The 56,597-nt window shown below is 72.4% G+C and carries 51 protein-coding genes and 1 pseudogene (2 of these 52 cut by a window edge); 26 read left to right on the top strand and 26 right to left on the bottom strand.

Annotated features, from left to right (window positions below; all coding sequences use genetic code 11):
* Positions 1 to 222 carry the end of a thioredoxin domain-containing protein gene (locus tag NFU81_RS16400; protein WP_251490222.1) on the top strand. It extends 1,812 nt beyond the left edge of the window, so 222 of the gene's 2,034 nt are visible here — the last part of the coding sequence; its start codon lies off the left edge, out of view; the stop codon is at positions 220 to 222.
* 273 nt (positions 223 to 495) lie between these two features.
* Here the strand turns inward: NFU81_RS16400 and NFU81_RS16395 are convergent, their stop codons facing one another.
* From NFU81_RS16395 to trhA, 3 genes are all read right to left on the bottom strand, one after another.
* A complete protein-coding gene (locus tag NFU81_RS16395) occupies positions 496 to 1,116 on the bottom strand; it encodes a TetR/AcrR family transcriptional regulator (protein ID WP_251490220.1) in 621 nt (206 codons plus the stop codon).
* 4 nt (positions 1,117 to 1,120) lie between these two features.
* Positions 1,121 to 2,698, bottom strand: coding sequence for an MFS transporter (locus NFU81_RS16390; protein WP_251490219.1), 1,578 nt, complete (start codon positions 2,696 to 2,698; stop codon positions 1,121 to 1,123).
* 159 nt (positions 2,699 to 2,857) lie between these two features.
* A complete protein-coding gene (gene trhA / locus NFU81_RS16385; protein WP_251490217.1) occupies positions 2,858 to 3,556 on the bottom strand; it encodes a PAQR family membrane homeostasis protein TrhA in 699 nt (232 codons plus the stop codon).
* A 250-nt stretch (positions 3,557 to 3,806) separates the two neighbouring features.
* On the opposite strand from trhA, the gene NFU81_RS16380 reads away from it, so the two are divergent.
* Positions 3,807 to 5,630, top strand: coding sequence for a phosphoenolpyruvate carboxykinase (GTP) (locus tag NFU81_RS16380; protein ID WP_251490216.1), 1,824 nt, complete (start codon positions 3,807 to 3,809; stop codon positions 5,628 to 5,630).
* A gap of 92 nt (positions 5,631 to 5,722) precedes the next feature.
* Here NFU81_RS16380 and NFU81_RS16375 read toward each other — a convergent pair whose 3' ends face one another.
* Positions 5,723 to 6,934 carry a pyridoxal phosphate-dependent aminotransferase gene (locus NFU81_RS16375; RefSeq protein ID WP_251490215.1) on the bottom strand — a complete coding sequence of 404 codons (1,212 nt, stop codon included), beginning with the start codon at positions 6,932 to 6,934 and terminating at the stop codon, positions 5,723 to 5,725.
* Positions 6,935 to 7,024: 90 nt separating this feature from the next.
* Between NFU81_RS16375 and NFU81_RS16370 the strand changes: the two genes are divergently transcribed.
* Positions 7,025 to 8,977 carry a P-loop NTPase fold protein gene (locus NFU81_RS16370; protein ID WP_251490214.1) on the top strand — a complete coding sequence of 651 codons (1,953 nt, stop codon included), beginning with the start codon at positions 7,025 to 7,027 and terminating at the stop codon, positions 8,975 to 8,977.
* Here NFU81_RS16370 and NFU81_RS16365 read toward each other — a convergent pair.
* Both NFU81_RS16365 and NFU81_RS16360 read right to left on the bottom strand, forming a co-directional pair.
* Positions 8,907 to 10,481 carry an N-acyl-D-amino-acid deacylase family protein gene (locus NFU81_RS16365; RefSeq protein WP_251490213.1) on the bottom strand — a complete coding sequence of 525 codons (1,575 nt, stop codon included), beginning with the start codon at positions 10,479 to 10,481 and terminating at the stop codon, positions 8,907 to 8,909. The two genes, NFU81_RS16370 and NFU81_RS16365, sit on opposite strands and share 71 nt — an antisense overlap.
* Positions 10,482 to 10,653: 172 nt before the next feature.
* Positions 10,654 to 11,928 (bottom strand): alanine racemase, encoded by a 1,275-nt coding sequence (locus NFU81_RS16360; RefSeq protein ID WP_251490212.1) that lies wholly within the window; start codon positions 11,926 to 11,928, stop codon positions 10,654 to 10,656.
* 139 nt (positions 11,929 to 12,067) lie between these two features.
* Here NFU81_RS16360 and NFU81_RS16355 point away from each other — a divergent pair, with 139 nt between their 5' ends.
* The 3 genes from NFU81_RS16355 to NFU81_RS16345 are packed head-to-tail and all read left to right on the top strand — an operon-like array spanning position 12,068 to position 14,288.
* The gene (locus NFU81_RS16355) at positions 12,068 to 13,093 is read left to right on the top strand and encodes a sugar kinase (RefSeq protein ID WP_274038135.1); all 1,026 of its coding nucleotides are present in this window, start codon (positions 12,068 to 12,070) and stop codon (positions 13,091 to 13,093) included.
* Positions 13,090 to 13,869, top strand: coding sequence for an IclR family transcriptional regulator (locus NFU81_RS16350; protein ID WP_251490211.1), 780 nt, complete (start codon positions 13,090 to 13,092; stop codon positions 13,867 to 13,869). Before NFU81_RS16355 ends, NFU81_RS16350 begins: the two co-directional genes overlap by 4 nt.
* On the top strand, positions 13,869 to 14,288 hold the full coding sequence (locus NFU81_RS16345) for a RidA family protein (protein WP_251490210.1): 420 nt from the start codon (positions 13,869 to 13,871) through the stop codon (positions 14,286 to 14,288). Before NFU81_RS16350 ends, NFU81_RS16345 begins: the two co-directional genes overlap by 1 nt.
* A 162-nt stretch (positions 14,289 to 14,450) precedes the next feature.
* Here the strand turns inward: NFU81_RS16345 and NFU81_RS16340 are convergent, their stop codons facing one another.
* A complete protein-coding gene (locus tag NFU81_RS16340) occupies positions 14,451 to 15,977 on the bottom strand; it encodes a chitinase (protein WP_251490209.1) in 1,527 nt (508 codons plus the stop codon).
* Between the two features lie 266 nt (positions 15,978 to 16,243).
* On the opposite strand from NFU81_RS16340, the gene NFU81_RS16335 reads away from it, so the two are divergent.
* The 11 genes and pseudogenes from NFU81_RS16335 (at position 16,244) to NFU81_RS16285 (ending at position 25,592) form a co-directional block, all read left to right on the top strand.
* Positions 16,244 to 17,092 carry a hypothetical protein gene (locus tag NFU81_RS16335; protein ID WP_251490208.1) on the top strand — a complete coding sequence of 283 codons (849 nt, stop codon included), beginning with the start codon at positions 16,244 to 16,246 and terminating at the stop codon, positions 17,090 to 17,092.
* A gap of 12 nt (positions 17,093 to 17,104) precedes the next feature.
* The gene (gene cpaB, locus NFU81_RS16330) at positions 17,105 to 17,836 is read left to right on the top strand and encodes a Flp pilus assembly protein CpaB (RefSeq protein WP_251490207.1); all 732 of its coding nucleotides are present in this window, start codon (positions 17,105 to 17,107) and stop codon (positions 17,834 to 17,836) included.
* Positions 17,833 to 19,413 carry a CpaE/TadZ family protein gene (locus NFU81_RS16325; RefSeq protein WP_251490206.1) on the top strand — a complete coding sequence of 527 codons (1,581 nt, stop codon included), beginning with the start codon at positions 17,833 to 17,835 and terminating at the stop codon, positions 19,411 to 19,413. The genes cpaB and NFU81_RS16325 overlap by 4 nt, the downstream gene beginning before the upstream one ends.
* Positions 19,414 to 19,619: 206 nt before the next feature.
* Positions 19,620 to 19,967, top strand: a complete 348-nt coding sequence (locus NFU81_RS16320; RefSeq protein ID WP_251490205.1) for a TadE/TadG family type IV pilus assembly protein — start codon at positions 19,620 to 19,622, stop codon at positions 19,965 to 19,967.
* Positions 19,964 to 21,298 (top strand): TadA family conjugal transfer-associated ATPase, encoded by a 1,335-nt coding sequence (locus NFU81_RS16315; RefSeq protein WP_251490204.1) that lies wholly within the window; start codon positions 19,964 to 19,966, stop codon positions 21,296 to 21,298. Before NFU81_RS16320 ends, NFU81_RS16315 begins: the two co-directional genes overlap by 4 nt.
* Positions 21,295 to 22,290 carry a type II secretion system F family protein gene (locus NFU81_RS16310; RefSeq protein ID WP_251490203.1) on the top strand — a complete coding sequence of 332 codons (996 nt, stop codon included), beginning with the start codon at positions 21,295 to 21,297 and terminating at the stop codon, positions 22,288 to 22,290. The genes NFU81_RS16315 and NFU81_RS16310 overlap by 4 nt, the downstream gene beginning before the upstream one ends.
* A 22-nt stretch (positions 22,291 to 22,312) precedes the next feature.
* A complete protein-coding gene (locus tag NFU81_RS16305) occupies positions 22,313 to 23,212 on the top strand; it encodes a DUF5936 domain-containing protein (protein WP_251490202.1) in 900 nt (299 codons plus the stop codon).
* A gap of 280 nt (positions 23,213 to 23,492) precedes the next feature.
* Entirely contained in the window at positions 23,493 to 23,738 is a 246-nt protein-coding gene (locus NFU81_RS16300) for a hypothetical protein (RefSeq protein WP_251490201.1), read from the top strand.
* Between the two features lie 29 nt (positions 23,739 to 23,767).
* A pseudogene (locus tag NFU81_RS16295) lies at positions 23,768 to 24,325 on the top strand (pilus assembly protein TadG-related protein); the annotation flags it as partial.
* Between the two features lie 29 nt (positions 24,326 to 24,354).
* Positions 24,355 to 24,936 (top strand): hypothetical protein, encoded by a 582-nt coding sequence (locus tag NFU81_RS16290; RefSeq protein ID WP_251490198.1) that lies wholly within the window; start codon positions 24,355 to 24,357, stop codon positions 24,934 to 24,936.
* A 5-nt stretch (positions 24,937 to 24,941) separates the two neighbouring features.
* Entirely contained in the window at positions 24,942 to 25,592 is a 651-nt protein-coding gene (locus NFU81_RS16285; protein WP_251490197.1) for an OmpA family protein, read from the top strand.
* 92 nt (positions 25,593 to 25,684) lie between these two features.
* On the opposite strand, the gene NFU81_RS16280 is transcribed toward NFU81_RS16285, so the two are convergent.
* Positions 25,685 to 26,440: a GNAT family N-acetyltransferase gene (locus NFU81_RS16280; RefSeq protein WP_251490196.1), complete on the bottom strand. Its 756-nt coding sequence runs from the start codon at positions 26,438 to 26,440 to the stop codon at positions 25,685 to 25,687.
* A gap of 82 nt (positions 26,441 to 26,522) precedes the next feature.
* On the bottom strand, positions 26,523 to 26,873 hold the full coding sequence (locus tag NFU81_RS16275; RefSeq protein ID WP_251490195.1) for a DUF192 domain-containing protein: 351 nt from the start codon (positions 26,871 to 26,873) through the stop codon (positions 26,523 to 26,525).
* A gap of 41 nt (positions 26,874 to 26,914) precedes the next feature.
* Here NFU81_RS16275 and NFU81_RS16270 point away from each other — a divergent pair, with 41 nt between their 5' ends.
* Entirely contained in the window at positions 26,915 to 27,640 is a 726-nt protein-coding gene (locus tag NFU81_RS16270; RefSeq protein WP_251490194.1) for a prepilin peptidase, read from the top strand.
* Positions 27,641 to 27,951: 311 nt separating this feature from the next.
* Here NFU81_RS16270 and mgrA read toward each other — a convergent pair whose 3' ends face one another.
* Positions 27,952 to 28,995: an L-glyceraldehyde 3-phosphate reductase gene (gene mgrA / locus NFU81_RS16265; protein ID WP_274038134.1), complete on the bottom strand. Its 1,044-nt coding sequence runs from the start codon at positions 28,993 to 28,995 to the stop codon at positions 27,952 to 27,954.
* A gap of 164 nt (positions 28,996 to 29,159) precedes the next feature.
* Between mgrA and NFU81_RS16260 the strand changes: the two genes are divergently transcribed.
* The 4 genes from NFU81_RS16260 to NFU81_RS16245 all read left to right on the top strand — a co-directional run bounded on the left by NFU81_RS16260 (position 29,160) and on the right by NFU81_RS16245 (position 34,268).
* Positions 29,160 to 29,921, top strand: coding sequence for an isoprenyl transferase (locus NFU81_RS16260; protein ID WP_205048027.1), 762 nt, complete (start codon positions 29,160 to 29,162; stop codon positions 29,919 to 29,921).
* A gap of 247 nt (positions 29,922 to 30,168) precedes the next feature.
* Entirely contained in the window at positions 30,169 to 31,488 is a 1,320-nt protein-coding gene (locus NFU81_RS16255) for an RNA 5'-3' helicase PhoH2 (RefSeq protein WP_251490193.1), read from the top strand.
* Positions 31,489 to 31,916: 428 nt separating this feature from the next.
* Positions 31,917 to 32,591: an aggregation-promoting factor C-terminal-like domain-containing protein gene (locus tag NFU81_RS16250; protein ID WP_479688506.1), complete on the top strand. Its 675-nt coding sequence runs from the start codon at positions 31,917 to 31,919 to the stop codon at positions 32,589 to 32,591.
* Between the two features lie 174 nt (positions 32,592 to 32,765).
* Entirely contained in the window at positions 32,766 to 34,268 is a 1,503-nt protein-coding gene (locus tag NFU81_RS16245) for an AI-2E family transporter (protein ID WP_251490191.1), read from the top strand.
* A gap of 73 nt (positions 34,269 to 34,341) precedes the next feature.
* On the opposite strand, the gene NFU81_RS16240 is transcribed toward NFU81_RS16245, so the two are convergent.
* From NFU81_RS16240 to NFU81_RS16185, 12 genes are all read right to left on the bottom strand, one after another.
* The gene (locus NFU81_RS16240) at positions 34,342 to 36,831 is read right to left on the bottom strand and encodes an FtsX-like permease family protein (protein ID WP_251490190.1); all 2,490 of its coding nucleotides are present in this window, start codon (positions 36,829 to 36,831) and stop codon (positions 34,342 to 34,344) included.
* The gene (locus tag NFU81_RS16235; RefSeq protein ID WP_251490188.1) at positions 36,828 to 37,517 is read right to left on the bottom strand and encodes an ABC transporter ATP-binding protein; all 690 of its coding nucleotides are present in this window, start codon (positions 37,515 to 37,517) and stop codon (positions 36,828 to 36,830) included. Before NFU81_RS16235 ends, NFU81_RS16240 begins: the two co-directional genes overlap by 4 nt.
* A complete protein-coding gene (locus NFU81_RS16230; RefSeq protein ID WP_251490187.1) occupies positions 37,514 to 38,038 on the bottom strand; it encodes a PadR family transcriptional regulator in 525 nt (174 codons plus the stop codon). Before NFU81_RS16230 ends, NFU81_RS16235 begins: the two co-directional genes overlap by 4 nt.
* 78 nt (positions 38,039 to 38,116) lie before the next feature.
* Positions 38,117 to 38,422 carry a type II toxin-antitoxin system antitoxin gene (locus NFU81_RS16225; protein WP_340188948.1) on the bottom strand — a complete coding sequence of 102 codons (306 nt, stop codon included), beginning with the start codon at positions 38,420 to 38,422 and terminating at the stop codon, positions 38,117 to 38,119.
* 13 nt (positions 38,423 to 38,435) lie between these two features.
* Positions 38,436 to 39,401 (bottom strand): SPFH domain-containing protein, encoded by a 966-nt coding sequence (locus NFU81_RS16220; protein ID WP_251490186.1) that lies wholly within the window; start codon positions 39,399 to 39,401, stop codon positions 38,436 to 38,438.
* A 235-nt stretch (positions 39,402 to 39,636) separates the two neighbouring features.
* A complete protein-coding gene (locus NFU81_RS16215; protein ID WP_422665213.1) occupies positions 39,637 to 41,763 on the bottom strand; it encodes an ATP-binding SpoIIE family protein phosphatase in 2,127 nt (708 codons plus the stop codon).
* Positions 41,764 to 41,911: 148 nt separating this feature from the next.
* Positions 41,912 to 42,511, bottom strand: coding sequence for a class I SAM-dependent DNA methyltransferase (locus tag NFU81_RS16210; protein ID WP_251490256.1), 600 nt, complete (start codon positions 42,509 to 42,511; stop codon positions 41,912 to 41,914).
* Between the two features lie 313 nt (positions 42,512 to 42,824).
* Positions 42,825 to 43,568 (bottom strand): cytidylyl-2-hydroxypropylphosphonate hydrolase, encoded by a 744-nt coding sequence (gene fomD / locus NFU81_RS16205; protein ID WP_251490184.1) that lies wholly within the window; start codon positions 43,566 to 43,568, stop codon positions 42,825 to 42,827.
* A gap of 23 nt (positions 43,569 to 43,591) precedes the next feature.
* On the bottom strand, positions 43,592 to 45,001 hold the full coding sequence (locus tag NFU81_RS16200; RefSeq protein WP_251490183.1) for a class II fumarate hydratase: 1,410 nt from the start codon (positions 44,999 to 45,001) through the stop codon (positions 43,592 to 43,594).
* Between the two features lie 90 nt (positions 45,002 to 45,091).
* The gene (locus NFU81_RS16195; protein ID WP_251490181.1) at positions 45,092 to 46,858 is read right to left on the bottom strand and encodes a discoidin domain-containing protein; all 1,767 of its coding nucleotides are present in this window, start codon (positions 46,856 to 46,858) and stop codon (positions 45,092 to 45,094) included.
* 370 nt (positions 46,859 to 47,228) lie between these two features.
* The gene (locus NFU81_RS16190) at positions 47,229 to 48,116 is read right to left on the bottom strand and encodes a YhjD/YihY/BrkB family envelope integrity protein (protein WP_251490179.1); all 888 of its coding nucleotides are present in this window, start codon (positions 48,114 to 48,116) and stop codon (positions 47,229 to 47,231) included.
* 125 nt (positions 48,117 to 48,241) lie between these two features.
* Complete coding sequence (locus tag NFU81_RS16185) at positions 48,242 to 49,897, bottom strand: fumarate hydratase (RefSeq protein WP_251490177.1); 1,656 nt, start codon at positions 49,895 to 49,897, stop codon at positions 48,242 to 48,244.
* Positions 49,898 to 50,109: 212 nt separating this feature from the next.
* Here NFU81_RS16185 and NFU81_RS16180 point away from each other — a divergent pair, with 212 nt between their 5' ends.
* Positions 50,110 to 50,841: a DUF1707 SHOCT-like domain-containing protein gene (locus tag NFU81_RS16180; RefSeq protein ID WP_308208295.1), complete on the top strand. Its 732-nt coding sequence runs from the start codon at positions 50,110 to 50,112 to the stop codon at positions 50,839 to 50,841.
* Positions 50,842 to 51,343: 502 nt separating this feature from the next.
* Positions 51,344 to 51,673, top strand: coding sequence for a WhiB family transcriptional regulator (locus NFU81_RS16175; RefSeq protein ID WP_235001883.1), 330 nt, complete (start codon positions 51,344 to 51,346; stop codon positions 51,671 to 51,673).
* 107 nt (positions 51,674 to 51,780) lie between these two features.
* On the opposite strand, the gene glpX is transcribed toward NFU81_RS16175, so the two are convergent.
* A complete protein-coding gene (gene glpX / locus NFU81_RS16170; RefSeq protein ID WP_251490176.1) occupies positions 51,781 to 52,812 on the bottom strand; it encodes a class II fructose-bisphosphatase in 1,032 nt (343 codons plus the stop codon).
* A 172-nt stretch (positions 52,813 to 52,984) separates the two neighbouring features.
* On the opposite strand from glpX, the gene NFU81_RS16165 reads away from it, so the two are divergent.
* On the top strand, positions 52,985 to 53,524 hold the full coding sequence (locus tag NFU81_RS16165) for a DUF4245 domain-containing protein (protein ID WP_308208294.1): 540 nt from the start codon (positions 52,985 to 52,987) through the stop codon (positions 53,522 to 53,524).
* Between the two features lie 33 nt (positions 53,525 to 53,557).
* On the opposite strand, the gene NFU81_RS16160 is transcribed toward NFU81_RS16165, so the two are convergent.
* The 3 genes from NFU81_RS16160 to xseA all read right to left on the bottom strand — a co-directional run bounded on the left by NFU81_RS16160 (position 53,558) and on the right by xseA (position 55,885).
* A complete protein-coding gene (locus tag NFU81_RS16160; RefSeq protein ID WP_251490172.1) occupies positions 53,558 to 54,151 on the bottom strand; it encodes a malonic semialdehyde reductase in 594 nt (197 codons plus the stop codon).
* Positions 54,152 to 54,327: 176 nt separating this feature from the next.
* Complete coding sequence (locus tag NFU81_RS16155) at positions 54,328 to 54,591, bottom strand: exodeoxyribonuclease VII small subunit (RefSeq protein ID WP_251490170.1); 264 nt, start codon at positions 54,589 to 54,591, stop codon at positions 54,328 to 54,330.
* A gap of 64 nt (positions 54,592 to 54,655) precedes the next feature.
* Complete coding sequence (xseA, locus tag NFU81_RS16150; protein WP_251490168.1) at positions 54,656 to 55,885, bottom strand: exodeoxyribonuclease VII large subunit; 1,230 nt, start codon at positions 55,883 to 55,885, stop codon at positions 54,656 to 54,658.
* Between the two features lie 112 nt (positions 55,886 to 55,997).
* Here xseA and NFU81_RS16145 point away from each other — a divergent pair, with 112 nt between their 5' ends.
* Positions 55,998 to 56,597: the 5' portion of a DUF8094 domain-containing protein gene (locus tag NFU81_RS16145; protein ID WP_251490167.1), read on the top strand. 462 nt of this gene lie beyond the right edge of the window; only the first 600 of its 1,062 coding nucleotides appear in the window; it begins with the start codon at positions 55,998 to 56,000; its stop codon lies beyond the right edge, outside the window.

Here is a 56,597-nt window from a genome sequence, read left to right as displayed (position 1 = left end):
GACCCGCTGACGGCCGAGCTGCACCGTACCGCCCTGTTGGGCGGGGCTCCCGGGGCCGTCGTCGCCGTCGGCGAGGAGGGTTCCACGGAGTTTCCGCTGCTCTACCAGCGCCCGACCCGGGGCGGCCGGGCCGCCGCGTACGTCTGCCGCCACTTCGTCTGCGACGCGCCCACCTCCGACCCGCGCGCATTGCGAAGCCAGCTCCGCGCTTCTTCGGGGTGACCCCACGCCCTGCCCGGCGCGCTTGGCCCCTGGACCTTCCCCCGGTGGGTGGCTGGTCTCGCAGTACCCCGAGCCCCTTTTGGCCTGCCTCCTCCTGCGCACTGCGTTCGCCCCTGGCAGGGGCTCGCCCTCTGCGGAGAGGGTGAGCGTTTTTCAGGGGCGCTGGGGGTACCCCCAGGCGAAGCTCTGGGGGCGGAACTGCGCGACCAGCCGAGATGGCGGGAAGGTCCCGGAGCCCGGGGGAAGGGGCAGGGCGCGGGGAACCTCCGGGAGTCAGATGTCGAGGCCGCGGTTGAGGATGCGCAGCGAGCGGTCGATGAGGACCAGGAGGTCATCCTCGGGGGCCTTCTCGACCCAGAACATCGTGGCCTCGTGGATCACCGCGAACACCGCCGCGGTGAAGACGCGGACTTCGAGCGCGTCCGCCGTACGACCGGTGCGGCTCGCGATGATCCCGCCGAGCAGCCGCCCGGTCAGGGAGAACGATTCGTGCGTGCGCGCACGGATCGCCGGCACGTCGCGTACGAGCTGCTCGCGCTGCACCATCTCCGCCCGCTGCGCGGGATCGTTCAGGATCGCGCTCAGCGACTCGTGCAGGACCATCCGCACGGACACCAGCGGCGGTTCGCCCTCCGGGCGGCCCCGCAGCATGTCCGCCATCAGGTCGTCGTACTCGTCCGTGAGGACGATGTCCTCCTTGGTCGGGAAGTAGCGGAAGACCGTACTCGGCGACACGTCGGCCTCCGCCGCGATCCGGTCCACCGGCGTGGCGTCGTAGCCGTGCTCGGCGAAGAGCCGGTACGCGGCGGCGCGGATGGCCTGCCGGGTCTGGACCTTCTTGCGTTCCCGCAGGCCGACCCGCGGAACGGCGTCGTCGGAGGTTTCAGGGGGCATGACGTCATTGTCGGGCATCCGCGGGCCGCGCGGCCATCGCGTCCGCCGCCCCGGCCGGCGCCGGCGCGGCCGGGGCGCGGTCCTGCCGCGGGTTGGGCAGGAAGGCGGCCAGCAGCAGCGCGGTGAGCAGCGCTGCCGCCCCGCACACCACCAGCGTCAGGTCCATCCCGTGCAGGTACGACGCGTCGGCGGACGCGGCCAGCGCCCGGTCGCCGAGCCGCGCGGCCACCGCGTGCGCGCCGGCGACCGACTCGCGGGCGGTGTGCGCGGCGTCCGGGGAGAGCCCCGCGGTGTCCAGCCGGCCGGTGTAGCCGGCGGCCAGGACGCTGCCGAGGATCGCGACGCCGATCGCCGCACCGGTCTGCCGCAGGGTCTGGAGCAGCCCGGAACCGCTGCCCGCCCGCTCCCTGGGCAGCGCGCCGAGCGCGCTGTTCATGGCCGGCACGATGGACAGGCCGAAGCCGACGCCCGCGATCGCCAGCCACAGCGCGGTGCCGCCGTATCCGTCCCCTTCCGCGGTGGTGGCGCCGAGGAAGGCGCCCGCGGCCAGCACCAGCAGGCCCGCGACGATCACCGGGCGTGGCCCGCCCCTGGCGGCCAGCGCCGGGCTGAGCCGGGCGGCGACCATCAGCCCGCCCATCATGGGCAGCAGCCGCAGCCCGGTGCCGAAGGCGTCGTAGCCCAGGGTGGTCTGCAGGTACGAGGGCAGCACGAAGATCATGCCGGTGAGGATGAAGCTGACCAGGGTGGCGGCGACGGAGTTCCCCAGGAAGCCGCGCTGCCGCAGCAGGGCCATGTCGAGCATCGGCCGTTCGACCGCGCGCTCGCGCAGCACGAGCGCCGCCAGCAGCACGGCGCCCGCGGCGAGCATCGCGACGACCAGCGGGTCGCCCCAGCCGCGGGACGGCGCCTCGATGATGCCGTAGACCAGCGCGCCCAGGCCCGCGGCGGTGCAGAAGGTGCTGGAGGCGCGTACCCGCGGCGCGGCCGGGTCGGTGGTCTCGGGCAGCAGCGTGAAGCACGCGGCGATGGCCAGCGCGACCAGCGGGATGTTGACCAGGAAGACCGAGCCCCACCAGAAGTGCTGCAGGAGCGCACCGCCGATGATCGGCCCGAGCGGCATGCCGAAGGCCACCGCGGTGCTGGCGAGGGCGACCGCCTTGGGCCGCTCGGCCGGGCCGAACAGCGACGGGATCACCGACAGCGCCAGCGGCATGACGAAGGCGCCGCCCAGGCCCATCACCGTACGGGCGGCGATGACCGGTCCTGGGCTGTCCACCAGCGAGCCCAGCAGGGAGCCGGCGAGGAAGACCACCAGGCCCGCGACGAGCATCCGGCGCCGTCCGAAGCGGTCGCCGAGCAGGCCCGCGGGCAGCATCGCGGCGGCGAAGACGACGGTGTAGGAGTCGACGATCCACTGCATGTCCCCGGTGCCGGCGCCGATCCGCTCGGCCATCGTCGGCAGGGCCACGTTGAGGATCGTCGTGTCGAAGCTGAGCACCAGCATGCTCAGGCAGAGCGCGACGAGCGCGAGCCAGCGCCGGGGGTCCGGCTGCGGGGGAGCGGCTGCGGAAGAGGACATCGAGGTCTCCTGCGAGAGGACGTCAATTGAAAGTGACTCTCAAAAGAGAGTAGCTCTCGTTTGTGTCGATGCCAACCGCCCGCCGCCGGGGCGTCCGGGCATGACGAAGGCCCGCACCCCCGAGGGGGTACGGGCCTGCGGGCGCGTCGGAGGCCGGGCTCAGCCGTGGTTGTAGGCCACCAGCGAGATGCCGACGTAATGGACGATGAAGGCGGCCAGCGTGAGCGAGTGGAAGACCTCGTGGAAGCCGAACCAGCGCGGCGACGGGTTGGGCCGCTTGAAGCCGTAGACGGCCGCGCCGGTGCTGTAGAGCACCCCGCCGACGACGACGCAGACCAGCACGGCCACGCCGCCGGTGCGCAGGAAGTCCGGCAGGAAGAAGACCGCGACCCAGCCCAGCGCGATGTAGCAGGGGGTGTACAGCCAGCGCGGGGCGCCGACCCAGAAGACCCGGAAGGCGATACCCGCGAGCGCCCCTGCCCACACCAGCCACAGCAGGAGATGGGACGTACCGCCCGGCAGCAGCAGTATCGCCAGCGGTGTGTAGGTGCCGGCGATGATCAAAAAGATGTTCGCATGGTCAAGCCGACGCAAAATTCCGGCGCTGCGCGGACCCCAGTTGCCCCGGTGGTAGAGCGCGCTCACGCCGAACAGCGCGCACGCCGACACCGTGAAGACCGCGCACGCGATGCGCCCCCTGGTGCTCTGCGCGAAGGCGGTGAGCGCCACGCCCGAGATCAGCACGGCAGGGAACATGCCCGCGTGCAACCACCCTCTGAGCTTGGGCTTTATGGGCGTGGGCGGCGCGAGACCGTCGATGTCGGTGGGCACTTCTGCAGTGTGATCGACGGTGCTCATGGCGTCAATCCTACCTACGGCACCGTAGGTTGCCCTGTCGCAGGCCGCCGGCGTGGGCGTCGTCGCGGCCGTGGCGGGGCTCACGTGCGCTCCTCTGGACAGACTCATTCGACCGGCCTCACACTCATATGAGTGCGGTCGGTACCGGATGAGCACTCCACGAACGCGTCCGGACCGCAGCCCCCAAGGGGCCGAACCAAACCCTCAACTCTCACGCCGGTCTGTGCGGACCCGGCGGGACGGAGCGATCGTGGCGCGCGGTATTGCGGCTCCCACCGAACACCAGGAACTCATCCGATGGGTCGGCGAGATCGCCGAACTCACCCAGCCCGACGAGATCGTCTGGTGCGACGGCTCCCAGGCGGAGTACGACCTGCTCGCGGCGGAACTCGTCGCCAAGGGCACCTTCACCAGGCTCGATCCGACACTGCGACCGAACTCGTACTACGCGGCCTCCGACCCCTCGGACGTGGCGCGGGTCGAGGACCGTACCTTCATCTGCTCCCGCCGCGAGGCGGACGCGGGACCCACCAACCACTGGAAGGACCCCGCCGAGATGCGCGAGGTCTTCACCGGTGACGCCGCCGGCTCCGGGGGACTCTTCCGGGGCGCGATGCGCGGCCGGACGATGTACGTCGTCCCGTTCTGCATGGGGCCGCTCGGGTCACCGCTGTCCGCGATGGGCGTGGAGATCACCGACTCCGCGTACGTCGCCGTCTCCATGCGCACGATGACCCGGATGGGCCGCGCCGTCCTGGACGAACTGGGCACCGACGGAGCGTTCGTCAAGGCCGTCCACTCGGTCGGCGCCCCGCTCGCCGAGGGCCAGGCCGACGTGCCGTGGCCGTGCAGCGACACCAAGTACATCTCGCACTTCCCCGAGGACCGGGAGATCTGGTCCTACGGCTCCGGCTACGGCGGCAACGCCCTGCTCGGCAAGAAGTGCTACGCCCTGCGGATCGCCTCCGTCATGGCCCGTGACGAGGGCTGGCTCGCCGAGCACATGCTGATCCTCAAGCTCACCCCGCCCCGCGGGGAGTCCCGCTACGTCGCCGCCGCCTTCCCCTCCGCGTGCGGCAAGACCAACCTGGCGATGCTGGAGCCCACCGTCTCCGGCTGGACCGTCGAGACCATAGGCGACGACATCGCCTGGATGCGCTTCGGCGAGGACGGCCGCCTCTACGCCATCAACCCCGAGGCCGGCTTCTTCGGCGTCGCCCCCGGCACCGGCGAGCACACCAACGCCAACGCCATGAAGACGATGTACGCCAACTCCGTCTTCACCAACGTCGCCCTCACCGACGAAGGCGACGTCTGGTGGGAGGGCATGACCGAGGAGCCCCCGGCGCACCTCGTCGACTGGAAGGGCAACGACTGGACGCCCGCGTCCGGCACCCCCGCCGCCCACCCCAACGCCCGCTTCACCGTCCCGGCCGGCCAGTGCCCGATCATCGCCCCCGAATGGGAGGACCCGCGCGGCGTCCCGATCTCCGCGATCCTCTTCGGCGGCCGCCGCGCCTCCGCCGTACCGCTGGTCACCGAGTCCTTCGACTGGCAGCACGGCGTCTTCCTCGGCGCGAACATCGCCAGCGAGAAGACGGCCGCCGCCGAGGGCAAGGTCGGCGAGCTGCGCCGCGACCCGTTCGCGATGCTGCCCTTCTGCGGCTACAACATGGGCGACTACTTCGCGCACTGGCTGGAGGTGGGCAAGGCCAACGACCCGGCGAAGCTGCCGACGATCTTCTACGTCAACTGGTTCAGGAAGGACGCGGCGGGCCGCTTCGTCTGGCCCGGCTTCGGCGAGAACAGCCGCGTGCTGAAGTGGATCGTCGAACGCCTCGACGGCAAGGCGGACGGGGTGCGCACCCCCATCGGCATCCTCCCGGCCCCGGGCGCCCTCGACACCCACGGGCTCGGCCTCAGCCAGTCCGACCTCGACCTCCTGCTCACGGTCGACCCCGGGATCTGGCGCGACGAGGCCGCACTCATCCCGTCGCACCTGGAGACCTTCGGCGACCACACCCCGCCCGAGCTCTGGGCGGAGTACGAGGCCCTGGTCGACCGCCTGGGCTAGCCCTTCGCCCCTGGAAGGGCACCCCGAGGGGCGCGTGGGGGTGCCCCCACGCGCCCCTCGGGACGTACCCGGGAGCGCGAGGGCACCCTCGCTCAGGGCTGGGAGTAGCCGTCGAGGAAGCGGCCGATACGGCCGATCGCCTCGGTGAGATCCTCCGCACGCGGCAGCGTGACGATGCGGAAGTGGTCGGGCTCGATCCAGTTGAAGCCCGTGCCGTGCACGATCATGATCTTCTCGGCCCGCAGCAGGTCGAGGACCATCTGCCGGTCGTCCTTGATCTTGTAGACCTGCGGGTCGAGCCGCGGGAAGGCGTACAGCGCACCCTTGGGCTTGACGCAGGTCACGCCGGGGATCGCGGTGAGCGCCGCATACGTGGCGTCGCGCTGCGCGGCGAGCCGGCCGCCGGGCAGCACCAGCGAGGTGATCGACTGGTGGCCGCCGAGCGCGGTGGCGATCGCGTGCTGGGCCGGCATGTTCGCGCACAGCCGCATGTTGGCCAGGATCGTCAGACCCTCTATGTAGCTGCCCGCCTGCGTCTTGGGGCCGCACACCGCCATCCACCCGCTGCGGTAGCCCGCCACCCGGTAGGCCTTGGACAGGCCGTTGAACGTGAGGGTGAGCAGGTCGGGCGCGATCGCCGTGGTCGGGGTGTGGGTGGCGTCGTCGTAGAGGATCTTGTCGTAGATCTCGTCGGAGCAGACCACCAGGCGGTGCCGGCGCGCGATGTCGGTGAGGCCGCGCAGCAGCTCGTCGTCGTAGACCGCACCGGTGGGGTTGTTCGGGTTGATGATGACGATCGCCTTGGTGCGGTCGGTCACCTTGCGCTCGATGTCGGCCAGGTCAGGCATCCAGTCGGCCTGCTCGTCACAGCGGTAGTGCACCGCGGTGCCGCCGGCCAGCGCGACCGAGGCGGTCCACAGCGGGTAGTCGGGCGCGGGTACGAGCACCTCGTCGCCGTCGTCGAGCAGCGCCTGCATCGACATCTGGATCAGCTCGGACACGCCGTTGCCGAGGTAGATGTCCTCGACGTCCAGCGGGATGCCCTTGGTCTGGTAGTGCTGCATCACCGCCCGCCGCGCCGACAGCAGACCCTTGGCGTCGCCGTAGCCATGCGCGTCCTTCAGGGTGCGCAGCATGTCCTCAAGGATCTCGGGCGGGCACTCGAACCCGAACCCCGCCGGGTTCCCGGTGTTCAGCTTGAGGATGCGGTGCCCGGCCGCCTCCAGCCGCATCGCCTCCTCAAGAACCGGACCCCGGATCTCGTAACAGACGTTTGCGAGCTTCGTGGACTGGATCACCTGCATGTCGGTCACCTTACGGGCAGGTCACGTGAGCCGCTCGGTGTTTTTCGCCACCTGGCGGACGCGGCGGGGGCGCGCTGGGACACTGGCGGCGTGCCCCCGCCGCCCGGACCGCCCCCGCCGCCCGGGCCGCCGGACGGGTCATGGCCCCCGCAGGGGATGGTGCTGGCCGGGCACGACGCGCCGGACTGGACGGCGTTCTCGCTGCTGGGCGACGAGCCCGTGCTCGGCGGGGAGCAGGATGCGCTCGGCGCGGCCGGAACCGCGGAGCGGCTGTGCCGGCTGCTGCTGTCCTCGCAGCGCTCCACACCCTTCACGCTCGCCGTCGACGGCGGCTGGGGCATGGGCAAGTCCAGCCTGATGCGGCTGACCGACCGCCGCCTGCGGCAGGAGCCCCAGGTCAGGACGGTCTGGTACAACGCCTGGACCGCCTCGGGCGGCGATGTGCTCGAAGGCCTGATCAAGTCGGTGCTCACCGGCCTCGACCCGAACGTGCTGCGCCGCGGCCTGCACCGGCTGCGGGACAGCCCGCCGCTGGCGGGGGCGCTGCGGGTACTGCTGACCGCGGCCGCGGGGCTCGTGCACGCCGCCGGGCCGATCGACGAGCTGTGGAACCGGATGAGCGCGGACGCCCGCACCCGCAACGAGATGCGCGACGTGCTGCGCGACCTGGTCACCGACTGGGCGCAGCAGGCTCCCGGCAGCACCGGCGGGCGGCTGCTCGTGGTCTTCATCGACGACCTCGACCGCTGCTCCGAGGAGACCGTGCTCACGGTCTGCGAGGCGCTCAAGCTCTACCTCGACGTGCCGGGCCTCGCCTTCGTCATCGGCTGCGACCGCTCCGCGCTGGCCCCCGGCGGGCTGCTGCGCGACCTGTCGCCGGCCGCGTCGGCCTTCATGGAGAAGATCTTCCAGACCGTCTACCGGGTGCCGGCCGCCGACGACGCCGAGATCACCGCCTACGTCCGCCGCTGCGCGGGGTCCGCGGGCATCGCGCCGTTCCTCGACGACGACCTCGTCCGGCTGCTGGTCGAACGCTCGGCCCGCAACCCGCGCCGTATCAAACGCCTGGTCAACGGCTTCGTCCTGGAAGCGACGCTCAACCCGGTCTGGCGCGGGTTCGGCCCCCAGGCGGTGCTGCGGGTGCTGCTGCTCCAGTACTTCTACGCGGACTTCTACCGGATGATGACCATCCCGCGGGCTCCCGCGGAGCGGGACACCCTCACCGACTTCCGCGACTACCGCCTGCTGCGGGCCAGCGCGGCCGGCCTGCCGGACACGCAGGCCCCGTCCGACACGGACCAGGACCGCGTGGCGGCCCAGCTCGCCTACCACGAGGTGGCGTTCACCTCGGCCACCCCGCTCGGCCCGGACCTGCTGGCGGCGCTGGAACGCCGCCTGCCGGTGGACTTCCCGCGGCTCGCCGCCGACCGCGGCTTCACCTCGCTGCTGGACGAGTTACTGGCCCTGGAGGACGCCGAGGAAGTGCTCGCCCGGCTGCGGCACGCGCCGGTGCCGAGGCTTGCGGCAGAAGAGAGGGAGCCGGTCGGGGTGCCGCAGTCGGTGCTGGAGCGTGCGTTCGGCCTCGACGACGCGGCCACCGGCGTGACGCCGTACCCGCCGGCCTTCGCGGGCCTCCGGGTGCTGTGGGTGGACGACGCTCCGGAGCGGAACCACGTGGAGACCACCTATCTGCTGCGCACGGGCGCCGACGTCCGGGCGGCCGAGGACGATCACCGGGCGGACCTCGCTCTCGCCGGCTGGACACCCGACGTGATCATCTCCGACATCAAGCGAGGCTCGGAGAGCGCCGCCGGCTTCGATTACGTGCGTCGGCTCCGGGAGGAGCGGAGGTACCGGGGACCTGTGATGTTCTTTACCGCGGAGATGACGCCGGACCGCATCGACGAGGCACAGAGCCTGGGCGCGGGCATCACGGTGGCCTTCACGGAGGTCATCGCCCACCTCAAGGAGGTCATGGCCGCCAAGCGGCGCTCCGCACGGACCGCCCCGCCAGGACGTCCGTCCGACGGCCGTCCTCGATGACGAAGCGGCCGTCGATCAGGACGTACGGGATGCCGGTCGGCAGGGTGCGCGGGCGGTCGTAGGTGGCGCCGGAGGCGACCGTCGCCGGGTCGAAGAGGACCAGGTCGGCGCGGTGGCCCTCGCGGATCAGGCCGCGGTCGGGCAGCCGCAGCCGGGCGGCGGGGCGGCCGGTCAGGTGCGCGACGCACTCCTCCAGGGACAGGACGCCCAGCTCGCGCACGTAGTGGCCCAGGTAGTGCGGGAAGGTGCCGTACGCGCGCGGGTGCGGCTTGGCGCCGTGCAGGATGCCGTCGGAGCCGCCGGTGTGGGTGCGGTGGCGCATCATCGTCCTGACGTTCCGCTCGTCGCCGACGTGCTGCAGGATCGTCGTGCCGAGCCGGTCGGCCAGCAGCAGCGCGCGGACCGCGGGCCAGCCGGCCGGCCGGGTGCCGACGTGCCCGGCCAGTGCCGGGTCCGCGGTGCCGGACACCTCGATCGTCGACCAGTCCATCGGTACGCCGTGGCTGCCGTCCGACCCCTCGACCTCCAGGGCGTGCCGGATGAGGTCCGCGGTCGCCTCGTCGCGCAGCCTTGCCAGCGTCGCCTCCGGGCCGCCGACCGCGGCCCAGCTCGGCAGCAGGGCGGCCAGCGTCGTGCAGCCCGCGGTGTACGGGTAGCTGTCCAGCGTGATGTCGGCGCCGTCGGCCAGCGCCTTGTCGAGCACGTCGACCAGGTCCTGGCCGCGGCCGGCGTTGACGTCGAAGTTCATCGTCGCGTGCGCCAGGTGCAGCGGGCAGCCGGCCGTCCGCGCGACCGCGATCATCTCCTCGTACGCGCGGAGCGCCCCGGCGCCGTACGAGCGGTGGTGCGGGCAGTAGTAGCCGCCGTGCTCGGCGACCACCCGGCACAGCTCGGTCAGCTCGGTGTCCGTGGCGTACATCCCCGGGGTGTACGTCAGCCCCGACGACATGCCCACCGCGCCCTGCGCCATGCCCTCCGCGACCAGTTGCCTCATCCTCCGCAGCTCGTCCGCGGTCGCCGGGCGGTCCTCCCAGCCGACCGCCATCATCCGGACGGTGCCCTGCGGTACGAGGTAGGCGGCGTTGACGGCGACGCCCGCGTCCAGCCGGTCCAGGTAGCCGCCGACGGTGCGCCAGTCGAAGTCCACGTCCGAGCCGTCGCCGTTCCACCCGGCGATCAGGGTGCGCAGCGTGTCGAGGGTGCGGTCGTCGGCGGGGGCGTACGACAGGCCGTCCTGGCCGAGGACCTCCAGGGTGACGCCCTGGGCCGCCTTCGCCTCGTGGGCCGGGTCGGTGAGCAGGGCGAGGTCGCTGTGCGCGTGCATGTCGATGAAGCCGGGGGCTGCCGCCAGGCCTTCCGCGTCCAGGGTCCGCCTGGCGGTGGGGCGGCGCCCCTCGCCTTGCCACACCTGGACGATGCGTCCGCCCTCGATCCCCAGGTCACCCGCGTACGCGGGTGCTCCACTCCCGTCCACGATGCGCACGCCCCGCACGACCAGGTCCATATGTCCGACCCTACGTCCTGCCCCTCCCCGGCACTGGGGACCGTCCCGCGGTCGTGCCCGGTCGCGCGGTTCCGCCCCCAGGCGGCTCTGGGGGCGGAACCGCGCGACAAGCCATGAACCGGGGGAAGGTCCCGGGACAAGGCGCGCCCGGGGGGCGAGGGGTGCCCGGGGGCTAGAAGAAGGTGCGGATGTAGTCGGTGACCGTGCCGTCGGGGGTGGCGAGGGGGATCAGGGGCCACTTGTCGAAGGTCGTGCAGGGGTGGGAGAGGCCCAGGCACACGAGGTCGCCGACGGCGAGTGCGTCGTCCGGGGGCACTTCGAGCCACAGGTGCTGGTCGGAGATCCCGCTGACGCGGAGCCCCGAGGGTGCGGGGCGGAGCCCCGCGGCGTCACGTACGGCCACGGGCGCGGGCAGCCCGAGGTCGTAGGGCGCGTCGCGCTTGCCCGCGTTCAGGAAGGCCTGCCCCGGCGCCGGCCGGGAGACGACGTGCGCCCAGAGCCGGAAGGCCGGCTCCAGATGCCCGGGCACCCGGGTGAAGGGCGTCACCCGGGCGTAGTGCGAGTCGTCGTGCGTGACGTACGCCCCCGAGCGCAGCAGCGGCAGCACGGGCACCGACATCGCGGGGATGCCGCCGAAGACGTCCGCGACCGCGTCGAACCACGCGGAGCCCCCCGCGCTGACCACGATCCGCTCCGCGTCGGCGAAGGCGCCGCCCCGGTCCAGTTCCGCGGCGAGCGCGACCAGCCGCCGCAGCCAGGCACGTACCCGCTCGGGGTTCGCGTCCGGCACCTCGCCCTCGTACCCGGCGACGCCGACGAGCCGCAGCGACCCGGCCGCGGCGACGGCCGACGCGACGGCGGCGCAGTCGGCCTCCGTCCGCGCCCCGGTCCGCGCCCCTGCGCCCGCGCCGAGTTCGACGACGACGTCGACCGCCCGCCGCACCCCAGCGGCCCGCAGCACCTCGTCCATGAGCTGCACGCCGCGCACGGAGTCGACGTAGCAGACGAACGAGAAGCCGGGGTCGGCGTCCAGCTCCGCGCCGAGCCAGCGCAGCGCGGCCGGGTCGACGAGTTCGTTGGCGAGGAAGACCCGCGGGATGCCGAAGGCGCGGCACACGCGCACCTGGTGGGGTACGGCGACGGTGATGCCCCAGGCGCCGCGCTCCAGCTGGCGGGCGAACAGCTGCGGGGCCATCGACGTCTTGCCGTGCGGGGCGAAGGCGAGGCCGTGCTCGGTGGTCCAGCGCTCCAGCACGTCGAGGTTGTGGTCGAGCGCGTCGGCGGACAGCACGAGCAGCGGGGTGGTGAAGCCGCCGTCGGTGAGGGTGCGCCGCTGGTCGGCGAGTTCGCCGACGGTCAGGCCCGCCGCGTCCGGCGGCAGGCCCTTGAAGCGGTGGTCGACGCGTTCCCCGCGCAGCGCGGCGACCCGTTCGGCGACGACGTCCATGCACCCTCCGTAGCCCGCAGTGCGTTGCATCATGCGCAACGGCCATTGCGTATCGTGTTTCGAGCTGTCTAACATCCGGGCCTGCGCCCGGTCAACGGCCGCAGTCCCGTACCCCAGCCGTACCCCAGTGAGAGCGAGCGTGAGCGTGACGCCGAGCGTGGACGTCGTATGCCTGGGGGAGTCCATGGTGACCTTCGTGCCGGCCGGGGAAGGGCGGCTGGCCGACGTCCCCGCCTTCCACCGGTCCATCGGCGGCGCCGAGTCGAACGTCGCGTGCACCCTGGCCCGCACCGGGCACAGCGCCCGCTGGGTGAGCCGGGTCGGCGCCGACGGCTTCGGCGACCACCTGGTCGACACCATCGCGGGCGCCGGTGTCGACGTCGGCGCCGTCCAGCGCGACCCGCACCGGCCCACCGGCATCTACTTCCGCACCGCGGGCGAGCGCGCGACCACCCTGGACGCGGCACCGGGACGCGCCGAGGTCGTCTACTACCGCAAGGGCTCCGCCGCCTCCGCGCTGTCGCCCGCGCTGGTGCAGCGCAGGGACGTGTGGGCCGGGCGGGTGCTGCACCTGACCGGGATCACCTGCGCCCTGTCGGCGACCTGCAAGGCGCTGATGCGGCGGCTCACCCACCGCGAGCCGGGCCGCCCGCTGGTGTCCTTCGACGTCAACCACCGGCCCGCGCTGTGGCACGGCGCCGACCCGTGGCTGCTGGCCGAGCTCGCCCGCGGCTGCGACCTGGTCTTCGTCGGCGAGGACGAGGCGCAGGCCGCCTGGGGCCTGCCGGACGCCGACGCGATCAGGGCCGCGCTGCCCGAGCCCGCGACGGTCGTGGTCAAGCAGGGCGCGGCCGGCGCCACCGTCTTCAGCGGCGGCGAGCGGGTGCACGTGCCGGCGCCCACGGTGGACGTGGTCGCGCACGTGGGTGCGGGCGACGCCTTCGCGGCCGGCTTCCTGTCGGCGACGCTGCGCGGGCTGCCGCTGCGCGGCCGGCTGCGGCACGGCCACCTGCTGGCCGCCGCCGCGCTGACCGTGCCGGGCGACCTCGCGGCCCCGCCCGATCGCGCGCACGCCGACGCCCTTGCCGCGCTGGACGACACCGCATGGGGCAGACTGCGACTCGGCCCGGGGTGGACCCGGCAGGACGAGGAGGTACGGCGGTGAGCCAGACGGTCGACCGCGCGCTGAGCATCCTGCCGCTGCTCGCCGAGGGTCCCGCGAGCCTGGAGCAGGTCGCCACCCGGCTCGACGTCCACAAGTCCACCGCCCTGCGGCTGCTGCGCACGCTGCACGACCACGGCCTGGTCTACCGCCAGCAGGACCAGCGCTACCGGCTCGGCGCCCGGCTCTTCGCGCTCGCCCAGCAGGCCGTCGAGGCGCTGGACATCCGCGGCATCGCCCACCCGCACCTGGCCGCGCTGAACGAACGCACCGGCCACACCGTGCACTTGGCGGTCTACGAGCAGGGCGAGGTCGTCTACATCGACAAGGTGGAGAGCCGCTACCCGGTCCGCATGTACTCGCGTATCGGCCGCCCGGTCGCCATCACGGTCGCCGCCGTCGCCAAGCTGCTGCTCGCCGACCTGCCGGAGCCGGAGCGCCGGGCGGTCGCCGAAGGCCTCGACTACCCGCGCTACACCCCGCGTTCGACCCCGGACGCGGGCGCCTTCCTCGCCGAGCTGGCGCGGGTGCGCGAGCAGGGCTGGGCCAGCGACCTGGGCGGCCACGAGGAGTCCATCAACTGCGTCGGCGCCCCGCTGCACGGCCCCGACGGGCGGGTCTGCGCGGCCATGTCGGTCTCCGCGCCCAACGTGGTCGTCACCGCCGAGGAGTTGCTGCGGCTGCGGCCGCAGATCCTGCGGACCGCCGAGGCGATCGGCGCCGAGCTGTCGGGCGCCGCGCCCGCTGCCCACCACCCTGCGACGAAAGGTGCGACCTGATGAGCCAGCCCGCCTCCACCCCCAAGACGGCGATCACCCCGCCGACGCACACCGCGCCGCCCGCGCGCTTCTCGCACGGCGTGCGCAAGGGGAACATCCTCCAGGTCGCGGGCCAGGTCGGCTTCCTCCCCGCCGTCGAGGGCCGCCCCCCGACGCCCGCGGGTTCCGGCCTGCGCGCCCAGGTCATCCAGACGCTGTCCAACGTCCAGTCCGTCCTGGAGGCGGGCGGCGCGTCCTGGGAGGACGCGGTCATGGTCCGCGTCTACCTGACGGACACGGCGCACTTCGCGGAGTTCAACGAGCTGTACGACGAGTACTTCGCCGCTCTCACCGAGCCTCCGGCCGCCCGCACCACCGTCTACGTCGGCCTGCCGGCCGGGCTCCTGGTCGAGATCGACGCACTGGCCGTGCTGGGCTGAACATCTCGCCTCGGGCGGCATGCACGAAGGGGTGCGGGGAACTGCGTGCCCAGCCCCCACCGGCCGGTGGTCCCGAGCGAAGCGGGATGGGGGCACCCCCAGCGCCCCTGGAAAACGCTCGCCCGGCAGGGCAGAACTCGCGCCTGCCGGGCGAACCGCCGGTCACGGCATTGCGTGGACGTGCGCGCCGACGCCGTTGGACCAGGTGTTGCCCGCGGACGCGTCCCAGTTCGTCGACCAGGTCATCGCGCCGCCGATGGCGGGCCATGTGGTGGACGGGTGGTAGGTGCCGCAGCCGGTGCCCTTGGCGAGGCAGTCGAGCGCGTTGTTGACGACGCTCGGGCTGACGTAGCCGGAGCCGGCCGCGCTGGTCGACGCCGGGGTGCCGATGCCGACCTGGGACGGTGCCAGGCCGGCCTGGATCGCGGTGCAGGCCAGCGTGGTGATGAAGTCCACCGAGCCCTGGCTGTAGACGCCGCCGTCGCAGCCGTTCATCGAACCGCTGTTGTAGTACTGCGTGTTGACGATCGTCAGGATGTCCTTGACCTTCAGCGCGGTGGCCAGGTAGTCACTGCCGGCCGACAGCATGTCGATCGTCTGCGGCGCCATCGTGATGATCAGGCCCGAGCCTGCCTTGGAGCTCAACGCCCGCAGCGCCTGCGGCATGTACGTGGTGTCGATGCCGTTCTCCAGGTCGATGTCGACCCCGTTGAAGCCGTAGGTCTGCATCAGCGAGTAGACGCTGTTGGCGAAGTTGGTCGCCGACGCGGAGTCGCGCACCGAGATGGTGCCGTTCTGGCCGCCGACCGAGACGATCACCTTCTTGCCCGCGGCCTGCTTGGCGGCGATGTCCGCCTTGAACTGCGCCACGCTGTAGCCGAGCGACGGGTCGAGGGTGAAGGACACCGCGCCGGGTGTCGTCGTCGCGTCCGCGAAGGCGACGGCGATGATGTCGTACTGGCTCTGCACCTGCGCGATGGTCTGCACGGTGGCGCCGTTGTTGAAGTTCTGCCAGTAGCCGGTGACCTTGTGCTTGGGCAGGCCGCCCGAGGGCGGGGTGGTCGGCGGCGTCGTGGGCGGGGTGGTCGGGGGAGTCGTCGGGGGAGTGGTGGGCGGCGTGGTGGGCGGGGTGGTCGAACCGCCGGGACCCGACAGGGTGATGTCGTCGGCGAAGTACGCGGGCTGCGCGTACCAGCCGTGCGTGTAGACCGTCACCGAGTGCGTGCTCGCGCCGGTGGTGAAGTTGACGCTGAGCTGCTGGTACGAGGACGCGCCCGGCGTCCAGGTCGACGGGTCGGTGCCGCCGGTCCCGGTGGCGCCGATGTAGACGTAACTGCCCTGGACCCAGGCGCTCAGCGTGTACTGGGAGTTGGGCTGCACGCTGACGGTCTGCGAGCACTGCCCGGTGTCGCTGCTGGACGGGGTGGCCTTGAGGGCGCCCGAGCCGGTGTGCACCGGGCTGGAGACGGCGGCGCCGCTGCCCGCGGTGCAGGTCCAGTTCGACAGCCCGCTCTCGAAGCCGGGGTTGGCGACGAGGTTGGTGGTCGCGGCGCTCGCGCTGCCGACGGTGACGACCGCGACTCCCGCGCCGATCACCGCCGCCGCGCTCAGTGCGGCGACCGTACGCTGCCTGACGGTCGATCTGCGGTGCGTATGGCTGGTTCGATTCACGTGCGATGCACGTTCCACGACTGCCTCCTGGGGGCAAGGAGTTGGGGGGTGGTGGGAGTGCGGTTGACCCGGATGCCGGGCAGGCCGCCCGGAACACCGGGATGGCCCGGTAAGGGAGAAAGTTGGTCCAGACCAATTGGGTTGTCAAGACCTCTTGCGGACAGCCGTCGTCCACCGCCGCCGATCCGCAACTTTGCGCACCCATCCCGCTACACATCGATAAGCTGACGACCGGAAAACGCCAGGCCGCACGGGCCGAAGAGGTGGAAAGGGGGAGGTTCCGGATGCTGAGCGTCATCACGGTCACGTCGGACGACCTCGCGCTTCCGCTGGAGGAGCAGCTGACGCGGGTCGCGGCGGCGCTCGACTCGTACGGCCATGTCGTCGCGCTCGTCCCCGCGGAGGCCGACGACCCGGTCCGCCGCCGGTTGCACACCGTCCGATCCGCCCTGGAGGCGGACCGGTTGGCGATCGTGCCGCTCGCGCTGCCGCCGCTGGCCCGGGCGCTGCTCGGCGAGCAGCTGAGGCAGCTGGCCGGCACCGACCTCGGCCCCGGCGTCCTGGCCGGCGCCGCCCGCCTGCTGTCGTACTACCTGCACTCCGGAGCCCTGCTCGGCTCCGTCGCCAAGCTCGACCGGGTGCCGGTCGGCGTCGGCAGCCACGTCAAGTCCCTCGTCCCGGGGCGGCACTTCGCGGTCCTCGCGCACCCCGAGCCGTACCTCGGCGAGGCCGACCAGAACACGATCCCGCCGGGACCCGGCTACCAGACGCAGCTCGCCGTCGCCGGCAACGGCCTCGATCCCGGCTGGATCACCGGCCCGCTCGCGGCCGCCTGGCGCTCGCAGCACCTGCGCGAGGTGCCGCTGCCGCCCGACTCGGCCCGCTGGTGGGGCACCGCCAAACTGGTCGAGTTCACCGCCTACATCGCCGACGTCGGCATGCTCTACCAGCTCGTCACCTCCGTGCGGCGCGACACCTGCTCCTGGTGCGGGCTCGAAGTCATCGGCGACCAGTGCCTGTTCTGCGCCACCCGGATCGCGGACCGGCAGACCCCGGCCAAGCACGCCGCCGACCCCGGCGGGCGCTCCGTGGAGACCCCGCGCCGCCCCCAACTCGAACCCCACAAGCGATAGGTCCGCCCGCACATGAACTCACGTCAGCGCCGTGGTGTCGTCCTTCTGGTGGTCTCCGCCGTCTGCGCGGTCGCCGCCTTCGCCGGGGTGCTCGCCGTCGTCAACGACGCGCGGTCGCAGGTCGGGGAGAAGGTCACGGCGTACGAGCTGTCCACCGACATAGCCGCGTACCAGCAGCTCAGCAGCGCCAACGTGCGCCAGATACGGGTCCCTTCGCGCTGGCTGCCGGACACCGCGGTCCGCGACCTCGGGCAGGTGCAGGGCAAGATCGCCGCGGTGGCGCTCAAGAAGGGCTCGCTGCTGCAGACCGACATGGTGGCCGCCCGGCCCGAACTGCGCCCGGGGCAGATGGAGATCGCCATCATGATCGACGCGGAGACCGGCGTCGCCGGCAAGATCACCCCCGGCGCCCGGGTCAACATCTTCGCCACCTTCGCCGCCCACAAGGACACCGACCCCGACATCTCCCGCATCATCGTGGCCGGCGCCCAGGTCATCGACGTCGGCGAGATCAAGGCCTTCGACAAGAACGCCGACGCCCAGCGGCTGTCCACCGAAGGCGTGCCCATCACCTTCGCACTCGACGCCGAGGACGCCCAACGCGTCGCCTACGCCGAGTCGTTCGCCGAACACGTCCGGCTGGCCCTGGTCGCCCCCGGCGACAACTCCGCCCCGCCGGACACCGCGCGCAACTACACCCTGTCCGGCGACACCGGCTCCGGCGGAGGAGGTGCCCGCCCGTGACCGTACGCATCGTCGCCGGCACCTCCGACCCCGACGCCGCCCGCGCGCTGCTCGGCCTGCTCGGCCAGCTCCCCGGCGCGGAACCGGCACCCGCGCTGCACGACTCCACCGCGCTGCTCGACCTGCTGGCCCGCGCGGCCGAGGCCGGCGTCGAGGAACTGCCGGAAGTCGTCATCGTCCACGAGACGATCGGCCCGATGCCCGCGCTGGACCTCGTCCGCGACATCGCGCTGCGCTTCCCCGCGGTCGGCGTCGTCCTGCTCACCCCCGACCCCGGCCCCGCCGTCCTGGCCGCCGCGATGAACTCCGGCGCCCGAGGCGTCGTGGGACTCCCGCTGTCCTACGACGAGTTGGGCGCCCGCGTGGACGCCGCCGCCACCTGGGCCGCAGGGGTGCGCCGCCACCTCGGCCCGCAGCGCGCCGCCCTGCCCGCGGTCGCCGGCGGCACCCTGGTCGCCGTCGCCGGAGCCAAGGGCGGCGTCGGCACCACCGTCACCGCCATCCACCTCGCCCTCGCCGCCCACGCCTCCGGCCGCTCCACCGCCCTGGTCGACCTCGACCTGCAGGGCGGCGACATCGCCTCCTACCTCGACGTGCAGTTCCGCCGCTCGGTCGCCGACCTCGCCGACATCGCCGACGTCTCCTCCCGGGTCCTGCACGACGCCATGTACGTCCACGAGTCCGGCCCCGCGCTGCTGCTCGCCCCCGCCGACGGCGAACGCGGCGAGGACGTCACCGACCGCGCCGCCCGCGCCGTCCTGGCCGCGCTGCGGCAGCGCTACGAGGTCGTCGTCGTCGACTGCGGCACCCAGATGACCAGCGCGAACGCGGCCGCCGTCGAGGTCGCCGACACCGCGGTCCTGGTGACCACACCCGACGTGGTGGCGGTCCGCGCCGCCAAGCGCATGGTCCGCATGTGGGACCGGCTCCAGATACGCAAGCCGCAGGACACCACCACCGTCGTCAACCGCCACACCCGCGGCACCGAGATCCAGCCGACCCTGGTCGGCCGGATCACCGGCACCCGGATCGCCGCGTCCGTCGTGCCCGCCGCCTTCCGCGAACTCCAGCCCGTCATCGACGCCGGCCGCCTCCACGACCTCGACGCCCGCTCCACCGTCAAGGCCGGCATCTGGTCCCTGGCCGGCGAGCTGGGCCTCGTCACCGGCGCGACGCTGCCCGCCGTCCGCGGCAGGAAGTCCCGCCGCGGCGGCGGCGACCGCGGCCAGGTCACCCTGGAGACCCTCGGGATGACCCCGCTCATCCTCATCACGCTGATCCTGGTCTGGCAGGCCATCCTGGCCGGCTACACCTTCACCCTGGCCGGCAACGCGGCGGACGAGGCGGCGAGGGCCGCCGCGGTCGCCGAGGACCCCCAGGCCGCGGGCTCCGAGGCTGCCAAATCGGACCTGCCCGGCGCGTGGTCCGACGACGCGGACGTCTCGGTGGCCCCTGGCAATGGCACGGTGGACGTCACCGTCACCCTCAAGGTGCCGGTCCTCTTCCCGGGCGCCATCGACTTCCCCTTCCACGTCCACGGCCACGCCAAGACCGTCGACGAACGGCCGACCCGATGAGGCCGATCCCGCGTCGGGCGGCGCCACCCAGGGGCGCGGGGAACCGCGCGAGCAACCACCCACCGGCCGGCGGCCCGGATGCGACGGCAGCAGCCCCCTCGGGACGGAGACGACCCGCGCGCGGTCGGTGGCTGAGCGCGCGGTTCCCTGCGCCCCCGGGGCGTACCCCCTCCCGCAAGGGAGCCGCGCCCCGGGCCGACCGGGGCGTGGCGTCCCTCGAATACCTCGGGATGGTGCCGTTCCTGCTGCTCATCGCCCTGGCGGGAATCCAGCTCGGCCTCGTGGCGTATTGCGGCGAGCAGGCCGGCACCGCGGCACGTACCGCCGCCCGGACGGCGGCACTGCCCGCGCCCGACGGCGGCAAGGCGGCCGGCAAGGCGGCCGGCGAGGGCGCCGTCAGCGACTGGCTGACCGCGCACATCACCTGGCCCGAGTACGGCGACGCGATCAAGGCCGAGGCGACCGTGGAGGTGCCGTCCGTATTTCCCGGAGTCCACCTGTTCGGGGACGTGTCGCGCACCGCGACGATGCCGAGGGAGGACACCACGCGATGAGCCTGCGCGCGAGACTCGTCGCCGACGAGGCGACACCGCAGACCGAGGAGAGCCACCTGGTCGCGGTCTACCGGGCCAAGCTGCTCCAGGAGATCGACCTCGCCGAGATGTCCGCGCTGGCGGCCGCCGAGCGCAGGTCGCGCCTGGAGCGGGTGCTCGGCCACATCATCAGCCGCGAGGGACCCGTACTGTCCACCGCGGAGCGGGCCGCGCTGATCCGCCGGGTCGTGGACGAGGCACTGGGCCTGGGCATCCTGGAACCGCTGCTCGAAGACCCGACCGTGACCGAGATCATGGTCAACGGCCCCGACCGCATCTACGTCGAACGCGGCGGCCGGGTCGAACCCGTCGCCGCCCGCTTCTCCTCCGCCGAGCAGCTGCTGCAGACCATCGAGCGCATCGTCTCGACCGTCAACCGCCGTGTGGACGAGTCGAATCCGATGGTCGACGCCCGGCTGCCCTCGGGCGAGCGGGTCAACGTCGTCATCCCGCCGCTGTCGCTGACCGGCCCCACCCTGACCATCCGCCGCTTCCCGCGCGCGTACACCCTCAGGGAACTCATCGGCCTGGGCACCCTCGACGAGCACATGCTGATGCTGCTGTCCTCGTTCGTCCGCGCCAGGTGCAACATCATCGTCAGCGGCGGCACCGGCTCCGGCAAGACGACGCTGCTCAACGCCCTGTCCGGGCTGATACCCGACGGCGAGCGCATCATCACCGTCGAGGACGCCGCCGAACTCCAGCTCCAGCAGGAGCACGTGATCCGCCTGGAGTCCCGCCCGCCCAACGTCGAGGGCGAGGGCCGGATCACCATCCGCGACCTGGTGCGCAACTCGCTGCGCATGCGCCCCGACCGCATCATCGTCGGCGAGGTGCGCGGTGGCGAGACCCTCGACATGCTGCAGGCCATGTCCACGGGCCACGACGGCTCGCTGGCCACCGTGCACGCCAACTCCGCAGAGGACGCGGTGCTCAGGCTGCAGACCCTCGCGTCGATGAGCGAGGTCAAGATCCCCTTCGAGGCGCTGCGCGACCAGATCAACAGCGCCGTGGACGTCCTCGTCCAGCTGCACCGGCACATCGACGGCACCCGCCGCATCGCCGAGATCGCCGTCCTGTCCTCCCACGGCCGCGACGCCTTCCGGCTCACCTCGGCCACCCGCTTCCGCGCAGAACCGCTCGGCGTCGACCGCATCGTCCGCGGCTGGTACGAACACCGGCCCGTGCCACGGGAGATCGGCGAACGCCTCTACCTGGCCGGCGAGCACGTTCCCGCCGCCTTCGGCGTCGGCGCCACGGAACTCGAACTCGACAGCCGGGAGGCGAAATGACCCTGCCACCGGACGCGGGGCGGGAACTCGCCGCCAGCGGGCGGAACTTCGCTGCCGGCCCCTACCCGCTGCTGGTGCTCGGCGTCACCCTGCTCGCGCTCGCACTCGCCGTGTGGGGCCTGCACGCCTGGCGCGGCGGCCGCGCGGACCGGGTCGCGCTGGTCGAGCGGCTGGCCGCCGAGGCGGGCGGCGGCACCGGTACCGCCGCCGTCCCGTTCGCCGCCCTCGACCGGCGGGTACGCCGCTACGCCTGGGGGCGCCGGCTGGCCGGCCGGCTCGCCGCCACCGGCACCAACCTCACCCCCGGGCAGTTCACCGCCTCCGTGATCGGCCTGGTGGTCGGCTCCTGGGCGGCGGCCGCCGTCCTGCTCGCGCCGTTCTTCGGCCCGATCGCCGCACTGATCGCCGGCTGGGCCGCGTACTCCTTCCTGGAGTGGCGCCGCCGCATCCGCACCGAGCGCTTCATCGCCCAACTCCCGGACCTGGCCCGCGTCCTGGCCAACGCCACGCAGGCCGGACTGGCCCTGCGCACCGCCGTGTCGATGGCCGCGGAGGAGCTGGACGCGCCCGCGGGCGAGGAGCTGAAGCAGGTCGCGGACGCGATGGCGGTCGGCCACTCCATCGACGACGCCCTCGGCGAGCTCCAGCAGCGGCTGCCCAGCCGGGAGTTGATCGTGCTGGTCTCCACCCTGGTGCTTTCCAGTCGGGCCGGCGGCTCCGTCGTGGAGTCGCTGCGCAACCTCACCGTCACCCTGGAGGAGCGCAAGGAGACCCGCCGCGAGATCCGTACCCAGATGTCGCAGGTCACCGTCACCGCCTACGCCGTCCCCGTCATCGGCCTCGGCTCGCTCTTCCTGCTCGACCGGATCATGCCGGGTTCGCTCAGCGCGATGACCGGCTCCACCGTCGGCCGGATCTGCGTCCTGATCTCCCTCGGGCTGTACGCGCTCGGCTTCGCGCTGATCCGCCGGATGTCGAGGATCGACGTATGAACGCAACCGCCAGGAGCCGGACATGATCCTCATCGGCCTCGGACTCGCGCTGGCCCTCGCCCTCTGCGCGGTCGGCGTGGTCCACGCGGTCGGGCTGCTGCGCGCCGACGTCAAGCTCCCCGACGACCTCGCGCTGGCCCTCGACGTCGGCCGCACCCGCACCACCCGCACCGGCAACGCCATCGACCGGCTCGGCATCCGCTGGGTGCCGATGGTGCTGCGGATGATGGGGCCGGCCCGGATCGCGAAGATGCGGGCCAGGATCGACCACGCCGGCCACCCGCACGGCCTGACGGTCGAGCGCTACGCCGCCCGCCGGGCCGTCTACGGCGCCCTCGGCGCCCTGACCGCCCTGCTGCTGCTCAGCCGCGGCAGCTGGTTCCTCGCCCTGCTGCTGCTCGCCTACGGCTGGGGCTGGGCCGACCTCGGCATCTGGCTCGCCGTCCGCCGCCGCCGCGACGACATCGAGCGCACCCTGCCCGACTTCCTGGACGTCCTCGCCGTCGTCGTCAGCGCGGGCCTCGGCTTCCGCCAGGCACTGGAACGCGTCAACTCCGTCTACACCGGCCCCTGGTCCGACGAGATCCGGGTCGCCCTGCGCCAGATGGACGTCGGCGTCAGCCGCCGCGACGCCTTCGACCAGCTCCGCAAGCGCAACCGCAGCGACCAGGTCGGCCAGTTCGTCACCGCCCTCCAGCAGGGCGAGGAACTGGGCGCCCCGATCGCCCGCACCCTGCTGCAGATCGCCACCGACATGCGCCGCACCGAGGCCCAGAACGCCCGCCGCCGCGCCGCCCGCATGGTCCCCCGCGCAACCGGCGTCATCACCGTCCTGCTGGTCCCCGCCACCATGATCCTGCTGATCACCGGCACCGTCATGGGCTCGCAGATCCACTTCGGCGACGTCTTCGGAAACGGGTGATCGGGGTGCGACCGAGGGTGACCAACCGCCATGCTGTAACCGCCACTTGCCCGCGAGGCTCGTGGTGCACAACCGGCTGCGGATGCCCGAGGTTCGGGTGTACCTTTGCATTCGCAACCATATTTGCACCTGCAATCAGATCCAACCCGCTGCGGACGACAACCGACGACCACCAGCGAGAGGCGGTGCGCCGTGACCACCACCCCCGACCCCGACGGGCAGCCCACGACCACCGCCGTACGTATCACCAGCCAGGTGACAAAGGATGGGGCGAACAACGATGAACAGGTGGGCACTCCAGCGCTACACCACCGCCGAGCTCTGGCTCCGCACCCAAGCGGACCGCGCGGCCACACACCTGCGATCCCGCACGGACCGCGGCCAGACGTCCTTCGAGTACCTGGGCATCGCGGTCGTGATCGCGGTGATCATCGGGGTGCTGGCGAGCACGACGGACATCGGCGACAAGGTGAAGACCGGCATCACCGATATGATCAACAACATCACGAAGGGCAGCGGCAAGTAGGACGCTACGGTGACGCCGGGCAGACACTCGGCATCTACATCGTCGCGATGGCCGCGCTGTTCTTCCTGGCCTTCGCGTTCTTCGCCGTCGGCCAGGCTTCTGTTGCGCGCAACGGCGCACAGACCGCCGCTGACGCGGCTGCCCTCGCGGCGGCACGCGCCGATCGGGATGCGGTGGGGGAGGACTTCCTTGCTGCCCTGACGTCGGGTGACCTCGGCAGGCTGTCGCATCTCCTGACGGATTTGGGGCAGCACGACGAGTCGGCCTGCGGTGCGGCGGCCGACTACGCCGGGCGCAACGGGGCCGAGATCCTGGCCGGCGGCTGCGTGCCGGCTGAGGGCCTACCCGGCTACACGGTGACCGTGAGGTCGATCGACTCGGTGGGGAAGTCCGTTGTGGACGGTACCGAGGAGATCCATGCGAAGGCCACGGCCACGGCGGTGGTCTCACCGCGCTGCGTCCTCGGGTCGAAGCGCGGCAGCCTCCTCGGGTTCACCTGCGACAACCAGGATGTGACGGTCGATCCGACGTCGGACACCTTCCGGTTGGACCTGTCCACCTTCTACACAGTCCATCTGAGCCGATGAGGACAGTCGAGCGTAAGGAACGGGGAACGATGGGACTTGGGCACAGGGCAATGATCGCCGCGGTGCTGGCCGGCACGGTTGCCGTCGGCCTGGCCGGCTGTGGCGGGGGCGGTGGTTCCGAACAGGGTGACGGCAAGCCCTCCGCATCGGCCGGCAAGTCCGGGAAACCCGCTTCCTCGGCCGGAGCCCCTTCGGCGTCGAACACCTCCGCGCCGGTCCTCGCTCAGATCAAGGGCGCGCAGGACATCGCCGTCACCATCAACTCCGCTGTGCGGGACGAGGGTGGGTTCGTCACCGTCCAGGGGACTTTGACCAACAACGGCAGCGACACGTTCGACGCCGATTCATGGCGGGGAAACGAGACCGGCCTCGTGGCGTCCGGCGCCTCCGCGGCCGGGGCGGTGCTGGTCGACGAGGCGGGCAAGAAGCGCTACTACGTCCTTCGGGACACCGACGGGAAGTGTCTGTGCACCATGGGCCTCACCGGGGTCAAGCCCGAGGAGTCCCGACCCTTCTTCGCTCAGTTCCCCTCCCCACCCCCCACCACCACCCAGGTCGAGTTCGAACTCCCCACCATGCCCCCCGCCAAAATCACCATCTCCGAGGGGTGATCCCCATGAAACCCGCAGCGGCCGCCGCAGGCCTCACGCTCACCGTCGTCCTGCTCGCCACCGGCGTGGCGGTCGCGCCGCAGGCGGTCGCGGACTCCAATCCGCCGCCGAGTGCGGGGGACCCGACCCCCACCGCCCCTGTCCGGATCGACCCGACGTCGCCCGACCTCCAACTGCCGGAGGGCTCCACGCTCGCGCCGCCCAAGGTGCTGGACATCGTGTCGGTGACGGACCAGTCCTCGGTGGCGGCGAGCCAGCCGGAGCAGCGGCAGGAGACGTCGAACTCGACGGTCACCTACGCGCTGCAGTCGGAGGTGGTGTTCACCAGGGACAGTGCGACGCTGTCACCGTCCGCGACGTCCCGTATCCAGGCGATCGCCGCGGACATCAACACGCGGCACGTCACCTCACCCATTCGTGTCTTCGGTTTCACCGACGATCTGGGGAGCAGCGAGCACGGGGCGGCGCTGTCCAAGCAGCGGGCGCAGGCGGTGTACCAAGTTCTGGCAACGGCGCTGAGCAGCGCCGGTGACTCATCCCACACATTTCAGGTGCGCGGCTACGGCGAGGACTATCCCATAGCGGACAATTCATCCGAAACCGGCCGCCGGCAGAACCGTCGCGTGGAAATCACGTTCACTCCTCCTGCCGCGTAACGTGCGGGATGCGCGCCAGGACGCGGTACGGTGTAAGTCCCCCCCTCGGGCCGGTTCGCTCTCCCCCCCTGCGAACCGGCCCGTTTTTCTTTTCACGCCGCCGGTGCCCGGAAGGCCGCCGCCCGCAGCGGGCGGTAGGCGAGGCCCAGGGAGCGGTAGAGACGCAGGGCCGGGGTGTTGTCGTCGTCGACGATGAGCGCGGCGGTGCCGTACGCGGCCAGTGCTTCGGCCAGGACGAAGGCGCAGACTTGGCGGCCCAGGCCGCGGCCGCGGGCCGCGGGGGCGGTGGCGACGCCCGCGAGCAGGCCCACGGTGGGAGCGCACCAGGCCAGGGCGGCGACGGCGAGCGGGGTGCCGGAGCCGCCGGGCGGCAGGACGCCGGCCCAGCGGTCGTCGGCGCCGAGGCGGCCGGGGTAGGCGTAGGAGTCGGGAAAGGCCTGGTCGAGCAGGTCGGTGATGCCCGCCGCCGCGGCCGCGGGCAGCCAGCCCGCGGTGCCGTCGGGCGGGACGGCGGCGGACCCCGTTCGGACCATCCAGCCGAAACCGGCCGTGGGGCGCAGCTCGGGTACGGCCATGACCAGGGCGTCGATGAGACCCCGGTCGCCGAGCGGGCGGTACCCGCGGCCGACCTCCGCCAGCACGTCCCGCACCAGCGGTATCGCCTCGCCGGCGGGACCCGTCACCACCAGCCGGTCGCGCAGCGAGAGCCCGGGGGCGGCGACCGCGACGGCCGCGCCGCGGGTGAAGACCCGTGCGGTGGTGCGGTCGCCGGCGGCCCACCGGGACAGCGCGTCATCGGTCGGGAACTCGGTGTGCGGGGCGATCTCGTCGGAGGTGGTGGAGAACATCCCGTATGCCTATCAGCAGACCGGGGGCCGGCGCATCGTGGATAAGCCGTAGACGGAGCAAAGCGGGCGGAAAGGTGTGCCGTCAGTCGACGACGTCGAGCCGTACGCCCCGCCGCACGCCCCACCGGGCCAGCGCGCCCGCCTCCGCCTCCAGTACGTGCCGGGCCAGCAGGCGCGGCCGGCCGACCCGCCCGGGCGGCATCGTACGGACCGCGATCACCCGCAACCGCCGGTCCAGGTAGGCCACGTCGATCGCGAACCGCATCCGCACGGTGTGCACGCTCGACGCCGGGGTGAGCAGCAACGCGCCCCGCACACCGTCCTGTCCGAGCAGCCCGCGGGTCCTGGCGCGGTAGGACGCGGCGACCCGCAGCGGCACGTCGGCCCCGGGGGTACGCAGGGTGAGGTCACCGTCCCGCCAACGTCGGCGCATGACCGCTCCCTTCGCGCAGGTGTCCGTGTACGGTCGGCCCGGTGCATGTCTATCCGATCGTGGCCGCCGCCGTGTGGGGAACGCTGAGCGGGTTCCTGCTCCCGCGCGCAGCACTCCGGTTGGCGGTCCCGTCCGGCGAACCATGGGCCGCGGCCTGCCCGTCGGGCCACCCCCTGCCGGCCGGGCCGCGAGGCTGGCTCGGCCCCGAGCGCTGCTCCGACTGCGGTGCGCCCGGGGGGCGTTACGGTCCCTGGCTGCTCGCCCTCGGCTCCGCCCTGCTCTGTGCCGGCCTCGCCGCCGCGACCGGGCCGCACCCCGAACTCGCCGTCTGGCTGCTGCTGGTGCCCGTCGCGCTGACCCTCGCGGTGGTCGACCTACGGGTCTTCCGGCTCCCCGACATCCTCACGCTGCCCGCGTTCGCGGCCGGCGCGGCCCTGCTCGGCGCCGCCGCCCTGCTCCCGGACCACCACGGCTCCTGGCCCCGCGCCCTGCTCGCCGCCGCGGCCGTCGGCACCCTCTACTTCCTGCTCTTCCTCGTCAACCCGGCGGGTATGGGCTTCGGCGACGTCAAGCTCGCCCCGACGGTGGCGCTGCCGCTGGGCTGGTACGGGTGGTCCACGGTGGTCACCGGCACGTTCGCCGCTTTCGCGCTGGGCGCGCTGGTCGGCCTGGCCCTCCTGGCCACGGGCCGCGCCACCCGCAAATCCCCCCTGCCCTTCGGCCCCTTCATGCTCCTCGGCTGCGCAATTGCGCTGGTGCTGACCTAGCGGGGCTCCAGGCGGGCGCCCCTTGCGGTGGGTGGTCGCCTTTCCCACCGTCGTGGCTGGTCGCGCAGTTCCGGCCCCAAGGCTTCGCCTGGGGGTGCCCCCACCAGAGCCTCGCTTGGGGGTGCCCCCACCTGAGCTTCGCCTGGGGGTGCCCCCACCTGAGCTTCGCCTGGGGGTGCCCCCAGCGCCGCCCGAAAAACGCTCACCCTCTGCGCAGAGGGCAACCCATAGGGGCGCGGGGAACTGCACCACCGGGGGAAGGTCCCGGGGCGCCGACGGGGGCACCCCGGGGGAAACCCCTGAGCGCGGGGCTACGCCTCGCTGCTCACGGACCAGAGGTTGACGCCCTCCGGCTCGACCGCGTGCCGGTCGATCTCGGCAAGCTCCTCCGCGGTGAGCGGCGCCGCCCCCACCGCGGCGACGTTGGCCTCCAACTGGGCCACCGACGACGCCCCGATGAGCGCGGAGGTGACCCGCGGGTCACGCAGCACCCACGACAGCGCGAGCTGCGCGAGGGACTGCCCGCGCCCCTCGGCAACGGAGTTGAGCGCCCGCAGGCGGGCGATCGTCTCGTCGTTGACCAGCGCCGGGTTGAGGGACTTGCCCTGCGCCGCCCGCGACCCCTCGGGGATTCCGCCGAGGTAGCGGTCGGTCAGCAGGCCCTGGGCGAGCGGCACGAAGCCGATGCAGCCCATGCCCTCCTCCGCCAGGACGTCGAGCAGGCCCTCGTCCTCGATCCACCGGTTGATCATCGAGTACGACGGCTGGTGGATCAGCGCGGGCACCCCCAGCTCGCGCAGGATGCGCGCGGCCTCCCGGGTGCGCTCGGGGCCGTAGGAGGAGATGCCGACGTAGAGCGTCTTGCCCTGCTGGACGGCGGACGCCAGCGCGCCCATCGTCTCCTCCAGCGGGGTGTCGGGGTCGTAGCGGTGCGAGTAGAAGATGTCGACGTAGTCCAGGCCCATCCGGCCCAGCGACTGGTCGAGCGAGGACAGCAGGTACTTGCGGGAGCCCCACTCGCCGTACGGGCCGGGCCACATGTCGTAGCCGGCCTTCGTGGAGATGACCAGCTCGTCGCGGTAGGGGCGGAAGTCCTGCGCGAAGAGCGTGCCGAAGTTGGCCTCCGCGGCGCCGTAGGGCGGGCCGTAGTTGTTGGCCAGGTCGAAGTGCGTGACGCCGAGGTCGAAGGCGCGGCGCAGGATGGCGCGCTGGGAGTCCAGCGTGCGGTCGTCGCCGAAGTTGTGCCACAGGCCGAGGGAGACGGCCGGCAGCTTCAGGCCGCTGCGCCCGGTCCTGCGGTACTCCATGGACTCGTAGCGCTCTTCGGAGGCGCGGTAGAGGTTTCTGATGTTCACAGTTCCTCCCTATCACGGGCAGCTGAGCCGCTTACTACCTGGCGGGCGATCCGTCAGCGTGCCGCGCCGGGCGGCCGGCCGCGCCGCGACCCGGTTCGTCCGGACAGCCATTCGGGCAGTACCCTGGCGCCCGGGCGACCGAGCGCAGGAGGGGCTGGTACGCGATGAATCTGCGCGAGCTGGTGTACGGGCTGTACTCCCGCAGAGTGGAACGCCGGCTCGACGTGGCCCAGGGTCCCAAGCACATCGGCGTGATCCTCGACGGCAACCGGCGCTGGGCGAAGGCGGCGAGCAGCACCGCGGAGCAGGGCCACCAGGCGGGCGCGGACAAGATCGCCGAGCTGCTGGGCTGGTGCGAGGAGACCGGTGTCGAGGTGGTCACCCTGTGGCTGCTGTCCACCGACAACTTCGACCGGCCCTCCGCCGAGCTGGTGCCGCTGCTGGGCATCATCGAGGACGCGGTGGCAGGCCTGGCCGCGACCGGCCGCTGGCGGGTGCACCACGTGGGCACGATGGACCTGCTGCCGGACCGTACGCAGGCGGTGCTCAAGGAGGCCGAGCAGGACACCCACAACGTCGCGGGACTGCTGGTGAACGTCGCGGTCGGCTACGGCGGCCGCCAGGAGATCGCCGACGCGGTCCGCTCGCTGCTGTACGAGCACGCGGGGCGCGGCACGTCCATCGAGGATCTGGCCGAGATCCTGGACGTCGAGCACATCTCGGAGCACCTCTACACCCGCGGCCAGCCGGATCCCGACCTGGTGATCCGCACCTCCGGCGAGCAGCGCCTGTCCGGTTTCATGCTCTGGCAGAGTGCGCATTCCGAGTACTACTTCTGCGAGGTCTTCTGGCCGGCCTTCCGGAAGGTCGACTTCCTGCGGGCGCTGCGCGACTATGCGGCCAGGCATCGCCGCTACGGAGCGTAGCCAGGCGCTGACCTGGGGAAAAAGGCTGTTGACGGCACAGAATGCCGGGTTACCGTGGCGGAAGTCGCGGTCCGCCCACCGCCGAATCGTGGATGAGCGGTCAGTGACCGGATCATGACCGTCGGATGACTGTCATATGCATTCGCATGGGTACCGGATTTCCCGGGCATACCACTGGCAGACCGGCATCCGGCCCAACGGCTGCCGGACCGCAGCCTCACCTCTCCCCGAGGGGGTTCGTCCACACGTGGTGACCAGCAAGAATCGCCGTGTTCACGACCGGCGCACGTATGTACTCGACACCAGCGTGCTGCTCGCCGACCCCAATGCCTTCACCCGTTTCGACGAGCACGAGGTCGTGCTGCCGGTCGTCGTGGTGACGGAGTTGGAGGCCAAGCGCCACCACCCGGAACTGGGCTACTTCGCCCGCCAGGCGTTGCGACTGCTCGACGAGTTCCGGATCAGGTACGGCAGGCTCGACGCGCCGATTCCCATCGGCGACTTCGGCGGCACGCTCAGGGTCGAGCTCAACCACTCGGACCCCGGGGTGCTCCCCGCGGGCTTCCGGCTCGGCGACAACGACTCGCGCATCCTCGCGGTCGCCCGCAACCTGCAGGCCGAGGGGTACGACGTGACCGTCGTGTCCAAGGACCTGCCGCTGCGGGTGAAGGCCTCCTCGGTCGGCCTGCTGGCCGAGGAGTACCGGGCCGAGCTGGCGATCACCTCGGGCTGGACCGGCATGGAGGAGCTGGTCGTCGGCGCGGAGGAGGTGGACGCGCTCTTCGCGCAGGAGACCGTCGAGCTGGCCGAGGCGGCCGACCTGCCGGTGCACACCGGCCTGGTGCTGCAGTCGGACCGCGGCAAGGCGCTGGGCAGGGTCACCGCGGACGGCCGGGTGCGGCTGGTGCGCGGCGACCGCGAGGCGTTCGGCATCCACGGCCGCAGCGCCGAGCAGCGCATCGCCCTCGACCTGCTGCTCGACCCGGACGTCGGGATCGTCTCGATGGGCGGCCGGGCCGGCACCGGCAAGTCGGCGCTGGCGCTGTGCGCGGGCCTCGAAGCGGTCCTCGAACGCCGCCAGCACCGCAAGGTGATGGTCTTCCGGCCGCTGTACGCGGTGGGCGGCCAGGAGCTGGGCTACCTGCCGGGCAGCGAGGCGGAGAAGATGAGCCCGTGGGCTCAGGCCGTCTTCGACACGCTGTCCGCGGTCACCTCCAAGGAGGTCATCGAGGAGGTCGTGGCCCGCGGGATGCTCGAAGTGCTGCCGCTGACCCACATCAGGGGCCGCTCGCTGCACGACGCCTTCGTGATCGTCGACGAGGCGCAGTCGCTGGAGCGCAACGTCCTGCTGACGGTGCTGTCCAGGATCGGCGCCGGCTCGCGGGTGGTGCTGACCCACGACGTGGCTCAGCGCGACAACCTCAGGGTCGGGCGGTACGACGGTGTGGTGGCGGTGGTGGAGAAGCTCAAGGGGCACCCGTTGTTCGCCCACGTGACGCTCACTCGTTCCGAACGCTCCCCGATCGCCGCGCTCGTGACGGAGATGCTGGAGGACGGCGGGGCCTGATCGTTTTGTACGATGCCCCGATTTGCCCATCGATGACGTGAGTTGAGGCTGCTGCGCCCGGCGTGAAGGGCGCAGCAGCCTAGCGTTTTCCGGGCGCGATTGCCGGGGAATGACGCGCATCGCGCGATGTGACCTTTGCCACTCAACCGGAAATTGCCGCGCGACGTCTGCGTACGGCAGGGTGTGAGGCTGTCAGGCCCCGCTCATGGCACTCCCGGACCCCTCGGGGAAAGGGTTCGCAGCACCACACAAATCAACATCGACGCCATGAGCCGCCCGAGCAGCACGCGAATCCGCCACGGACTTCGCACCGGGCCAGTGCCCCCGTGACCGACCGGCCCGTACGGCGGACCGGAGAAGGGGGACAGCGCCAGGGGCACGATTTCGTCCGTGCGGTCACCAAGCGGGCGATGCCGGAAGGAAACCGTGTGAGCCGGATCTCGGTCCGGGGATTCGCGGTGGCGTCAGCCACTGCGGTCACCACTGTGGGCGCCGTTGTGGGCGTCGCGTCGGGCGCAGACCAGGGCACGAGCGAGCCCGTGGAAGCTGCCGGGACGACGACCCTCCTCGCGGACATTCCCGCTGGACAGCAGGTTCAGCAGGCGTCGTTGACCGACCAGGTCGTGGCGCAGTCCGACGCGGCCGACGCGACAGCGCGGCAGGCCGCCGAGCAGGGCGCGCGCAAGCAGGCCGCCCAGGACGCCGCGGCCAAGAAGAAGGCGGCGGACGAAGCGGCGGCCAAGGAGCGCGAGAAGACCCTGGCGGCCAGCCGCGGCGACTCACGTGCGACCTTCCCGTTCAAGGCGTCCTACACGGTCGCCGAGGTCAAGGCGATGGCCCAGCAGATCGTGGGCAGCGGGCAGTACGCCTGCTTCTCCAACATCGTGACCCGGGAAAGCGGTTGGAACTACCTGGCGGTCAACTCGTCCTCCGGTGCCTACGGCCTCGTCCAGGCGCTGCCCGGCTCCAAGATGTCGTCCGCGGGCTCCGACTGGCAGAGCAATCCGGCCACGCAGATAAAGTGGGGCCTCAACTACATGAACGTCCGGTACGGCAGTCCCTGTGACGCCTGGTCGTACTGGCAGGTCCACCACTCCTACTGACCGGCCCCGAGCCGATCGACGGAGTGCCGGGAAACCCCCGAGGCCGACGGCCCGGGGGTTTTCCGCTGCCGTTCCCCCGTCCGGGTGCGGGTGCGCCCGCCGAGGCAACCCCCGCGGCAGGTAACGTCGTCCTGCACAGCAGTGCCAAAAGATGGTCAAGGGCGGGGGAGAGCGATGCCGGACAAGCGCCAATGGAGCAGCGCGCTCGCGGCCGGGCTGGCAAACCTCGCCGGCCGCCTGGAGGATCGGCACACCGCGGTCACGGCGCGGGAGGCCGCCCACCACCGGGCCGCCGTGGGCGACGAGCCGGCGGCCGAACCCGTGGCGGCCGCGGCGCCCGAACCGGCCCACTCCGCTCCGCAGGCCCCGGCCGCGCCCGCCCCGGCGACCCCGGTCGTCCCCGCCCAGCGGTCGGCGCCGCCGACGGACCCGCTCGCCGTGGTGCCCTGGAGCATGCGGGTCGCCGCCGAGATCGGCTGGCGGCTGCTGATCCTGGCCGGCACGGTCTGGGTGCTGATGCGGGTCATCGGCGCGGTGCGGCTGGTCGTGCTGGCCTTCGCCGCGGCACTGTTGATAACGGCGCTGCTGCAGCCGTTCGTGGCCCGGCTCAAAAGGCTCGGCGTGCCACGCGGGCTGGCCACCGCGATGGTCTTCGTCGGCGGCTTCATCGTCATGGGCCTGGTCGGCTGGTTCGTCGTCTGGCAGGTGATGGACAACATCGACAACCTGTCCAGCAGCCTCCAGGACGGTATCGCCGAGGGTAAGAAGTGGTTGCTGAACAGCCCCTTCCACGTCACCGACGACCAGATCAACCAGGTCGCGAAGAACCTCAGCGACGCCATCGGGTCGAACACCAAGGCGCTCACCGACGCCGGTCTCGAAGGCGTCACCGTCATCGTCGAGGTGCTGACCGGCGTGCTGCTGGCGATGTTCAGCACGCTGTTCCTGCTCTACGACGGCCCCAACATCTGGAACTGGGTGCTGCGGCTGTTCCCCGAGGCGGCCAGGGAAGGGCTCGCGGGCGCCGGGCCGCGGGCCTGGCGGACGCTGACGCTGTATGTGCGGGGCACCGTGATAGTCGCCCTGATCGACGCGATATGCATCGGCATCGGCATCTTCTTCCTCGGGGTGCCGATGGCGGTGCCGCTGGCCGTCGTCATCTTCCTGTCGTCCTTCATCCCGCTCGTCGGCGCGGTCGCCTCCGGCTTCATCGCCGTCGTGGTGGCCCTGGTGACGGAGGGTCCGTTCACCGCGCTGCTGGTCCTCGCGGTGGTGCTGGCCGTGCAGCAGATCGAGGGCCACATCCTCCAGCCGTTCATCCTGGGCCGGGCCGTGCGTGTCCACCCGCTGGCGGTGGTGCTGTCCGTGGCGGCCGGATCGATGGTCGCCGGCATCGGCGGCGCCGTGGTCGCCGTCCCGCTGGTCGCGGTCTCCAACACGGTCGTGGGCTACCTGCGCGCGTACTCCCGGGAGAAGGCCGACCCCCCGGCCGCCTACGTCCCCGAGCCCGCCGCCGACCGCGCTGCCGGGCCGGACCCCTCCCCGGCGACCGACCAGGCCGGCCAGACCGACCAGGCCGACCAGGCCGACCAGGCCGGCCAGACCGACCAGGCCGGCCAGGGCGGCCAGGCCGCCGACCCGGACCCCGCTCAGGACCCGGCGCCCGACCCCGCGTAGCCGGGCGCCCGACAGGGGCGCGAGGAAGTTCCCCGCGCCCCTGAAGAACGCCCGCCTCTGCGCGGGAGAGCGGCTACTCCGTGTGGAGGCCGTCCGGGCGCATGAGCCGCCACAGCGGCGGCAGGCTCAGCAGCGTCACCGCGAGGACGACGCCCGCACCGACAGCCGACATCAGCGCCACGCTGCCCCAGTCCATCTGGAAGGCGCGGCCGACCATGGCGATCAGCACCGCACCCAGCCCGATACCGCCGGCGCAGGCCAGGACGAGGCCGAGCACGACCGGGATGGTGGTCTGCCACAGCACCGACCACGCCAGCGCGCTGCGCCGGGTGCCGAAGGCGACCAGCACCGCCAGCAGCTTCCTGCGGTCCCGCAGCTGCTCCAGCATCGTCACCAGCAGGCTCGCCCCGATCAGCACCATGGTGAGCGTCGCACCGGCGAACAGCCCCCGGCGCAGCTGCGTGTAGCTCGCCTTGGTCTGCGTGCTGCTGATGTTCATCACGTACGTGTTGACCCCGAAGCCCGCCGCGGTGTTGCGCACGTACTCGACGGCGTCCGGCAGGTGCGGGTCGAGCCCGATCATGATCTGCGAGCCCGGGTCGAACAGCCGGCTGCTGTCGATGGCCTCGGGGGTGGCGAACACCCCCCACTGGCGGCTGCCGGTCGGGTCGACCCGGGTGGCCACCGTCGGGGTGCCGGCCGGGATCGTCCACAGCCGGGGGGCGCCGGTGTACTTCTCGCTGTAGCCGGCGTTGAGGTCGATCCGGTGGCCGGCCTTGAGGTACTTCGGCGACTCGTCGTTGCCGTCGTCCGCGGGCGGCTGCACCAGGAAGGTGCTGCCCGGCTTGCAGCCGGCCCCGATCGCGGCCAGCTCCCGCAGGCCCGTGCAGTCGCCGACGATCACCGGCAGGTACGGGAAGGTCCGGTCGTCGCCGGTGAGGGTGGACGCGTCCGGCCTGGTGGCCTGCGAGCGCAGGTAGCCGGAGGACTCCCGTACGCCCTTGGTCGCGGAGATCAGCCGCAGGTCGTGCGCGGTCTGCCCGACGGTGGTGCCGTCGGTGGAGACCATCACCTGGGCGCGGGCCGGGTCGGCGCCGGTGTCGAACACGAAGTCCTGGTCGACCGCGCTGAAGAGCATCTGCAGGGCGATGGCGCCGGCGACCGCCACCGTCACCCCGCTGACCATGCGGGCCGAGGCGTTGCTGTTCAGCTGGAGCCTGCGGGTGGCCAGCTGCCAGGCGACCGGGCCGCCGCTCAGCCGCCCCACGACCGTCTCGACCAGCCAGGGCAGCAGCGCGGTCACGCCGATCAGCAGCAGGACCGTACCGGCCGCGATCTGGTACTGGTTGATCGACGCGTCGCCCTTGACCGCGCCGAACATCGGGGCGAGCAGGGCGAGTCCCGCGACGGGGATCAGCAGCCGCCACCACACCCGGCGCCGCCGCCCGAGGCCCTGGCGGAACACGCCGAGCGGTTCGATGACCGTGCGGCGCAGGCTGATCATCGTCACGGCGACCGCGGCCATCGGCACCGAGACCGCGATCAGTACGGTCAGCGCCGTGTCCGGCATCAGGTCGGAGGGGAAGGCGGAGATGTCCCTGATGGTGATGCCGGCCGCGAACTGCCGGGCGACGAGGAAGAACACCGCGCCCAGCAGCAGCCCGAGCAGCGCCCCGAAGAGCGCCTCGCCCGCCGCGATCCGCCGGGTCATCCGGATGTCGGCGCCGACCAGCCGCAGCGCGGCGAGCCGCCGGTCCCTGCGCTCCCCGCCGAGCCGTACCGCGGTGGCGATGAACACCGCGACCGGCAGCAGCAGCACCACCAGGACGGTGACCAGGAGCAGGTTGAACACCGGCCCGCGGACGTCGCTGTTGCTGTGGGCGCCGAAGCCCCTGGCGCGGTCGGCGTTGCCGTGCTCCCTGGTCGCGTCGTAGGCGACGAGCTTGTCGCTGCCCGCGTAGTAGTACAGGTCGGCGGGTCCGATCAGCCCGGCCTTGCCGATGGTGCCGGTGATCTCGTACGGGATGCGCTCGCGCAGCAGCGGTGAGGACGCCAGCAGCTTCTTCAGCGCGGGGGAGACGACCATCTGCCCGGGACGCGGCATCGCCGCGAGGCCCGGCGGCGGTTGGGCGGCGCGTCCTTCGGGCTGCAGCAGGACGCCGCTGATGTCGTCGCCGTGGTAGGTGGTGTCCGCGGAGTCGAGCAGGAAGGTGTCGGGACCCGGCTTGATCTGCTCGCCCATCGACAGGGTGTCGCGGGCCACCCGCCGCTGGTCCCTGGCGTCCATCATGGCCGGCACCGCGGCCGCCAGCAGCAGCATGGCCACGCCGAGCGCGACGCCGACCGCGGTGAGCGCGGTACGGAGCCAGCCCTCGCGCCCGCCGCCGGCGGCGAAGCGCGCGCCCAGCAGGAGGTCGCGCAGCCAGGTGCGCAGGTCCGCGGAGGGCTCCGGCGGCCGCCCGCCGGGGTCGCGGGTGCCGTCGAAGCCGGCGAAGGGCTCGTACGAGGGCGAGTGCGACGAGGGGGAGGAAGGTGAGGAAGGTGAGGGGGAGGCGGAGGTCATGACACCCGTTCCATGTCGCGGGACTTCCCGTCCCGCACGACGATCTCCCGGTCGGAGTACGCCGCCACCCGCGGCTCGTGGGTGACCAGGACGACGGCGGCACCGGTGTCGTGCGCGGCCTCGGTCAGCAGCCGCATGACCCGCTCGCCGTTCAGCGAGTCCAGCGCGCCGGTCGGCTCGTCGGCGAAGACCACCCGCGGTTCGCCGACCAGGGCGCGGGCCACCGCGACCCGCTGGCCCTGCCCGCCGGAGACCTCGCCCGGCCGCTGGTCCGCGATGTCGGCGACTTCGAGGCGTTCGAGCCAGGTCGCGGCCTGCGCCTCGGCCTCCTTGCGCTTGCGGCCGCCGAGCCGCATCGGCATGGCCACGTTCTCCAGGCAGGTCAGTTCCGGCACCAGCTGCCCGAACTGGAAGACGAAGCCGAAGTCCGTACGCCGCAGGGCGCTGCGCTCGCCGTCGGACATCGCCGACAGCTGCCGCCCGCGGTAGCGGACCTCGCCGGAGTCGGGGGTGACGATGCCGGCCAGGCAGTGCAGCAGGGTGGACTTGCCGGACCCGGAAGGCCCCATCACGGCGACCACCTCACCGGCCCGTACGGTCAGCTCCGCGCCGTCCAGCGCCGGGGTGTGGCCGTACACCTTGTGCAGGTCGGTCGCGACGAGCAGCGGCTCGGGGGCGGCGGTCACCTGGTCACCTCCGCGGCGAGCTGGTCGAGCCGGGCTGCGGTCAGTTCCAGCCAGCGCAGGTCGGCTTCGAGGTGGAAGAGCGCGTGGTCGCAGATCAGCTGGTCGGCGAGGTCGCCGCCGGACTTGCGCCGGGTCAGCTCCCGCATCAGCCGCAGGTGTTCGGCGCGCTGGGTGTCCAGCAGGTCGGCCGCGGGGCGGCCGGTCAGGATGGCGAGGACGACCTTGGTGTAGAGGGTCGTCTGCAGGTACGGCTCGGGCTTCTCGGGTTGCGCGAGCCAGCTCTCCACGTCGGTCACCCCGGCGTCGGTGATCGCGTACCGCTTGCGCTCGGGACCGCCGCCCGGCTCTATCCCGTCGACCTCGACCAGGCCGTTCTTCAGCAGCCTGGCCATCGTCGAGTAGACCTGGCCGTACGCGAGCGGCCGGTCGTGTCCGAAACGTTCGTCGAAGGCGCGCTTGAGGTCGTAACCGTGGCGCGGCCCGGACTCCAGAAGTCCGAGCAGGGTGTGGCCGATTGACATGCGGAGCACAGTACACCATGGGTATACATCATGTGTATACGCAGGGAGAATAATCACCGGGCGCGGCATTCTCGCAGGTCAGGCCGTGTCCTCCGGAGGTGGGGGCGGCTCGGCTTTCGGCGGGCGGCCGCGTCGCGCGATCGGCCGCACGGCCGACGGCAGCCGTCCCGCGTCGGCCAGCGCCCGCCGCAGCAGGAACTCGATCTGCGCGTTGGTGCTGCGCAGTTCGCCCGCCGCCCAGGCCGCGAGCGCGTCGTGGACGGCGGGGTCGAGCCGCAGCAGCACCTGCTTGCGGGCGCGGGGGGTACGGGCGGCGGCGCCGGCCTCGCCGGCACCGCCTGCGGGGTCGGCGCCGGTGTCGGCCGGCGGGCCGGGGTCCGTCACGTCGGGCGCTCCGTCACTGGTAGAGGGTTCCCGTGTTGAGTACCGGCTGGGCCGCCCGGTCGCCGCAGAGCACCACCAGCAGATTGCTCACCATGCTGGCCTTGCGCTCCTCGTCCAGCTCCACGATGCCCTGCTCGGCGATCCGGGACAGCGCCGACTCGACCATGCCGACGGCGCCGTCCACGATGGTCTGCCGCGCGGCCACGATCGCGCCCGCCTGCTGCCGCTGGAGCATCGCGGAGGCGATCTCGGGCGCGTAGGCGAGGTGGGTGAAGCGGGACTCGATGATCCGCACGCCGGCCGACTCGACCCGGGCGGCGATCTCCGCGGACAGCCGCTCGGTGATGTCCTCGGAGTTGCCGCGCAGCGACAGCGACTGGCCGTCGTGCGCGTCGTAGGGGTAGTTGGTCGCGATGTGCCGGACGGCGGTGTCGGTCTGGATGGCGACGAAGTTGACGTAGTTGTCGACCTCGAAGACCGCCTGGGCGGTGTCCGCGACCTGCCAGACCACGACCGCGGCCAGCTCGATCGGGTTGCCGTAGGCGTCGTTGACCTTGAGCACCGCGGTCTCGTGGTTGCGCAGCCGGGTGGAGATCGTGCGGCGGCTGGTCAGCGGGTTCACCCAGCGCAGGCCGTCCTGCCTGATGGTGCCCTGGTAGCGCCCGAAGAGCTGGCAGACCCGCGCCTGGCCGGGGGCGACCTGGGTGAGGCCGAACAGGGTGAGCAGGGCGCCGACCACGATCACGACGCCCAGCACGATCAGCGCGGCCGCGAGCGCGCCGGGGTGGTCCTTGGCGTGCACCCCTCCCGCGGCGGCCAGGGCGCCGCCGCCCAGCACCACGAGCAGCGCGATCAGCAGGAAGGGCAGCCCCGGCATCCCGAGCGCCCGCCGCTCCTGCACCCGGGGTGCGGGCATCGCGGGTATCGCGGGATCGGCGGCTGTTCCTGACGGTTGCCGCGGTGTTGTCGGCACGGACATGGGGTTCCCCCTGGCTCATCGGTCGATCTGTCTATCATAGTGATAGCACATTTTCCGCGAGCGAGTCGGACGCGGACGCGATGCAGCCCCGGGGCACGGGGCTGTCAGCACGTGCCTCGGGGCTGCGGTCCTCACGGGGGTACGCCCGATCCCCACGTTCCCATCGCCCGTCCCCCCGGGCACCTCGACGGCCCCTCCCGGGCGGGAGGGGCGCCTGCCGTAGGGGGAACCAGGGTCAGAGGGGGAGCTCGAACCAGACGACCTTGCCGGCGCCCAGGCGGGTGGCGCCCCACCGCTGCGCCATCCGGTTGACGAGGTACAGCCCGCGGCCGCCCTCCTCCTCGGGCGCCGCGTGCCGCATCCGCGGCAGCAGCGGGGCGTCGTCGCCGACCTCGCACCGCAGGACGTCCGTCCGCAGCAGCCGCAGCGTGATCGGCCGCTCCGCGTACCGCACCGCGTTGGTGACGATCTCGCTGACCAGCAGCTCGGCCGCCTCCAGCTGCTCCTCCAGGTCCCAGCGCCGCAGCGCCTGGCGGACCAGGCGGCGGGCCCGGCCCGGGGTCTGCGCCTGCGGCTCCAGGAACCAGTACGCGACGTCGCTCGGCGCGATCCCGTCGAAGCGCGCGGCCAGCAGCGCGATGTCGTCGTCCCGGTCGCCCGGGCCGAGGATCTCCAGCACCTCGTCGCACAGCGGTTCGAGCGGCGGCGGCGAGACGACCGACGCGGCGTCGTGCAGCCGCTCCCGCAGCAGCTCGATACCGCCCCACACGTCCCGGCTGCGCGACTCGACCAGGCCGTCGGTGTACAGCAGCAGCGTCGCCCCGGCGGGCGCGGGCAGCTCGACGGCCTCGAAGGGCACACCGCCGACGCCGATCGGGGCGCCCGGCGGCACCCTGAGCACCTCCGCGAGGCCGTCCGCGTGCAGCAGCACCGGCGGCGGGTGGCCCGCGTTGGCCACCACCAGCCGGTGCGCGATCGGGTCGTAGACGGCGTAGACGCAGGTGGCCATGCGGTCCTGGCCGAGCCGCTGGGCCTGCTCGTCCAGGTGGTAGAGCACCTCCTGCGGCGCCAGGTCCAGGCCCGCCAGCGTCTGGACGGTGGTCCGCAGCTGGCCCATGATCGCCGCCGAGGTCATGGAGTGGCCCATGACGTCGCCGACGACCAGCGCCACCCGGCTGCCCGGCAGCGGGATCGCGTCGTACCAGTCGCCGCCGACCCGCGCCGACTCCGCCGCCGGCAGGTAGCGGCTGGCCAGCTGGACACCCGTGGGCTGCGGCAGCGAGTCGGGCAGCATCTCGCGCTGCAGCGCGTCCGCGATGTACGCCTCGCGCCCGTACAGCACCGCCTTGTCCACGCCCAGCGCGGTGTGCGTGGCGAGCTGCGCGGCGACCAGCAGGTCGTCGGACTCGAAGGGCGCGCGGCCGGCCCGCCGCAGCAGCACCGCCGCACCGATCACCCGGCGGCGGCCGCGCAGCGGGGCCAGCAGCGCCCGCCGCCCGGTGGGCAGGCCCACCGGGTCGTCGGGGCGGCCGAGCAGCTCCGCCAGCGCGTCGGCGGCCCGCACCGAGTCGGCGAAGACCGGGCGCACCCCGCGCAGCACCTCGGCGAGCGGCCCGTCGAGCAGCACCCCGATGGAGTCGCCGCCGGCGCCGTACGACGGCTCCATCGTCGGCAGCAGCGCGGGCAGCAGCGGGGTCGCGCCCACCGGCGCGTCGTCGTCCGCCTCCCCGGGACCCTCCAGGCCGCCGTCGGAGCGGCGCAGCCGCAGCCGCAGCGGCCCGGAAGGGCGCTCGTCGCCCACCGGCAGCGGCTCGCGCAGGTAGACCAGGATCGCGTCGGCGAAGGCCGGCACCGCGGAGCGGCACAGCCCGAGCAGGATCTCGTCGAGGTCGACACCGCGGGCGATCCGCCGGGTGGCCGCGCCGACGTAGCGGAGCCGGTCGGCCTCCGGGCCGGTCTGCGCCGGCATCGGGATACGCATCCCCGCCGACTCCTCGTCCGCCGGGTGCCCGGCCGCCTCGATGGGGGTGCCGCGGGCCGGGGTGCTGACGAAGGCCGCCAGCGACTCCTCACCGGGGCGCTGGTCGCGGCGCGGCGGCGCCGCACCCTGGTCCTGGACGGTGCGGTCCTCGTCCGGCTCGGGACGGTCGTGGTCGCGGTGCCCCGCGGTCTGCGGCGGTGCCGGCCGGTGCAGCGGCTCCGCCGCGTCCGGCAGCGCGGCCGGGCGGGCCGGTACGCCGAGCGGACCGGCCTGAGGCTCCACCGCGTCGTCCTTCGGCTTGTCCGGCAGGCTGTAGCCACCACGCGGGTCCGGCGCAGGCGGGGCGGAGTGCCTGGGTGGTCGGGGCGGGTCGGTGGTCACGCGAGTCTTTCCATCCGTGTGTGCGCCACGCGCTGGCCGCGGCGGGCTCGGGCCTGTTCGGTGTCTGCGTCCTACGTGCGTTCCTACCTGCGTTCGTGCCTGCGGCCGGATGTGCGCCGACCTGTACGTCCCGGATGCACGCCGTGGCTCACCTGCGTCGGCAGCGGAGGAAGACCTGCAGCTCGGGCGGCACGTCCGTACTGGCGGGCGCGTACGAGTACGCATCCTCCTCGATCACCTCGAAGCCCGCATCCGTGACGACCTGTCGCAGTTCGTCCCGCAGGTAACCCGATACCCGGATCGTGTGACCGAGGAACGGAATCGGCACATCGTCCACATCCGCCTCGACCATCGACAGCGCGAGCAGCCCTCCGGGCTCCAGCAGCGCGTGCACCGCCCGCAGGGTGGACGGGATCTCGGCGCGGCGCAGCATCAGCAGCGAGAAGAAGGCCGCGACCCCCGCGAAGCCGCCCTGCGTCAGCGGCTCGCCCGCCGGCAGGTCCGCGATGTCGGCCTGTACGAACTCCGCCTTCGGCACGTTCGCGCTCGCCCTGGCGACCATCCCGGCCGACAGGTCCACCCCGACGACCCGCAGCCCCGCGTCCACCAGCTGCCCCGCGGTCGGCAGCCCCGTACCGCAGCCCAGGTCCAGCACCCGCGAACCGGGCGGCACCGAAGCGGCCAGCCACTCGGCGGCCGCGAGCTGGCCCTCCTTGTGCGGGAAGGCCTCGTCGTACCGGTCGCCGATCGCGTCGAACGCCTCGGCCTGCTCCGTCCGGCCCCACGGCCGGTCGTCGGCCGGGCTGCCCTGCGTCGTCCCCTCGCGTTCGTCGCCGGCGGTTCCCACTGCTCAGGGCCTCCCTGACTGCTCGTCGATCGTGATGGTCGGGTGCGGATAGTGGTGCCGGCCGTGCGGGTCCGTGCGGCCGCCGCGGGGTCCCGCGCCCGGCGCCCACCGGGCCTTCCGGTGACGGGGCGTCAAACTCTAGGCCGCGACCGGCGTTTGTGCGATGCTCCGCGGACCGATCCTACGGTTGACGGTCAGGGGCGCAACAAGGGGTTCAGGCCGATCGTCTCGCGGGCCGGACCACGAAGGGGCCACCCGCCACGCCGTCCGGGCCGTCCGCCGGGCGGTCCCAGTCGGCCGGCAGCCCCGGCACCGGCCACCGCGGGTCGGGCCGCCAGTCCTGCCAGCGGTCGCTGAACGGCGGACCCCAGGCCTCGATCATCCGCACCGCCCGCCACCCCGCCTGCCGCACCCGTGCCGCCAGCGCGGCGGTCATCAGGCCGTCCGCCTGCGCCTGGGCGAACTCGTCCTCGTCCAGCCAGCGCCAGCTGCGGTCCTCGTGCACCGAGATGTCCAGGAAGTGGTCCTCCGAGTCCACCCCGCCCGACCAGCGGCGCAGCGGCTCCTCCAGGTTCACGTACCAGCTGCGGAACCGCCACTCCTGGTCCCAGAACAGCCACACCGACCACGGCTCACCCGGACGGGCGAGTTTCAGGACGCCCGCGCCCCACCACTTCTCCACCCGGGTCGCCCGCGGCTTGACGTACCGGGTCGCCAGCGGCTCGCGGTGCACCGGCGTGCCGTCCGCGATCACCGGGCGCACCACCGGCGTGTTGGGCGCCATCCACACCGCCAGCACCTCCGCGTCGTCGCGCACCACGGTCACCGGACGGGCGATGTGCACCGCGTCCGTGCCGTTGCCCCGGTAGCGCCACAGCACCTGGTCCCCGGGCGTCCAGAAGCGCCCGCGCGGTTCTCCTGCCGGGGTCGCGGCCCCCGTCTCGGTATGGGCTGTCATGAACAGAGCTTACGGATCACACGTTACGGGCGGGTCATACGCAACACGTCGAGTGCGTCGTCCAGCTGCTTTTCGGACAGCAGTCCGCGCTCCACATACCCGCCCTCGATCACCGCCTGCCGGATCGTCAGGTGCTCGGCCAGCGCGCGCTTCGCCACCTTCGCGGCCTCTTCGTAGCCGATGTACCTGTTCAGCGGGGTGACGACGGACGGCGAGGACTCCGCGTACTGCCGCGCCCGCTCCGCGTTCGCGGTGATCCCGTCGATCGTGCGGTCCGCGAGCAACCGGCTGACATTCGCCAGCAGCCGCACCGACTCCAGTACGTTGCGGGCGATCACCGGCAGCATCACGTTCAGCTCGAAATTGCCCGCCGCGCCCGCCACCGTGACCGTCGTGTCGTTGCCGATCACCTGGGCCGCCACCATCAGCACGGCCTCCGGCACCACCGGGTTGACCTTGCCCGGCATGATCGAGGAACCCGGCTGCAGGTCCGGCAGCGCGATCTCGGCGAGACCCGTCCGCGGCCCCGACGCCATCCACCGCAGATCGTTGGCGATCTTCGTCAGCCCGACCGCGATCGTCCGCAGCTGGCCCGACGTCTCCACCACGCCGTCCCGCGCGCCCTGCGCCTCGAAGTGGTCCCGCGCCTCGGTCAGCGGCAGCCCCGTCGCCCGCGCCACCTCGGCGATCACCGCCGCCGGGAAGCCGGGCGGCGTGTTGATCCCGGTGCCGACCGCGGTGCCGCCCAGCGGCAGCTCCGCCAACCGGGGCAGCGACGCCTCCAGGCGCTCGATCCCGTACCGCACCTGCGCCGCGTAACCGCCGAACTCCTGGCCCAGCGTCACCGGGGTGGCGTCCATCAGATGCGTGCGGCCCGCCTTCACCACCGCCGCGAACTCCACCGCCTTGCGCTCCAGCGCCTCCGCCAGGCGGGTGAGCGCCGGGACCAGGTCGCCGGTGACGGCCGCGGTCGCCGCGATGTGCAGCGAGGAGGGGAAGACGTCGTTGGACGACTGGCTGGCGTTGACGTCGTCGTTGGGGTGGACCGGACGGCCCAGCCGCTCGCTCGCCAGGGTCGCGATGACCTCGTTGGCGTTCATGTTCGACGAGGTGCCCGAGCCGGTCTGGAAGACGTCCACGGGGAAGTGCTCGTCCCAGCGCCCCGCAGCGACCTCCTCGGCCGCCTGCGCGACGGCCTCGGCCACGTCCTCGTCCAGGACCCCGAGCCGCCCGTTGACCCTCGCCGCGGCCGCCTTGATACGCGCCAGCGCCTCGATGTGCGCCCGCTCCAGGGGGCGGCCGGAGATCGGGAAGTTCTCCACCGCCCGCTGCGTCTGTGCCCGCCACTTCGCCGCGGCGGGCACCCGCACCTCGCCCATCGAGTCGTGCTCGGTGCGGTAGCCGCCGTCCGTGGTCGCGTCGCTGTCACTCATGTCAGTAACAGTGCCCGGGAACACCCGATGTGTTCCCGGGCACCGCACCGAAGCCAGCCGGGCGGCCCTGTCAGCCCTGTCAGCCGGCCGTCAGCTGTAGACGCCGAACTCGTACAGCGAGTAGCCGTAGCCGGTGCCCCGCTGGGTGCCCTGGACGCGGACGTAGCGGCCGGTGCCGCCGACATCGATGTCGTCGATGTTGCCGTTGCCGTCGGTCACCGAGCGCACCGTCGTCCAGTTCTGGCCGTCGTCCGAGGTCTGGATGTCGTACGCCTTCGCGTACGCCGCCTCCCAGGCGAGCTGCACGTGCCGGAAGGTGGTCCGCTGGCCCAGGTCCACCTGGACCCACTGCGGGTCGCTCCAGTCGCTCGACCAGCGGGTGGTGAAGCTGCCGTCGACCGCGTCCGCCGCGGTGCACGGGCAGCCGCCCGTCGGGTCGCTCTGGAAGGACGACGCGGTGGCCGGCTTGTTCAGCGCCACGTTCGTGCCCTCCGGCTTCGGCGCCACGATGCGCACCGACTTCGAGCCGTAGCCGACGTTGCCGTGGTTGTCGGTGGCCTTGACGTAGGCGATGTAGACGCCGACCTTGTCGGGCGCGGTCGCGGTGAGCGAGCCGCCGCCGTTGTCGGTGGTGGCCGCGGCGGCGAGCGCGCCGTTGTTGTCGATGTAGAGGCTGCTGAAGAGCACCTGGTAGCTGACCGGGTCGTTCTCCGGGTCGCTGGTCCTGGTGCTGATCGTCACCCGGCCGCCGGCCGGCACCCCGGTGGTGGCGTCGGCCACGCTCATGTCGGCCACCTGCGGCGGCAGGTTGTCGCCCGAGGTGCTGCCGCCGAAGGCCCGCTTCACCGCGTAGTACGAGGGCCGCTTCAGCCCGTCGGGCACCAGGTTGAACCAGATGCCGCCGAAGTCGTCCTCGTTGCCGTAGTGGAAGAGGGTGGCGCCGAGCGCGACGCCCTGGTGGGAGGTGACGCAGTTCCAGGCGTTGGTGTAGCCGTCGGCCTTCTGCTGGTCGGTCGGCTCGTCGGCCACCCCGTTGGCGTCGTCCGGCACCTCCCAGGAGCCGGCGGGGCCGCCCTCGGTCACGATGTACGGCTTGTCGTAACCGCCGGCCTCCCAGGCCGACTTCACGTTGCAGACGTCCTTGTAGGAGTTGACCGCCAGCAGGTCCAGGTCCGGGGTGTTGCGCTTGTAGTACGGCCACGCGCCCGTCCAGGCGTCGGTGGACGTCACCGGGTGGTTCGGGTCGGCGGCGTGGACGGCCTTCGACAGGTCGTTGACGAAGCTGGTGTACGCGTTGCGCTGCTGCTCCAACTCGTCGCCGCTGTAGCAGTTCTGCAGCCCGAGCACCGACTCGTTGCCGACGTCCCACATCAGGACGCCGGGGTTGTCCTTGTAGGTGTTCACCCACTTGGGGAACTCTGCCATCATGTTGGACTTGTAGGTGGTGTCGGTCAGGTAGTTGACGCAGCCTCCGGAGCCGGGGCCGCCGCCGGGCTGCAGCCAGAAGCCGGCGATCACCTTGATGCCGTTGGCCGCCGCCGCGTCGAACAGCGGTGCACTGGTGGCGTCCGTACCCCAGGTGCGGATGGTGTTGACTCCCATCTTCGCCACGTCCGGCAGGTCCTTGGCGGCGTCACCGGGCGGCGGACCCCAGGTCAGCCCCTTGACCTGGTAGGGGGAGCCGTCCACGGTGAGCTGCCAACTGCCCTGCGAACCGGTCACCTTGACCACGCTGCCCGCCGCGTGCGCGTTCGGCGCCTGTACGACGGCCAGCCCGGCGGCGGCCAGCGCGGCCGCGGCGAGCGGGGCCACCGCCCGGCGGGGCCGGCTCCGTCCGGTACGGAAAGGTCGGTGCATGGTGTCGTCCTCCTTGGTGGGGGGTGGTGCACGGGAGAGCGCTCTCCCGGCGCCTCGGGGAGAGCCCGGCGGGAAAGGAACCGGGCGGGTGGGTCGGCTCCGGCGGTGGGGCGTCGGGGCCTCCGGATGGGCAATGGGAGAGCGCTCTCCCGGTCCGGAATGCTGCGCTCCCGGCAAGCGCATGTCAACGACAAAAGGGCGCGGACGGGGGCGCGCGGGGCCGCGGCATGCCGCCGCGGGCCGGGCTGGCCTGCGGTGACGCCGAGGGGTGGGGATTGTGTGAAGGAAGTGGCGAGGGTGCTCAGGACCGGGCCGCGGGCTCCGGGTACTACGGCGGCGGCTCCTGCGGTCGAGCGCCGCCCGCCCCGGGTCAGTCGATCGCGCCGCCCGCGCCGTCCGAGCGCCACCGCATCCCGGGGATGGCCTCCTCGGGCTCCTCGTACCAGCCCTCGGTCTTGCGCGGCCGCGGGATCTCGGCGCCCCGCCGCAGGATGCGCCCGTCCCGCACGTGCCGGCCCAGCAGCGCGCCGCCGAAGACCACGAAGCCGACGCCGACCAGCCAGGTCACCACCGTCAGCACGGTGCCGACCGGGCCGTACGCGTCACCGTTGCTGACCATCAGCTGGGCGAAGAACAGCTGCGAGAAGACCCGCAGCCCGGCCAGCCCCAGCATGGTGAAGACCGCGCCGGGCAGCGCGGTGCGCACCCGTACGGCGCCGTAGAGCAGGAAGTTCTGCCCCCACGCGAAGAAGGCCACGCCGAGCCCGAAGGTCAGGGTGATCCGCAGGATGCCGCGTACCGGGCCGCTGCCCATGGCCGCCGCGCTCTGCGACTCGGCGAACAGGTACGCCGTCATCACCGCGAGCCACACCGCCCGCCGGTAGTCCCGGTGCCACGGCCCGGACGGCAGGTCCCAGATCTTGCGGTAGCCGGTCTCGACGCTGGCCACGAAGGTCAGCCCGAAGTAGGCCAGCGACGCCAGGCTCCAGGCGCTGGTGGCGCTCAGCACGTTCCTGGGCGCCGCGAACAGCGTCCGCACCCGCTGCGAGCCGTCCGTGTCCAGGCCCATGCCGTCCACGACCCACTGCGCGAACCCGGGCCTGTGCTCCCACGGCGTGGCCGCCGCGACCACCACGAGCAGCGGCATGAGCGTCACGAAGCCCAGTGCCGCGAACCCCATCGAACGGTGCATCAGTTCGATGTGCGTGGCCTGCTTCCACAGCCGCCCGGCCGCGGACCGCTTCCATACGCTCGCCACACCGGCCATGGTGCACCACCCTCCCCAGCGTCACCGCTGTGGATACCTGCACACCTCCCCTCAGCGCAACTCGCCCCCCCTGGGCAGCCGTTACGCCCCACATTGCCCGGCGGGCAGCGCCGCCCTCAGGCGCCCGGGCGCAGCGGGATGGAGGTGAACGTCGGGGCGGGGGAGGGGTCGGTGAAGAAGTCGTTGCCCTTGTCGTCGACGACGACGAAGGCCGGGAAGTCCTCGACCTCGATCCGCCAGACCGCCTCCATGCCCAACTCGGCGTATTCGAGGACGTCGACCTTCTTGATGCAGTCCTGGGCCAGCCGGGCCGCGGGGCCGCCGATCGAGCCGAGGTAGAAGCCGCCGTGGGCGGCGCACGCGTCGGTGACCTGGCGGGACCTGTTGCCCTTGGCGAGCATCACCAGGGAGCCGCCGGCCGCCTGGAACTGCTCGACGTAGGCGTCCATCCGGCCCGCCGTCGTCGGGCCGAAGGAGCCGGAGGCGTAGCCCTCGGGGGTCTTGGCGGGACCGGCGTAGTAGACGGCGTGGTCGCGCAGGTACTGCGGCATCTCCTCGCCGGCGTCGAGCCGTTCCTTGATCTTGGCGTGCGCGATGTCGCGCGCGACGACCAGCGGCCCCGAAAGGGAGAGCCGGGTCTTGACCGGGTAGCGGGTCAACTCCGCCCGGATCTCGTCCATCGGGCGGTTGAGGTCGATACGGACGACGTCCTCGTCCAGGTGCTCGTCGGTGGTCTCCGGCAGGAAGCGCGCGGGGTCGGTCTCCAGCTGCTCCAGGAAGACGCCCTCGGGGGTGATCTTCGCGAGCGCCTGCCGGTCGGCGGAGCAGGACACCGCGATGGCCACCGGGCAGGACGCGCCGTGCCGGGGGAGCCGGACGACCCGCACGTCGTGGCAGAAGTACTTGCCGCCGAACTGCGCCCCGATGCCGATGCTCTGGGTCAGCTCGAAGACCTTCTGCTCCAGCTCCTTGTCCCGGAAGCCGTGTCCGGTCGCGGAGCCCTCGGCGGGCAGCTCGTCCAGGTAGTGCGCGGAGGCGTACTTCGCGGTCTTCAGGGCGAACTCGGCGCTGGTGCCGCCGACCACGATCGCCAGGTGGTACGGCGGGCAGGCGGCCGTGCCGAGCGAACGGATCTTCTCCTCCAGGAACTTCATCATGGAGGCCTCGTTCAGGACGGCCTTGGTCTCCTGGTAGAGGAAGGACTTGTTGGCGCTGCCGCCGCCCTTGGCCATGAAGAGGAACTTGTACGCGCCGCCGTCGGTGGCGTACAGCTCTATCTGGGCCGGCAGGTTGGAGCCGGTGTTCTTCTCGTCCCACATGGTCAGCGGGGCCATCTGCGAGTAGCGCAGGTTGAGCTTGGTGTAGGCGTCGTAGATGCCGCGGGAGAGCGCTTCCTCGTCGCCGCCGGAGGTCAGCACCTGCTGGCCGCGCTTGCCCATGACGATGGCCGTACCGGTGTCCTGGCACATCGGCAGGACGCCGGCCGCGGCGATGTTGGCGTTCTTGAGCAGGTCGAGCGCCACGAAGCGGTCGTTCGGGCTGGCCTGCGGGTCGTCCAGGATGCGGCGCAGCTGGGCGAGGTGGGTGGGGCGCAGGTAGTGCGAGATGTCGTGCATCGCCTCGGCGGCGAGCCGGCGCAGCGCCTCGGGCTCGACGGTGAGGAAGGTGCGGCCCTCGGCCTCGAAGGTGCTCACCCCTTCCGAGGTGACGAGGCGGTACTGGGTGGTGTCCTCGCCGAGAGGGAGCAGATCCGTGTATTCGAACTCGGGCATAAGGGGCATTCCTCACTCGGCTGCGTCGTCGCTGAAGCCCGTCCAGCATACGAGCGTGCGGGCGGCGCCCGTGCTGTGAGGTAGCGCTCACCGCCCCGGCAACCCTGGCTTCCGGCCACCCGCGCGGACGCGACCCCTAGGGGTCGGATGGGGGACAGCTCCGGCCGTTCTCGGGGTAGTCGCGATCTATCGCGTCTGTGTACGGTGGGCCGGTGGATGAATCGCAGCTCCAGAAGCCCGCGCAGCAGCCCGTAGAGCCCGCGCAGCGCCCGGCGGAGACGGCAGTCGCCGCGGCACCCGCCGCCACCGCTTCGCCCGCACCGACCGCCCTGTCCGCGCCGGCTGCCGACGCCGACCTGCGTGCGTCGGACGCCGACCGGGACCGGATCGCCGACATCCTGCGCGAGGCGCTGGCCGAGGGCCGGCTCGACTCGGGCGAGCACTCCGAGCGGCTCGACCGTGTCTACGCGGCCAAGACGCTGGGCGAGTTGGAGCCTCTGGTGCGCGACCTGCCGCAGGGGCGCGTGGAGTCCCCGGCGCCGGCCCCCCGCGGCTACGCGGGCGACGGCAGCGGCGAGAACCCGAACCTGGTCGGCATCCTCGGCGGCGCCGAGCGCAAGGGCCGCTGGCGCGTCGGGCACAAGATCACCGCGGTGGCGATCCTGGGCGGCGTCGAGATCGACCTGTCCGAGGCCACGTTCACCGCGCCGGAGCTGGTCATCCACTGCACCGCCGTGATGGGCGGCGTGAGCGTCAAGCTGCCGGAGAACGTGACGCTGCGCGGCGGCGGCGTGATCGGCATCATGGGCGGCTCCGACATCAAGGCCTACGAGTCCACCGACCCGGGCGCCCCGGTCGTCCGGATCGACGGCGTCGCCTTCTGGGGCGGCGTGGAGGCGAAGGCCAAGCGCGGCAAGAAGGTCAAGGACTGGACGAAGAAGTAGCCCCCGGCCTCAGGGCGTTACGCCCCTCCGCCCGGGAGGGCGCGCTTCGGGGGCGCGGGGAACTGCGCGCCGAGCCGTCGACGGGCTGCACGTCGGCACCGTCCGAAAGGGGCGTTCGGTCCTCCCCGGAGCTTCGCCCGGGGGTGCCCCCACTCCCCTTCGCTCGGGACCACCGGCCCGGTGGTGGGTGGTCGTGCCCTGGTGGGCCGCCCGCCGCGAAAGGGGGAGGTGTGGGGAGCCTGGGGCGCGGGTACGCGCATGGTGCGTGTGTGCGCCACCCATGCTGCGTGTTCACGCCAAGCCCAGGTCAGCGCAGGTATCCGTGAGTGATCAGGCGTGAACACGGTGCGCATGAAGTCGCGTACAGCGGGTAGGGGAACGGGACACGCCGCCGCGCTGCCGCCGCCGCACGCTGCGCACGGGGAGCAGTCGGCGCGGGCCAGCGTGGCATACCACGAGCCGTCGTCAGGAGTTTCCCGTGCTTCAACCGATCGAGCCCGTCATGGACCCCGCCACTCCACCGGGTCACCCGCGTGACTTGGGCGGGCCCTGGCACTCGGAGGCGGCATGCCGCAGCGACGAGGCGGGGCTGTTCTTCGCGCCGTCGAAGGAGCCCACCGCCGCAAGGCTGGCTCGGGAGGAGGCGGCAAAGCGGGTCTGCGCCCGCTGCCCGGTGATGCTCGAATGCCGCGAGCACGCGCTGCTCCAGCCGGAGCCGTACGGCGTGTGGGGCGGCATGACCGCGGCGGAACGACGCGTGGTGCTGGCCCGCAGGCGGCGCCGCGAGGTCGAACTGCAGCGCCCCGCGGCCGGGATAGCCGTCGCGGGCTGACGGCCGGCTCACACGCCGCCGCGAAGGTATCCGCACACGTCCTGCCCGCCCGGCGCGCGCTCGGGGCGGTCCGGTCCGGGCAGGAGGTGCGGTGGTGCCGGGCGGGGTCAGCGCGCCCGGTCGAAGTCGATCGCGCTGTACGCCCGCAGCTTGGACAGCCGGTGCTCGGAGTCGATCTGCCGGATCGTGCCGGACTTGGAGCGCATCACCAGTGACGACGTCGTCGCCGTCTCGCGCCGGTAGCGCACCCCGCGCAGCAGCTCCCCGTCGGTGACGCCCGTCGCCACGAAGAAGACGTTGTCACCGCTGACCAGGTCCTTGGTCTCCAGTACCTTGTCCAGGTCGTGCCCGGCGTCCAATGCCCGCTGCCTTTCCTCGTCGTCCTTCGGCCACAGCCTGCCCTGGATCGTGCCGCCCAAGCAGGTGACCGCGCAGGCCGCGATGATGCCCTCCGGCGTGCCGCCGATACCGAGCAGCAGGTCGACGCCGGTCCCTTCGCGTACCGCCATGATCGCGCCGGCCACGTCGCCGTCGGCGATGAACTTGATCCGGGCGCCGGTCTCCCTGATCTCCCGCACGATGGTGTCGTGCCGCGGACGGTCGAGCACCACGACCGTGACGTCCTCGGGCGCGCTGCCCTTGGCCTTGGCCACCCGGCGGATGTTCACCGACGGCGGCGCGGTGATGTCGACGACCTCCGCCGCCTCCGGGCCGGCGACCAGCTTGTCCATGTAGAAGACCGCCGACGGGTCGAACATCGTGCCGCGGTCGGCGACTGCGAGCACCGAGACCGCGTTCGGCATGCCCTTGGCGGTCAGCGTCGTGCCGTCGACCGGGTCCACGGCGACATCGCACTCGGGCCCTGTGCCGTCGCCGATCCGCTCGCCGTTGAAGAGCATCGGCGCTTCGTCCTTCTCGCCTTCGCCGATCACGACCACGCCGTTCATCGACACGGTGTGCACCAGGGTCCGCATCGCCTTGACGGCGGCGCCGTCGGCGCCGTTCTTGTCGCCGCGCCCGACCCACCGCCCGGCGGCCATCGCGGCGGCTTCGGTGACCCGGACCAGTTCGAGGGCCAGGTTGCGGTCGGGTGCTTCGGGGCTCACTTCGAGGGCGGGGGGCAGGTGTTGTTCGGTCATCGCAGCGCACCTTTCTGTACGAGGACGGCCGGATATGAGGGTGCTGCGACCCTATCGGGTTCCTGCGAATATGAGCAGGGTGCTTGTCACATGAGCGCACAACGGCCGGGAGTCGCCGGCCGTGAGGGACCCGGCGGTCGGGGCATGGCGGGGCATGGGGGACGATAGGGGCGTGGCAGCAGACAAGCGTGGCAACAAGACGGTGAGGGACCTCGTCCTGTCCTTGATGGTGCTCAGCGTCGTCGTCGCCGTCATCTACATCTTTGTCCCGCACGACTCCAAGGCCGACCCGGTCAAGCCGATCACCTACTCGGTGGAACTGGGCCAGGCCAGGCGGGACGCGCCGTTCAAGGTCGCCGGCCCCGAGGGCCTGAGTGCCCAGTGGCGTGCCACCTCGGTCACCTACAACGGCGCCGACCCGCACAAGGTCAGCTGGCACCTCGGCTTCGTGGACCCCGAGCAGCAGTACGTTGCCATCGAGCAGAGCAACGGCCCCGCCGACCCCTTCATCGCCGAGGTCACGCTGGGCGCGCACCGCGACGGCAGCCGTACGGTCACCGCGGGCGGGCAGGTCTGGGAGCGCTGGACCGGCAAGCGGTACACCGCGCTGGTGCGCAAGGACCAGGGCGCGACCACGATCGTGCTCGGTACCGGTCCCGACAGCCAGCTCACGCAGATGGCCGCCGCGCTCAGGGAGCGCAGCGGCCAGTGAGCCCGGGCCGGCCTCGCGGCCGGCCGGGTCGCGTCAGACGGTCGTGACGACCTCGTCGTAGGACAGCCGCGGGTTGCGCGGGTACCAGGCGTTGTCGCCGGGCCGGCCGATGTTGACCACGGCCAGCACCGAGTGCTCGCCGTCCGCGAAGAACTCCTTGTTGATGCCGTCGGCGTCGAAGCCCGTCATCGGGCCGGCCGCCAGGCCCGCCGCGCGCACGCCGATGATGAAGTAGCCGACCTGGAGGGCCGCGTTGAGCGCGGCCGACTTCTCACGCACCGGGCGCTCGGCGAAGAAGACGTCCTTGGCCTGCGGGAAGACCGGGAACTGGGTGGGGAGTTCCTCGTGGAACTCGTTGTCCGCGGCCAGGATCGCCACCAGCGGGGCGGTCGAGGTCTTCGGCTGGTTGCCCTCGGACATGTGCTGCACCAGGCGCTCGCGGCCCTCTGTGGAGCGGACCAGGACGACGCGCAGCGGCTGCTGGTTGAAGGCGGTGGGGGCGTACTTGACCAGGTCGTAGACCGCCTGGATCTGCTCATCGGTCACGGGCTCTGCGGTGAAGGTGTTCGCGGTGCGGGCCTCGCGGAAGAGGAGGTCCTGGGCGGCGGGGTCGAGTGCGAGCGTCATCGGATACCTCTGGGGGGAGTCGGAACGAGCTGAACGCGGTCTCCCGCGTTCGGAACACCTCAGCCAACCTGGGTGAACTCTCAACCATTCCGCGTTCAACTGTGACCCTGGTCACAGGGTGCGAGCCCCTGACCTGGGATTTCACGCCCCAGGCGCTCCTGCGACCCCAGCCGCGACTACGCCTCCGTGCCGTCCGCGTCCTCTGCCGCCGGCCCGTCCGCCGCCTCGTCCTCCGCCGCCAGCGCCGCGTTCAGCCGCTCGCGGGCGCCCTCCAGCCAGCGCCGGCACACCTTGGCCAGTTCCTCGCCGCGCTCCCACAGCGCGAGCGACTCCTCCAGCGTGGCGCCGCCCGCCTCCAGCCGGCGCACGACGTCGATCAGCTCGTCGCGGGCCTGCTCGTAACCCAGCGCGGCGGTGGTGGTCTCCTGGTCTGCTGCCATGCGGCCAGCCTAGGGGCGCCCACCGACAGCCCCCGCCACCCTCCCGCTGCGGCCGCCGCCCGGCTCACCCTCCTGCGGCCTGCCCGCCGTCGGAGACCCGTACGGTGAAGTCGCCCGCCGCGACCCGCGCCCGCAGCTCCTCGCCCGCCGCGACCTCGGCCGGGTCCCGTACCGCCGCGCCGTCCGCCCGCTGGAGCACCGCGTAGCCGCGCCGCAGCGTCGCCGCGGGGGACAGCGCCACCACCCGCGCCAGGGTGTGCGACAGGTCGGCGTCCGCCCGGTCCAGCGCGTGCCGCAGCGAGCGGCGGCCCCGGTCGAGGCGGTCGGCCACCTCCGCGGCCCGCTCGTCGACCATCCGCTGCGGCGACGCCATCGAGGGCCGGCTCAGCGCCGCTTCGAGGCCGCGCTCCTCCCGGTCCAGCAGCCCGCGGACCACCCGCAGCGCCCGGTCGCTGACCAGCTGCACCTTGGCCAGCTCCTCGCGCACGTCCGGCACGACCCGTTTGGCGGCGTCGGTGGGGGTGGACGCGCGCAGGTCGGCCACCAGGTCGAGCAGCGGCGAGTCCGGCTCGTGCCCGATCGCCGAGACGACCGGCGTGACGCAGTCCGCGACCGTACGCACCAGCTGCTCGTCGGAGAACGGCAGCAGGTCCTCGACGCTGCCGCCGCCCCGCGCCACGATGATCACGTCGACCTCCGGGTGCGCGTCCAGCTCCCTTACCGCCTCGATGACCTGCGGCACCGCGTTCGCACCCTGCACGGGCACGTTGCGCACCTCGAAGCGCACGGCAGGCCAGCGCAGCCGGGCGTTCTCCCGCACGTCCCGCTCGGCCGCCGAGGCGCGTCCGGTGACCAGGCCGATCAGCTGCGGCAGGAAGGGCAGCGGGCGCTTGCGGTCCAGCGCGAAGAGGCCCTCGCCGGTGAGCTGCTTCTTCAACCGCTCCAGCCGCACCAGCAGTTCGCCCACGCCCACCGGGCGGATCTCCACCGCGCGCAGCGACAGGCTGCCCCGCGGGCCGTACCACTCCGGCTTCGCGTGCAGCACCACCCGCGCGCCCTCCCCGACCACGTCCGCGACCTGGTCGAAGACGCCGCGGAAGCACGTCACGCTGAGCGAGATGTCGTGCGAGGTGTCGCGCAGCGTCAGGAAGACCACCCCGGCGCCCGGCCGCCGGGACAGCTGGGTGATCTGCCCCTCGACCCACACGGCGCCGAGCCGGTCGATCCATCCGCCGATCAGCCGGGACACCTCGCCGACCGGGATCGGCGAGTCCGCCGAGGTGCTGAGAGCCATTCCCCGACCCTACCGGCGACGTCCGACACACCCCGGGGGCAACGGTGCGGGCCGCCTTCACTACAGTCGTACAAGCTACGACGCCCGTACCAAATCTTCCGGGGGAACGACCATGAACAGGCGCATCGTGACCATAGCCGTCGGCCTCGCCGCCACCGGCCTGCTGGCGGCCGGCTGCGGCGGCGGGGACGGCGGCGACAAGCCGGCCGCGTCCTCGTCCGCGTCCACCGCGCCGGGCAAGGACGGCAAGGACGGCAAGGACGGGAAGACCGCGGCGCCGATCGTCACCGCGGCCCAGGCCGGCGCCGTCCTGGACGGCTACGAGAAGGTCAACAACGCCGCCAACGCCACCCAGGACGGCCCGAAGCTCGGCACTGTCGAGGGCGGCGCGCTCTACCAGCAGAGCCTGGCGCAGTACAAGCAGTTCCCGAAGTACTCGGCCAAGGTGCAGGCCGACTACCGCAAGCCCTTCACGTACGTGGACCGGCGGTTCCACATCCCCGACACCGGCTCGTGGTTCATGGTCGACGCCGAGGTCAGCGGCGGGAACTTCGACAAGGGCGACCGCCAGCTGATGGTCTTCCAGCAGCAGACCGGCGGCCACTGGAAGATGGTCCTCGCCGACAACTTCACCGGCGCCGTGCCCGCCGTCGCCAAGGCCGCGGACGGCGCCGCCGTCGTCGTGGCCCCCGACGCCACCGTCGGCGGCACC

Source organism: Actinacidiphila cocklensis (assembly GCF_907177275.1).
GTDB classification, from domain to species: domain Bacteria; phylum Actinomycetota; class Actinomycetes; order Streptomycetales; family Streptomycetaceae; genus Actinacidiphila; species Actinacidiphila cocklensis.
This window is presented reverse-complemented; position numbering and strand designations above follow the sequence as displayed.

Excerpts from the sequence above, each read along its gene's own strand:
- NFU81_RS16360 (WP_251490212.1), bottom strand. The coding sequence starts at position 11,928 with ATGGACGTCGTCGCCGAACGGGTCGCCGCGCTGCGCGGGGAACGCGTC.
- NFU81_RS16390 (WP_251490219.1), bottom strand. The coding sequence starts at position 2,698 with ATGTCCTCTTCCGCAGCCGCTCCCCCGCAGCCGGACCCCCGGCGCTGG.
- NFU81_RS16185 (WP_251490177.1), bottom strand. The coding sequence starts at position 49,897 with ATGCCCGAGTTCGAATACACGGATCTGCTCCCTCTCGGCGAGGACACC.
- xseA (WP_251490168.1), bottom strand. The coding sequence starts at position 55,885 with ATGGCTCTCAGCACCTCGGCGGACTCGCCGATCCCGGTCGGCGAGGTG.
- NFU81_RS16310 (WP_251490203.1), top strand. The coding sequence starts at position 21,295 with ATGACCCTGCCACCGGACGCGGGGCGGGAACTCGCCGCCAGCGGGCGG.
- NFU81_RS16345 (WP_251490210.1), top strand. The coding sequence starts at position 13,869 with ATGAGCCAGCCCGCCTCCACCCCCAAGACGGCGATCACCCCGCCGACG.
- NFU81_RS16200 (WP_251490183.1), bottom strand. The coding sequence starts at position 45,001 with ATGAGTGACAGCGACGCGACCACGGACGGCGGCTACCGCACCGAGCAC.
- NFU81_RS16315 (WP_251490204.1), top strand. The coding sequence starts at position 19,964 with ATGAGCCTGCGCGCGAGACTCGTCGCCGACGAGGCGACACCGCAGACC.
- fomD (WP_251490184.1), bottom strand. The coding sequence starts at position 43,568 with ATGACAGCCCATACCGAGACGGGGGCCGCGACCCCGGCAGGAGAACCG.
- cpaB (WP_251490207.1), top strand. The coding sequence starts at position 17,105 with ATGAACTCACGTCAGCGCCGTGGTGTCGTCCTTCTGGTGGTCTCCGCC.
- NFU81_RS16300 (WP_251490201.1), top strand. The coding sequence starts at position 23,493 with ATGAACAGGTGGGCACTCCAGCGCTACACCACCGCCGAGCTCTGGCTC.
- NFU81_RS16230 (WP_251490187.1), bottom strand. The coding sequence starts at position 38,038 with ATGTCAATCGGCCACACCCTGCTCGGACTTCTGGAGTCCGGGCCGCGC.
- glpX (WP_251490176.1), bottom strand. The coding sequence starts at position 52,812 with ATGACCGAACAACACCTGCCCCCCGCCCTCGAAGTGAGCCCCGAAGCA.
- NFU81_RS16335 (WP_251490208.1), top strand. The coding sequence starts at position 16,244 with ATGCTGAGCGTCATCACGGTCACGTCGGACGACCTCGCGCTTCCGCTG.
- NFU81_RS16220 (WP_251490186.1), bottom strand. The coding sequence starts at position 39,401 with ATGTCCGTGCCGACAACACCGCGGCAACCGTCAGGAACAGCCGCCGAT.
- NFU81_RS16175 (WP_235001883.1), top strand. The coding sequence starts at position 51,344 with ATGGACCCCGCCACTCCACCGGGTCACCCGCGTGACTTGGGCGGGCCC.
- NFU81_RS16275 (WP_251490195.1), bottom strand. The coding sequence starts at position 26,873 with ATGCGCCGACGTTGGCGGGACGGTGACCTCACCCTGCGTACCCCCGGG.
- NFU81_RS16240 (WP_251490190.1), bottom strand. The coding sequence starts at position 36,831 with ATGACCTCCGCCTCCCCCTCACCTTCCTCACCTTCCTCCCCCTCGTCG.
- NFU81_RS16395 (WP_251490220.1), bottom strand. The coding sequence starts at position 1,116 with ATGCCCCCTGAAACCTCCGACGACGCCGTTCCGCGGGTCGGCCTGCGG.
- NFU81_RS16195 (WP_251490181.1), bottom strand. The coding sequence starts at position 46,858 with ATGCACCGACCTTTCCGTACCGGACGGAGCCGGCCCCGCCGGGCGGTG.
- NFU81_RS16305 (WP_251490202.1), top strand. The coding sequence starts at position 22,313 with ATGATCCTCATCGGCCTCGGACTCGCGCTGGCCCTCGCCCTCTGCGCG.
- trhA (WP_251490217.1), bottom strand. The coding sequence starts at position 3,556 with ATGAGCACCGTCGATCACACTGCAGAAGTGCCCACCGACATCGACGGT.
- NFU81_RS16245 (WP_251490191.1), top strand. The coding sequence starts at position 32,766 with ATGCCGGACAAGCGCCAATGGAGCAGCGCGCTCGCGGCCGGGCTGGCA.
- NFU81_RS16375 (WP_251490215.1), bottom strand. The coding sequence starts at position 6,934 with ATGCAGGTGATCCAGTCCACGAAGCTCGCAAACGTCTGTTACGAGATC.
- NFU81_RS16365 (WP_251490213.1), bottom strand. The coding sequence starts at position 10,481 with ATGGACCTGGTCGTGCGGGGCGTGCGCATCGTGGACGGGAGTGGAGCA.
- NFU81_RS16280 (WP_251490196.1), bottom strand. The coding sequence starts at position 26,440 with ATGTTCTCCACCACCTCCGACGAGATCGCCCCGCACACCGAGTTCCCG.
- NFU81_RS16155 (WP_251490170.1), bottom strand. The coding sequence starts at position 54,591 with ATGGCAGCAGACCAGGAGACCACCACCGCCGCGCTGGGTTACGAGCAG.
- NFU81_RS16260 (WP_205048027.1), top strand. The coding sequence starts at position 29,160 with ATGAATCTGCGCGAGCTGGTGTACGGGCTGTACTCCCGCAGAGTGGAA.
- NFU81_RS16285 (WP_251490197.1), top strand. The coding sequence starts at position 24,942 with ATGAAACCCGCAGCGGCCGCCGCAGGCCTCACGCTCACCGTCGTCCTG.
- NFU81_RS16160 (WP_251490172.1), bottom strand. The coding sequence starts at position 54,151 with ATGACGCTCGCACTCGACCCCGCCGCCCAGGACCTCCTCTTCCGCGAG.
- NFU81_RS16290 (WP_251490198.1), top strand. The coding sequence starts at position 24,355 with ATGGGACTTGGGCACAGGGCAATGATCGCCGCGGTGCTGGCCGGCACG.